Annotated in this window: 52 protein-coding genes, 2 tRNA genes and 1 pseudogene (1 of these 55 only partly in view); 29 read left to right on the forward strand and 26 right to left on the reverse strand. The window is 62.2% G+C overall.

Annotated elements, in window-relative coordinates:
* Nucleotides 1–688: 688 nt before the first annotated feature.
* Together NKJ57_RS25990 and NKJ57_RS25995 are read right to left on the reverse strand one after the other, a co-directional pair.
* Nucleotides 689–1,552, reverse strand: coding sequence for an ImmA/IrrE family metallo-endopeptidase (locus tag NKJ57_RS25990; RefSeq protein WP_031214820.1), 864 nt, complete (start codon nt 1,550–1,552; stop codon nt 689–691).
* Nucleotides 1,545–1,925: a helix-turn-helix domain-containing protein gene (locus NKJ57_RS25995; protein WP_023669270.1), complete on the reverse strand. Its 381-nt coding sequence runs from the start codon at nt 1,923–1,925 to the stop codon at nt 1,545–1,547. Before NKJ57_RS25995 ends, NKJ57_RS25990 begins: the two co-directional genes overlap by 8 nt.
* A gap of 127 nt (nt 1,926–2,052) precedes the next feature.
* On the opposite strand from NKJ57_RS25995, the gene NKJ57_RS26000 reads away from it, so the two are divergent.
* From NKJ57_RS26000 to NKJ57_RS26040, 9 genes and pseudogenes are all read left to right on the forward strand, one after another.
* Nucleotides 2,053–2,562 (forward strand): multiubiquitin domain-containing protein, encoded by a 510-nt coding sequence (locus tag NKJ57_RS26000; protein ID WP_023746229.1) that lies wholly within the window; start codon nt 2,053–2,055, stop codon nt 2,560–2,562.
* Nucleotides 2,537–3,724: a ThiF family adenylyltransferase gene (locus tag NKJ57_RS26005; protein WP_023746230.1), complete on the forward strand. Its 1,188-nt coding sequence runs from the start codon at nt 2,537–2,539 to the stop codon at nt 3,722–3,724. Before NKJ57_RS26000 ends, NKJ57_RS26005 begins: the two co-directional genes overlap by 26 nt.
* Complete coding sequence (locus NKJ57_RS26010; protein WP_023669273.1) at nt 3,721–4,152, forward strand: ubiquitination-like system serine protease family protein; 432 nt, start codon at nt 3,721–3,723, stop codon at nt 4,150–4,152. The genes NKJ57_RS26005 and NKJ57_RS26010 overlap by 4 nt, the downstream gene beginning before the upstream one ends.
* A 287-nt stretch (nt 4,153–4,439) precedes the next feature.
* Nucleotides 4,440–5,126 carry a phosphoribosyltransferase gene (locus NKJ57_RS26015; RefSeq protein WP_198022479.1) on the forward strand — a complete coding sequence of 229 codons (687 nt, stop codon included), beginning with the start codon at nt 4,440–4,442 and terminating at the stop codon, nt 5,124–5,126.
* An 85-nt stretch (nt 5,127–5,211) separates the two neighbouring features.
* Nucleotides 5,212–6,096 (forward strand): DNA-processing protein DprA, encoded by an 885-nt coding sequence (locus NKJ57_RS26020; RefSeq protein WP_198022480.1) that lies wholly within the window; start codon nt 5,212–5,214, stop codon nt 6,094–6,096.
* Nucleotide 6,097: 1 nt separating this feature from the next.
* On the forward strand, nt 6,098–6,607 hold the full coding sequence (locus NKJ57_RS26025; protein ID WP_023669276.1) for an HAD family hydrolase: 510 nt from the start codon (nt 6,098–6,100) through the stop codon (nt 6,605–6,607).
* A 30-nt stretch (nt 6,608–6,637) separates the two neighbouring features.
* A pseudogene (locus NKJ57_RS30925) lies at nt 6,638–6,941 on the forward strand (transposase); the annotation flags it as partial.
* Between the two features lie 351 nt (nt 6,942–7,292).
* The gene (locus tag NKJ57_RS26035) at nt 7,293–7,589 is read left to right on the forward strand and encodes a helix-turn-helix domain-containing protein (RefSeq protein WP_023669277.1); all 297 of its coding nucleotides are present in this window, start codon (nt 7,293–7,295) and stop codon (nt 7,587–7,589) included.
* Between the two features lie 12 nt (nt 7,590–7,601).
* On the forward strand, nt 7,602–8,921 hold the full coding sequence (locus NKJ57_RS26040) for a type II toxin-antitoxin system HipA family toxin (RefSeq protein WP_023669278.1): 1,320 nt from the start codon (nt 7,602–7,604) through the stop codon (nt 8,919–8,921).
* 271 nt (nt 8,922–9,192) lie between these two features.
* On the opposite strand, the gene NKJ57_RS26045 is transcribed toward NKJ57_RS26040, so the two are convergent.
* The 11 genes from NKJ57_RS26045 to NKJ57_RS26095 all read right to left on the reverse strand — a co-directional run bounded on the left by NKJ57_RS26045 (nt 9,193) and on the right by NKJ57_RS26095 (nt 16,838).
* Nucleotides 9,193–10,503, reverse strand: coding sequence for a tyrosine-type recombinase/integrase (locus tag NKJ57_RS26045; RefSeq protein WP_023746231.1), 1,311 nt, complete (start codon nt 10,501–10,503; stop codon nt 9,193–9,195).
* A 212-nt stretch (nt 10,504–10,715) separates the two neighbouring features.
* A tRNA-Phe gene (locus tag NKJ57_RS26050) sits at nt 10,716–10,791 on the reverse strand.
* Nucleotides 10,792–11,005: 214 nt separating this feature from the next.
* Nucleotides 11,006–11,197, reverse strand: a complete 192-nt coding sequence (gene yacG, locus NKJ57_RS26055; RefSeq protein ID WP_023669280.1) for a DNA gyrase inhibitor YacG — start codon at nt 11,195–11,197, stop codon at nt 11,006–11,008.
* Entirely contained in the window at nt 11,194–11,820 is a 627-nt protein-coding gene (locus tag NKJ57_RS26060; RefSeq protein ID WP_023681911.1) for a Maf-like protein, read from the reverse strand. Before NKJ57_RS26060 ends, yacG begins: the two co-directional genes overlap by 4 nt.
* Nucleotides 11,821–11,839: 19 nt before the next feature.
* Nucleotides 11,840–12,058 (reverse strand): translation initiation factor IF-1, encoded by a 219-nt coding sequence (gene infA, locus NKJ57_RS26065; RefSeq protein WP_006200926.1) that lies wholly within the window; start codon nt 12,056–12,058, stop codon nt 11,840–11,842.
* A 185-nt stretch (nt 12,059–12,243) separates the two neighbouring features.
* Nucleotides 12,244–12,708 carry an arsenate-mycothiol transferase ArsC gene (locus NKJ57_RS26070; RefSeq protein WP_081725519.1) on the reverse strand — a complete coding sequence of 155 codons (465 nt, stop codon included), beginning with the start codon at nt 12,706–12,708 and terminating at the stop codon, nt 12,244–12,246.
* Nucleotides 12,696–13,181, reverse strand: coding sequence for a UPF0262 family protein (locus NKJ57_RS26075; RefSeq protein WP_023669283.1), 486 nt, complete (start codon nt 13,179–13,181; stop codon nt 12,696–12,698). Before NKJ57_RS26075 ends, NKJ57_RS26070 begins: the two co-directional genes overlap by 13 nt.
* Before the next feature lie 6 nt (nt 13,182–13,187).
* Nucleotides 13,188–14,480, reverse strand: a complete 1,293-nt coding sequence (gene hisD / locus NKJ57_RS26080; protein ID WP_352513177.1) for a histidinol dehydrogenase — start codon at nt 14,478–14,480, stop codon at nt 13,188–13,190.
* 134 nt (nt 14,481–14,614) lie between these two features.
* On the reverse strand, nt 14,615–15,049 hold the full coding sequence (locus NKJ57_RS26085) for a DUF2948 family protein (protein WP_023681909.1): 435 nt from the start codon (nt 15,047–15,049) through the stop codon (nt 14,615–14,617).
* Between the two features lie 167 nt (nt 15,050–15,216).
* The gene (gene murA / locus NKJ57_RS26090) at nt 15,217–16,509 is read right to left on the reverse strand and encodes a UDP-N-acetylglucosamine 1-carboxyvinyltransferase (protein WP_352513176.1); all 1,293 of its coding nucleotides are present in this window, start codon (nt 16,507–16,509) and stop codon (nt 15,217–15,219) included.
* A gap of 134 nt (nt 16,510–16,643) precedes the next feature.
* The gene (locus NKJ57_RS26095; RefSeq protein ID WP_023729050.1) at nt 16,644–16,838 is read right to left on the reverse strand and encodes a hypothetical protein; all 195 of its coding nucleotides are present in this window, start codon (nt 16,836–16,838) and stop codon (nt 16,644–16,646) included.
* 150 nt (nt 16,839–16,988) lie between these two features.
* Here NKJ57_RS26095 and NKJ57_RS26100 point away from each other — a divergent pair.
* The 8 genes from NKJ57_RS26100 to NKJ57_RS26135 all read left to right on the forward strand — a co-directional run bounded on the left by NKJ57_RS26100 (nt 16,989) and on the right by NKJ57_RS26135 (nt 26,215).
* Nucleotides 16,989–17,063: transfer RNA gene (locus tag NKJ57_RS26100), tRNA-Thr, on the forward strand.
* Between the two features lie 392 nt (nt 17,064–17,455).
* Nucleotides 17,456–21,289 (forward strand): caspase family protein, encoded by a 3,834-nt coding sequence (locus NKJ57_RS26105; protein WP_352513174.1) that lies wholly within the window; start codon nt 17,456–17,458, stop codon nt 21,287–21,289.
* Between the two features lie 182 nt (nt 21,290–21,471).
* Complete coding sequence (locus NKJ57_RS26110) at nt 21,472–22,866, forward strand: multicopper oxidase family protein (RefSeq protein WP_352513172.1); 1,395 nt, start codon at nt 21,472–21,474, stop codon at nt 22,864–22,866.
* Between the two features lie 152 nt (nt 22,867–23,018).
* The gene (locus NKJ57_RS26115; RefSeq protein WP_023834060.1) at nt 23,019–24,332 is read left to right on the forward strand and encodes an NAD(P)H-dependent oxidoreductase; all 1,314 of its coding nucleotides are present in this window, start codon (nt 23,019–23,021) and stop codon (nt 24,330–24,332) included.
* Between the two features lie 78 nt (nt 24,333–24,410).
* The gene (locus tag NKJ57_RS26120; protein WP_023669292.1) at nt 24,411–24,653 is read left to right on the forward strand and encodes a type II toxin-antitoxin system VapB family antitoxin; all 243 of its coding nucleotides are present in this window, start codon (nt 24,411–24,413) and stop codon (nt 24,651–24,653) included.
* The gene (locus tag NKJ57_RS26125) at nt 24,653–24,850 is read left to right on the forward strand and encodes a PIN domain-containing protein (RefSeq protein ID WP_352513171.1); all 198 of its coding nucleotides are present in this window, start codon (nt 24,653–24,655) and stop codon (nt 24,848–24,850) included. The genes NKJ57_RS26120 and NKJ57_RS26125 overlap by 1 nt, the downstream gene beginning before the upstream one ends.
* 13 nt (nt 24,851–24,863) lie before the next feature.
* On the forward strand, nt 24,864–25,046 hold the full coding sequence (locus NKJ57_RS26130) for a PIN domain-containing protein (protein WP_352513170.1): 183 nt from the start codon (nt 24,864–24,866) through the stop codon (nt 25,044–25,046).
* A gap of 269 nt (nt 25,047–25,315) precedes the next feature.
* Nucleotides 25,316–26,215 (forward strand): MBL fold metallo-hydrolase, encoded by a 900-nt coding sequence (locus tag NKJ57_RS26135; protein WP_023740456.1) that lies wholly within the window; start codon nt 25,316–25,318, stop codon nt 26,213–26,215.
* A gap of 22 nt (nt 26,216–26,237) precedes the next feature.
* Here the strand turns inward: NKJ57_RS26135 and proC are convergent, their stop codons facing one another.
* The 3 genes from proC to NKJ57_RS26150 all read right to left on the reverse strand — a co-directional run bounded on the left by proC (nt 26,238) and on the right by NKJ57_RS26150 (nt 29,423).
* Nucleotides 26,238–27,053 (reverse strand): pyrroline-5-carboxylate reductase, encoded by an 816-nt coding sequence (gene proC, locus NKJ57_RS26140; RefSeq protein WP_023832763.1) that lies wholly within the window; start codon nt 27,051–27,053, stop codon nt 26,238–26,240.
* A gap of 83 nt (nt 27,054–27,136) precedes the next feature.
* Complete coding sequence (locus NKJ57_RS26145) at nt 27,137–28,456, reverse strand: O-antigen ligase family protein (protein WP_352513169.1); 1,320 nt, start codon at nt 28,454–28,456, stop codon at nt 27,137–27,139.
* The gene (locus tag NKJ57_RS26150) at nt 28,425–29,423 is read right to left on the reverse strand and encodes a glycosyltransferase family 2 protein (protein WP_023692395.1); all 999 of its coding nucleotides are present in this window, start codon (nt 29,421–29,423) and stop codon (nt 28,425–28,427) included. Before NKJ57_RS26150 ends, NKJ57_RS26145 begins: the two co-directional genes overlap by 32 nt.
* A 172-nt stretch (nt 29,424–29,595) precedes the next feature.
* On the opposite strand from NKJ57_RS26150, the gene NKJ57_RS26155 reads away from it, so the two are divergent.
* From NKJ57_RS26155 to NKJ57_RS26165, 3 genes are read left to right on the forward strand one after another with little or no spacing between them, the layout of a single operon-like run.
* Nucleotides 29,596–30,768: a glycosyltransferase gene (locus tag NKJ57_RS26155; RefSeq protein ID WP_352513168.1), complete on the forward strand. Its 1,173-nt coding sequence runs from the start codon at nt 29,596–29,598 to the stop codon at nt 30,766–30,768.
* The gene (locus NKJ57_RS26160; RefSeq protein ID WP_023669298.1) at nt 30,765–31,559 is read left to right on the forward strand and encodes a WecB/TagA/CpsF family glycosyltransferase; all 795 of its coding nucleotides are present in this window, start codon (nt 30,765–30,767) and stop codon (nt 31,557–31,559) included. Before NKJ57_RS26155 ends, NKJ57_RS26160 begins: the two co-directional genes overlap by 4 nt.
* Entirely contained in the window at nt 31,556–32,479 is a 924-nt protein-coding gene (locus tag NKJ57_RS26165) for a DUF6492 family protein (protein ID WP_023704513.1), read from the forward strand. The genes NKJ57_RS26160 and NKJ57_RS26165 overlap by 4 nt, the downstream gene beginning before the upstream one ends.
* Here NKJ57_RS26165 and NKJ57_RS26170 read toward each other — a convergent pair.
* Nucleotides 32,476–33,771, reverse strand: coding sequence for a lipopolysaccharide biosynthesis protein (locus NKJ57_RS26170; RefSeq protein WP_023681896.1), 1,296 nt, complete (start codon nt 33,769–33,771; stop codon nt 32,476–32,478). The genes NKJ57_RS26165 and NKJ57_RS26170 overlap by 4 nt on opposite strands.
* 198 nt (nt 33,772–33,969) lie before the next feature.
* Between NKJ57_RS26170 and NKJ57_RS26175 the strand changes: the two genes are divergently transcribed.
* The 4 genes from NKJ57_RS26175 to NKJ57_RS26190 all read left to right on the forward strand — a co-directional run bounded on the left by NKJ57_RS26175 (nt 33,970) and on the right by NKJ57_RS26190 (nt 40,352).
* Entirely contained in the window at nt 33,970–36,267 is a 2,298-nt protein-coding gene (locus NKJ57_RS26175) for a GumC family protein (RefSeq protein ID WP_352513167.1), read from the forward strand.
* A 355-nt stretch (nt 36,268–36,622) separates the two neighbouring features.
* On the forward strand, nt 36,623–37,522 hold the full coding sequence (gene folD / locus NKJ57_RS26180) for a bifunctional methylenetetrahydrofolate dehydrogenase/methenyltetrahydrofolate cyclohydrolase FolD (protein WP_352513166.1): 900 nt from the start codon (nt 36,623–36,625) through the stop codon (nt 37,520–37,522).
* 17 nt (nt 37,523–37,539) lie between these two features.
* Nucleotides 37,540–38,538, forward strand: coding sequence for a GlxA family transcriptional regulator (locus tag NKJ57_RS26185; protein WP_032888631.1), 999 nt, complete (start codon nt 37,540–37,542; stop codon nt 38,536–38,538).
* 149 nt (nt 38,539–38,687) lie between these two features.
* A complete protein-coding gene (locus NKJ57_RS26190) occupies nt 38,688–40,352 on the forward strand; it encodes a vWA domain-containing protein (RefSeq protein WP_352513165.1) in 1,665 nt (554 codons plus the stop codon).
* Nucleotides 40,353–40,429: 77 nt separating this feature from the next.
* On the opposite strand, the gene edd is transcribed toward NKJ57_RS26190, so the two are convergent.
* The 3 genes from edd to zwf form a co-directional block, all read right to left on the reverse strand.
* Entirely contained in the window at nt 40,430–42,253 is a 1,824-nt protein-coding gene (gene edd / locus NKJ57_RS26195) for a phosphogluconate dehydratase (RefSeq protein WP_352513164.1), read from the reverse strand.
* A gap of 64 nt (nt 42,254–42,317) precedes the next feature.
* Nucleotides 42,318–43,034 (reverse strand): 6-phosphogluconolactonase, encoded by a 717-nt coding sequence (gene pgl / locus NKJ57_RS26200; protein ID WP_352499478.1) that lies wholly within the window; start codon nt 43,032–43,034, stop codon nt 42,318–42,320.
* Nucleotides 43,016–44,485, reverse strand: coding sequence for a glucose-6-phosphate dehydrogenase (zwf, locus tag NKJ57_RS26205; protein WP_023669307.1), 1,470 nt, complete (start codon nt 44,483–44,485; stop codon nt 43,016–43,018). The genes pgl and zwf overlap by 19 nt, the downstream gene beginning before the upstream one ends.
* A gap of 321 nt (nt 44,486–44,806) precedes the next feature.
* Here zwf and NKJ57_RS26210 point away from each other — a divergent pair, with 321 nt between their 5' ends.
* From NKJ57_RS26210 to NKJ57_RS26220, 3 genes are all read left to right on the forward strand, one after another.
* Nucleotides 44,807–45,553: an SDR family oxidoreductase gene (locus NKJ57_RS26210; RefSeq protein WP_027049416.1), complete on the forward strand. Its 747-nt coding sequence runs from the start codon at nt 44,807–44,809 to the stop codon at nt 45,551–45,553.
* 180 nt (nt 45,554–45,733) lie between these two features.
* Nucleotides 45,734–47,029, forward strand: a complete 1,296-nt coding sequence (locus NKJ57_RS26215) for a Mur ligase family protein (protein WP_352513162.1) — start codon at nt 45,734–45,736, stop codon at nt 47,027–47,029.
* An 85-nt stretch (nt 47,030–47,114) separates the two neighbouring features.
* Entirely contained in the window at nt 47,115–48,410 is a 1,296-nt protein-coding gene (locus tag NKJ57_RS26220; RefSeq protein ID WP_352513160.1) for a Mur ligase family protein, read from the forward strand.
* A gap of 21 nt (nt 48,411–48,431) precedes the next feature.
* On the opposite strand, the gene NKJ57_RS26225 is transcribed toward NKJ57_RS26220, so the two are convergent.
* The 3 genes from NKJ57_RS26225 to NKJ57_RS26235 all read right to left on the reverse strand — a co-directional run bounded on the left by NKJ57_RS26225 (nt 48,432) and on the right by NKJ57_RS26235 (nt 52,396).
* The gene (locus NKJ57_RS26225) at nt 48,432–49,277 is read right to left on the reverse strand and encodes an SH3 domain-containing protein (protein ID WP_352513158.1); all 846 of its coding nucleotides are present in this window, start codon (nt 49,275–49,277) and stop codon (nt 48,432–48,434) included.
* Between the two features lie 275 nt (nt 49,278–49,552).
* The gene (locus NKJ57_RS26230) at nt 49,553–50,839 is read right to left on the reverse strand and encodes an NAD(P)/FAD-dependent oxidoreductase (RefSeq protein ID WP_352513156.1); all 1,287 of its coding nucleotides are present in this window, start codon (nt 50,837–50,839) and stop codon (nt 49,553–49,555) included.
* Nucleotides 50,840–50,959: 120 nt separating this feature from the next.
* On the reverse strand, nt 50,960–52,396 hold the full coding sequence (locus NKJ57_RS26235; RefSeq protein ID WP_023681878.1) for a glutamine synthetase family protein: 1,437 nt from the start codon (nt 52,394–52,396) through the stop codon (nt 50,960–50,962).
* Between the two features lie 147 nt (nt 52,397–52,543).
* Between NKJ57_RS26235 and NKJ57_RS26240 the strand changes: the two genes are divergently transcribed.
* Complete coding sequence (locus NKJ57_RS26240; protein ID WP_352513155.1) at nt 52,544–53,251, forward strand: HAD family hydrolase; 708 nt, start codon at nt 52,544–52,546, stop codon at nt 53,249–53,251.
* A 30-nt stretch (nt 53,252–53,281) separates the two neighbouring features.
* Here NKJ57_RS26240 and NKJ57_RS26245 read toward each other — a convergent pair whose 3' ends face one another.
* From NKJ57_RS26245 to aceA, 3 genes are all read right to left on the reverse strand, one after another.
* A complete protein-coding gene (locus NKJ57_RS26245) occupies nt 53,282–53,743 on the reverse strand; it encodes a response regulator (RefSeq protein WP_352513180.1) in 462 nt (153 codons plus the stop codon).
* Nucleotides 53,744–54,020: 277 nt separating this feature from the next.
* Entirely contained in the window at nt 54,021–54,263 is a 243-nt protein-coding gene (locus NKJ57_RS26250; protein ID WP_352513154.1) for an SMc00767 family acetate metabolism repressor, read from the reverse strand.
* Nucleotides 54,264–54,315: 52 nt separating this feature from the next.
* Entirely contained in the window at nt 54,316–55,605 is a 1,290-nt protein-coding gene (gene aceA, locus NKJ57_RS26255; protein ID WP_352513153.1) for an isocitrate lyase, read from the reverse strand.
* 250 nt (nt 55,606–55,855) lie between these two features.
* On the opposite strand from aceA, the gene NKJ57_RS26260 reads away from it, so the two are divergent.
* On the forward strand, nt 55,856–56,508 hold the 5' end (the start) of the coding sequence (locus NKJ57_RS26260) for a helix-turn-helix domain-containing protein (protein ID WP_023727761.1). The gene runs 775 nt beyond the window's last position; only the first 653 of its 1,428 coding nucleotides appear in the window; it begins with the start codon at nt 55,856–55,858; its stop codon lies beyond the right edge, outside the window.

Genomic DNA, 56,508 nt, shown 5'->3' on the forward strand with positions numbered 1-56,508 from the left:
TCCCCTCATCAGCCTGCCAGCCGTGGCACGCTGATCATCCCGGCCCCTTGCCGGAGAGCGCGGCGACCAAGCCGTCAGCTACACCACTCCCTGGGACACGATCTTGCAAATGAAGCGGCCGCCTGAATCTAGTCTCTGCTAGTCTCGGTTGAGCGTGAGATTCAATACCAATTCTTGGCGGAGAATTTGCGATAGAGTTGCGTCAGGAGGTCACGCTGGCAGTTCCAACTCTGGTTTTAACCCAAAACGTCAATGAACTTTGGAAATTGGTTTTTTCCAGTGAGCTTGACCTTTATGTCGAGCTTGCTCGCCACGGCATTACTCCCGGGCCAGCCGAGCGAATAACGATCGATGACTTCCTGGCTTGGCGCCCTCGCGGTCCCTCCATAAGCAAGCGCTCAAAGCGCTGGTGGCTTGGCTCTGGCACTAGTTCGCAAATGCCGCCAGCACCTCCAATGGTGGGGTCTTGCGAAGGATACGTCGATCTCTTCCGTTCGATGGGAAGCGCTTCCACCGCATCACGGGCTGCGGCCAGCTCCCGCACGGGTTGCGCCGAGAAATCGCCGGTATGGTCAGTCTTTTCCCGGCCCACAGCGGTCAGTGTAAGGTTCTGCAAACAGGGGTCAGATTTTTCTCGGCTCTACGGAAGGATGTTTCGCGCCGCGCGCCGGCCGGCCCAGCTCATTTCCTATTTCCTACGTTTCGACCTGCCAGGCCAAGGCAGCTCGCCGTCAAGCTCGCGGAGGCCGTAGGTCTCCTCCTCCCATCGCTTCCGTTCAGCCGCCGGGGGCGGGAGATCTTCATCATCGAACCAGAGCAGCGTCAGGGTCTGATCCCAGGCGGCGAGGTGGCGGACGTCTTCGTAGAGAGAACCTTCACGCTCCCAGCCCTCGAACCACTGATCCGGCTCGGCTTCCTCGGGGCCTGCCGCCGCTGCCCCCGCCCGCACCCGGGCGCTGTAGGAGTCGCTTGGCAAATCCATTCCGAGGCGCACCCAAGCCTTGGCGCCTCGCAGGGATGTGGAACGCGAGCAGTAACGAACCTTGCCGCCCTCGGAGAGCACGAAGGCGCATAGTTCGCGCGAGAAGGTGGCGAAACGTGAGCCCGTCGACATCAAGGAAGCGTCGAATTCGTCGGCCAGGTCGCTGACTGCGGCGAAATTCATGTCAGCCGCATCGACTCTCGGCTTGAACAGCTTGAATGGAAGCAATAGCTCGGCCGCGAACACGTCGCAGGCGATCTCGCCGGGCGGCCTACGCGTGAAACTCCAGCTCGGCGACCTATGATCCGCCGCTATGCCGAGGGCCTCGTGAGCCACTTCGTGACAGATGCTAAAGCGCTGCCGACGGCTGTTGTGGGCGCAGTTCACGCAAATGCGGTACTTGCCGTTCGACAACCGCACCGACCATGCGTCCTCATGTTCCTGAAGCACTTCCTGCTTCACGGTACCTCCGACTTGCGCCGCGTAGGCGTTTACTGAGACCGGAAGCGCCAATGGACCGCTCTTGGCGATGAAGTCGCGTGCCTTCATCGCGACGGAGAGTTCATCCATCTTCGTCCTCGCTCATGAACCGGCGGATGCGGGCAAGGGAGGTCGCGTAGTCGGGGCGGGCGCCACGGTTCACGACGGTGGTAAGCATATGGAACTCTTCGAATGAAACTCGATCATCGGCCCTCGCGAACTCGGCAAGATCGGGGTCGACATTGGGGTGACTTGATAGAAACCGCAGGATCTTGACTTCCCGCTCGGACGGCGCCAGACCGCTGAGCAGCTTGTTCACCACCTCGTCGGACGGCGCTTCCTTCGCACCCGTCTCGAGGCGGTAGATGTAGGCGTGATCGACTTCGCTCCGCTGAGCCAACTCTCGCAGGCTAAGATCGCCGCGAAGCCCCTTCAGCCAAATTCCTAACGCAGACTCCGGCATCCGCCCTCCTTGACATTCGCCACACTATCTCCCATTCTGTTGTCCAGACAGACAACGCGCTCTGGGTTGGTCTCGTGCCGAACAGGGCGTTTTTGAGAGCCTAAGTGTTGTCTGTCCGGACAGCAAGATGCCATCCGGCAGAGCGAAACGCAAGCACCGCGAAGCGGAGAAAGTAGTAAAAATGTCAGTCAATGTCGCTGCGCACCTGGTGCGTATCCATGTCGACCGGGAGATTTTCGAGTCGCCCGACCCCACAACGGGCAAAGCGCTCTACGCGCTGGCCGAGATCCCGAACCACCGTGAGTTGTTCCGGGAGGTGCCGGGTGATCACGAGGACAAACTCGTACCGCGCGACGACACTGTGATCGACCTGAAGAAGGATGATCACTTCTACAGCCAGAAGGCTGTGACAGTTGGCATCAATGGCGAGCCCTTCGAAACCACTGAAACTCGTCTCTCGTTCGAGGAACTGGTGAAGATCGCGTTCCCCGTCCTGCCGACGGGAACGTGCATCGAATTCACAGTGACCTACCGTGATGGCCCCCCGTCGAACCCCAAAGGCACGCTCACGGCTGGCCACTCCGTGAAGATCAAAAACAGGATGAAGTTCGATGTCACGGCGACCGATCGATCGTAGCCCGCCGCTGAAGCGGCTTCGAGACGAGGGCTACAGCGTCGACGTGGTCACGGGATATCTCGTGATCCGTGACGTACCCTATGTTGACAGCAACCGGCAGGTAAAGCGCGGCGTGTTGTTCGCCCCATTGGAGGTGACCAACGACGTTGCGAAGCCGCCCAAGGATCACCAGACCAAGTGGTCCGGCGATCACCCTTGCAACGAGGACGGCAGCAAGATCCAGGGGCTTGGCGACAGCGACTTGGGTGACGGCCTGAAGATCGACGGGATGCCGGTGCGCTGGAACTTTTCCTGTAAGCCCAAGCCCGCCGACCGCTACGATGATTTCCATCAAAAGATGGCGCACTACGTGGCGAAAATCTCGGGCCCGGCACAGGTGATCGAGCCGGGTGTGACGGCGCAATCCTTCAAGCCTTACGCGCCCGACGAGGACGACAGCGTCTTTCTTTACGAGGACACGGCCAGTAGTCGCGCCGACATCGTGGCAATCGCGCTAAAGCTCAAGCCGCTGAAGGTTGGCATCGTCGGCCTGGGCGGCACGGGCTCCTACGTCCTGGATTATCTCGCCAAGACCCACGTCCGCGAAATCCACCTCTTCGACAACGACGGGTTCAACCAGCACAACGCCTTTCGGGCGCCGGGCGCGCCTTCAGGCGAAGAACTGGAGGAGGAGCTCTCCAAGGTCGAGTTTCACGCGCGTACCTACAGCAAAATGCGCCGCGGCATCGTCCCGCACAAGGTCAAGCTTACCCCTGAGAACCTTCACCTGCTGGAAGGCCTTGACTTCGTGTTCCTGTGCATGGAGGGGACCGGGAAGCGGCCGATCGTCCAAAAACTGGAGGCAATAAACATCCCGTTCGTAGATGTGGGCATGGGCCTGACGGTGCACAACGAGAGCCTGCGGGGCCAGATACGTACAACGACCAGCACGCCTACCAAGCGCGAGCACGTCCACAACGGGAAACGCATCGCGTTCATGACGACAGAAGAGGTCAACGAGTACGACAAAAACATTCAGGTGGTGGAACTCAACGCTCTGAATGCTGCCTTTGCAGTCATCAAGTTCAAGAAGCTTTTCGGTTTCTACGATGACGACACCCACGAACATTTCAGCATCTTCGTGCTCGCGGGCGCCGAGACGATCAACGAGGACAGCGAATGAAGAGACCCTACAAGATCCGACACGAGTTCGTGGAGTTCGTCCCGAGGGTCCGCGAGGCCGGTGTCCTCTATGTTTCGATCCCGTATGCAACCGCAGTCCATGATTGCTTCTGCGGTTGTGGCACCAAGGTGGTGACACCGATTAGCCCGGTAGGCTGGCAACTCACCTTTGACGGCGAGAGCGTCAGTCTCTCGCCGTCAGTCGGGAACTGGTCATTCGCCTGCCGGTCCCACTATTTCATCCGTATGGACACAGTGGTCTGGGCAGGCGACATGTCGGAGGACGAGATTGCGTGGGGCAGGATGCGCGACAAGGCGGCGCGCGAAGGTCACTTCGGTGGCCATGTCGAGCCGCTCGCTTCGCCGAAGGCCGAGGTCGCGAAAACCAAATCTAGAGGTTTCTGGTCGTGGCTGACCGGCGGTCGTTAACACGTGCCGCGCTTCGGGCCCGCGCAGATGCGAGTCTCATAGGCCTACGTCTGGGCCGGGACCTTGAGGCCGCTCTCATAGGTCGCGCTTTCCGTAGAGCATCCAACTCGGCTGACCTTTCAGAGTGGCACCTAGGCCCGAATCGCGTCAGGCGGAGGCCGTTTCCCAAGAGTGCACTGCGGTCTCCGGTGAAATTTCGAATTTTGGCAGAATAAAAAGGCCAGCAAGCGAGTTGATAGTCGGCCTCGTGCTGCTTACATCGTGCACTGCGAAGTAAGGGGGGTGGCGTGGTTTATTTCAACAAAATTGCCGGATGGATGGGTTTTCCTCACCTGAGCGTGTCTCTCGGGCTGACGTATTCGTTTACAATTGCCTATAAACTGAAAGACAGGACTGACGAGAAGTGGACCGCCTGGTTTATTCGATTCAAAGACAAGAATAATAAAGCCGAGTGGGGTGCGGCGACGGTTCTATACGATGCTGCTCCGACTCTCATCAAGCACTTAGGTATTGATCCCAAACGCGCCTCATTTATCCCCGCGCTTTCGTCCAAGGAAACGAAAGCCGACCCAAGCCGCTCAATACCGTGGATTACCAAGGAATGCGCAAAAACTGTGGGGGCGCAATATTCCGACAGCATCCTATCCAAGAATGTCCATCAGAAGATTCATACGATTTATTCCGCTGAGGGTCGCTCCGCTGAGCTGGATAAGGCTAAGTATCAGTCGGCAAAAATAGATGCGGACCATGTCTTCGTTTTCGATGACTTCATCACGCGAGGTGATACGCTGTCTCGCATCGCGCTAGCGGTGCTTGCCGCTAATCCGAAATGCAAGGTGTATGGGATTGCGCTCGCGAAAGCGGAGAGTGTTGCTTACTGCCCGAATCCCGAGAACGATCATGTTCCTGCTAGGTGGGATACGCTATGGGGGCAGGGCGAACGGGAGCACGACGCGAAGTTCAAGAAGGATTAGAGCAATGGCTTCATCGCCCGTGTCATCGACATCAGTAGCGCTAGTCGCTTTGATGAAGCTCAAAGGTCTCGGCCGGCGGGGGGCCTTGCGCATCGTTAATGGGCCTGTGCCTGACCGTGATGCGAAAGACGTTGTGGTGGACAGGGCGGCGCGGGCGAAGGTATCGGAAAGCGCACTGTTAGAGGCATGGGATCGAGCTCAGGACGAGTTGGAGAAAACGCTAAATAGCGATACGAAGTTTTTCTCATTCCATGACGAAGGGTACCCTCAGCGCCTTCGTAATATCCCAGATCCTCCTGCCGTCTTGTATGTAAGGGGAGCCGTGGCAGGACTCCACGCGACGAAGTGCCTTGCCGTCGTGGGGACGCGTGAGCCAACTCCTTATGGTGAAGCTGTTGCTAGGAAGTCGGCAGCGGCGGCAGCAAGCGAGGGCTTCACTATCGTGAGTGGCTTAGCACATGGCTGCGATACTCTTGGTCACGAAGGCTGCTTGGATGCCCACGGTGTGGGGGTCGCAGTGATGGCCCACGGCTTGGACAAAGTTTATCCCGCCGCCAATCGGGGACTGGCAACTCGCTTAATTGAAAACGGCGGCTGTTTGGTCAGCGAATATCCTCTTGGTGTCACTCCTATGCGGACAGCTTTTGCCGAGCGAGATCGCATCCAAAGTGGTCTCTCCGACGCAGTGCTAGTGGTGGAGACGGATGTGAAGGGTGGGACCATGCACACGGTGCGGTTCTGCCGAGAGCAGAAGCGTGCGCTGGCGTGCATTGATCATCCCGATAAGTGGAAGCACGAGGACAAGACGAAGGGCAATCAGATGATGATTGCTCAGCACTGGGCCCGCGCCATATCCGATGGGGTCGCCTTGACGCAGTTCTTGCTGCACGTCCAGCAGGTCGAACGCTCTCCAGCAAAAAGACCGGAGCGCGCATTGGACATCGATCCTCAAACTCGGTTGGGTTTCTGAGATGATTATTTTCGACTTCGATCAAACTCTCGTGGACACCTCCACAGTTGAGCACCTTCGCGCCGCTCGGGACTGGAAGGCGGTTATGGCCCAAGCCCCGAAACTGGCCGTCTACGGCGGAATTACCGAGTTGCTCATCGAGCTACATGCGGCTGGTCACACATTGGCTATCGTTACAAAAAGCCCCGACATGGTGCCGAAGGCCTTCATAAAGGCACATGCCTGGCCGATAGATATTGTGGTCGGCTATCATCACGTGAAAAACCGAAAGCCGCACCCGGAGGGTCTTTTGCTTGCGATGTCAAAAGCGGGAGGAAAACCTCACAATACTTATCATGTCGGCGATCAGCCTCAGGATACCGAGGCTTCGCGTGGAGCCAACGTCGCCGCGTTGGGCTCGGCATGGGGCTGCCTCGACGTGGCAGGTTTGGAAGCCTCGAAACCAGACGCTATTTTCTCGTCTGTCGGCGAACTGCGCGACTACCTCAAAAAGAAGCTCGACCTGAAATAACCCGCTCAGTCGAAGGTGTCCCCGGAGTCGGTGACAGGGCTCTCCTGCATGACCGTGATCGACGATCCGTCGCTTCCACCGTTCGCGTGATGTCGCGCGGTCTACTTCGGGCAGACGTCGCGGCGCTGCCAATCCGGCTCCTCCATCGACGTTCAGGGGGGCATCTCGAAGGCCGGCGACGAGGACGTGCGGCGGGCGCTCTGCGAGACGGCGTTGGGCCAGAGACGCGCTTCAACGGCTCCGACAAGGTCAAAAGCTGGGGCCAGGGATCGCCGAACGCTCATTTCACTGCAAGGCCTGCGTCAAGTTGACCGTGATCATGCACGCAGTCTATGGACCGGCCGCGCGGTGCAAGGGAATTCGAAACGGGTGGTCGAGTACGGTCCGCGCCAATCTATCCTTCCTCTCACTGGAGCCTATGCTCCGGGCGATCATGGTAATCCGCTCACACCCGATCTTCCTATTTGGCAGTCGCAAAACTCGAAACGGTCACGCTAGAGACTTTGTACGACGGGCGCGAAAGCGGCTGGTCCTCTGACGAGTTTGCCTATCTCAATATAGGTTAATATATGAGGATCACCCATATAGGAACCTATATGGGGTAAGGTTTGATATAGTGGCATATATTGACACCCGTCATATAGGAGCCTATATCAGGCTAGCTCATACAGAGATCGTATACGCCATGAAGATCAGAACAGCTCGGGACATTGGTATCCTGATCAAGGAGGCCCGCACCCGTCGCGGCCTGTCCCAGGCTGCCTTGGCCAAGATAATCAACACCACGCAGACGTGGGTGTCGTGGATCGAGAACGGCAAGCCCAGCGCCGAGATCGGTAACGTGCTGCTGGCGCTGACTACGCTTGGTGTGGAGCTGGACTTTCAAATCCCGCCGGCGCCGACGTCAGCTGCTGATCATCATCATAATGCCGATGAACGGCATGTCGACGATGACGACGACGAGATTCCCTACAAGCTCTAGGTGACGATGATCATGGTGAACCCGATCGACACCCTCGACGTCCATATCGCTGGCAGACCGGTTGGGTGGCTCCACCACCTGCAGGGCGGCAAGCTTTCGTTCTCCTATCAAGAGGCATGGATGGAGGGCCGGGTGGCGATCCCGCTTTCCCTGTCCATGCCGACGATCACCAGGACCTACGAGGGCAAGGTCGTCGAGGCATTCCTCTGGGGTCTGCTGCCGGATAATGAGCAGACCCTCGCCAGATGGGCGCAGAGGTTCCAGGTCTCCGCCCGAAACCCGTTTGCCCTGCTCAAGAATGTCGGCCGCGACTGCGCCGGCGCCGTCCAGTTCCTTCCGCGTGGCCACCAGGTTTCCCGCGGCGAGAACGTGGAGTTGCTCACGGAGGCGCAGATTGGCGACCGCCTGCGCGACCTCCGCAAGGATGGTGCGGCGACCCGGCGAATCGGCGATCCTGGTCAGTTCAGTCTCGCTGGTGCGCAGGCAAAGACGGCGTTCCATTTCGACAAGGGCAGCAATCGCTGGGGGATCCCTCTAGGCGACACGCCCACGACACACATCTTCAAGCCGCCTTTGCCGCACTTGCACGGGCATACCGAGAACGAGCATTTCTGCCTGCAGCTTGCATGCAAGCTCGGCATGGACGCTGCACACAGCCAGGTTCTCGACTTCGCAGGCGAAAAGGCGATCGTTCTCGAGCGCTACGACCGCCGCAACATCGACGGCAAGACCATCCGCATCCATCAGGAGGACATGTGCCAGGCCCTATCGGTGATGCCGACGCTAAAGTACGAGAACCAGGGTGGGCCAGGTATCACGGCGATCTCCAAAAAGGTGCTGGCGGCCTCCATGGAACCCGTCCAAGACCGTCAGACCTTCATGGCCGCGAACGTCTTCAACTGGATCATCGCCGGCACGGACGCGCATGCAAAGAACTATTCGATGCTGCTGGGTGCCCAGGGCGAGGCCCGCCTAGCTCCGCTCTACGACATCTCCTCCATTCTGCCGCACCTCGGCGAGGGAGAGATCCAGGCTGAGATGCGCGACCTTAAACTGGCGATGAAGATCGACAGAGCCTACCCGATCGAGGAGATCATGCCGCGCCACTGGCGTCGCTGTGCGTCCTCAGCAAAGGTTGGCGGCGAGTACACAATGCGGACGATCCGCCATCAGCTCGCGGTGATACCGGACATGTCATCGGAATGCGCGCAAGAGCTTCGCCAGGAGGGGATCATCCATGAGATCGTTGGTCGCCTCGTCGACGCGATCACGACGCGCATCCAGGGCTTGTCCCGGATCTATGGAGAGGAAGCCGCCGCGGAGCCCGTGTAGGTTGTGGAGGTGAAAGTCGGGCGGGGATAGCGGATCCACGGACTAATGTCGGCGAAACGGACGGACCGCACACTGCCCATGGCATTCTCGCTCTGATAGGCCCGGGCCGGGTAGGTGCCCGGTTTCGGAACCGGCCATCGGCATCTTGAATGACGGGAATGGGGTCGGTTGCAGAACGGCAGCTTCCCGCCGAATGTGGTCAACTTTCTCTCCAGGAAATCTGACAATGCGGGCCTACGATTTGGCGTCGAGTTGTGGCTTTTTTTAACGGTCAGTATGATTTCCGGCGGTTGGAGATCTGTTTCGGCGTTTGATCAACGGCCGCTGTTGGGTTCAAAGTGGATGGTCGCGTTGGTGTGTGGACAGCAGGCTTGCGGCGTCCCTCGATTGAGATCACCCGCAGGTTTTTGCTCTTGAGTTCATCCAGGTAATCGGCCCACCACTGCATCATCTTGACGCGCTCCTCCCAGTGCTCTGCCCGGGCGTAGGCGCGCCGAACGTCGTTGTTCTCAATGTGGGCCAGCTGCCGCTCTATGGCGTCCGGATGCCACTTGCCGCATTCGTTCAGCAGAGTTGATGCCGTTGCTCGAAAACCATGCGCGGTAGCTTCATCCTTGCTGTAACCCATACGACGCAGTGAGGCGTTAAGCGTATTGTCGGAAATCGGACGCGAAGCCGACCGAACACTAGGAAACAGCAGCGATCCATCACCAGAGATTTCTCTCAGTGAAGTCAGGACGCTGATCGCTTGCTTTGATAGGGGTACGCGGTGCGGCCGTCGCATTTTCATGCGTGCTTCAGGGATCGTCCACACCGAGCTTTCAAAATCGAACTCTTCCCATTCAGCGGCGCGAAGCTCGCCGGGGCGGGGAAACAGCAGCGCTATCAGCTTTAGACCGGCTCGGGTTGTAGGCTGTCCATCAAATGCATCGATCCCCCTCAGCAAACCGCCCAAGGCCTTCGGATCGGTAATCGCGGCGCGAGACGTTACCTTCGGACTGATGAGTGCGCCTCTGAGGGCGAAGGTCGGATCTGTCTCGGCGCGTGCGGTCGCGATTGCGTATCGAAACACGCTGCCGACGGTGGAGCGCAGTCGCCTGGCCGACTCGTATCGACCGCGAACCTCGACTCGACGGAGGGCGGTAAGGATGATAGCCGGATCGATCTTCCGAATGCACTTATCGCCGATTATCGGATAGGCAAAGTCGAGCAGCCATTTCACCTTGCTGATCGTCCGGACGGCACGTCCCTCCTTCTTCAGCTTGTCAACATATTCGTCCGCGATTGAGCGAAAGGAGTCCTTTGCCGAATCGGCCTTCCGCAAGCTGCGTTCCTTTCCAGGGTCGACGCCAGCTAGCAGGAGCCTTTTAGCATCATCGCGCGCCTCCCGTGCCTCAGCGAGAGAGATAAGCGGATAGCTCCCCAGCGCGAGCAGTTTCTGCTTGCCGTCAAAGCGGTAGGCGAGCCGCCAGAGGCGAGAGCCCGTGGGCTGTACCCATAGCTGCAGCCCGCCCCCGTCAGACAATTTCACGAGTTTGGAAGCAGGGCGGGCGTTTCGACATTTCACGTCGGATAGGGCCATTCGTCAGGTCTCCCTTGGCTGTTTCGATACCATCAGGATGTCGAATACCAACGGAAATACCATCCCCCCGCCTCGTTGGACCAAATGCGCCCGAAGCGCTCTCTGTCCCGCTTAATTGCGCAATGCGACGGAAAAAGATCAACAATCCCAGTGGCTTGCAGAAGCGGCAGCGTAGAAGGTTCGGCTTAACGGAGTGTCGGGAGAAGAGGGGATGGTGCCCAGAGGCGGATTCGAACCACCGACACGCGGATTTTCAGTCCGCTGCTCTACCAACTGAGCTATCTGGGCCTCGCCGGCAAACGAGACATCGCCTGACCGGATTTCAGGAAAGCGCCGTGGGGCACCCCTTGAAAGCGCGTGGGTTATAGCACGGGAATCCGGCCTGTCCAGCGCCTAAGCGCTGATTTTCCGGGGCAATTGTCGCAGACAATACCGACGCCGGCAAAGCAGCAATCGCGTAAGGTCGGCGAAGTGGAATTGCGCGGCCGGCACCGCCCAAACCCTACTTCGGCTCGTCGCTCTCGTCCTCGTCATCCCGCGCGGTGATCACATAGGCGCCCTTCAGCCAGCGGTTGAGGTCGATGTCCTTGCAGCGCTTCGAGCAGAACGGATAAGTCTCGCGCGCCGACGGCTTGCCGCATTCGGGGCAGGGGCGCTTCGGGCGCAGTGGTGTGACCTTATCGTCCAGGCTCATGGCCGCGCGGTATGCCAGCTGGTGTGGACCTTGAAGCCTTCGCCCGAAAGCAGCGCCACCGTCTCGTAGAGCGGCAGGCCGACGATGTTGGTGTAGGAGCCGACCAGCTTGACGACGAACGACCCGGCGAGACCCTGGACGGCATAGCCGCCGGCCTTGCCGCGCCATTCGCCGGAGGCGACATAGGCGTCGATCTCCTCGCGCGGAAGCCGCTTGAAGCGTACCCTGGATTCAACCAGCCTTTGGCGCAGCTTGCCGCCCGGCGTAATCAGGCAGATGCCGGAATAGACCCGGTGCGAACGGCCCGAAAGCAGTCCAAGGCAATTGGCGGCGTCGTCCAGCGTCTCGGCCTTGGGCAGGATGCGGCGTCCGACCGCGACCACCGTATCGGCGGCCAGCACGAAACTTGGCGCATAGTCTTCCTCGCTTTTCAGCGAGGCCAGCGCCTTCTCGGCCTTTTCCTTCGACAGCCGCTTGGCCAGCGAGCGCGGATGTTCGGCGCGCAGCGGCGTTTCGTCGACATCGGCTGGCAGCACGCGGTCCGGCTCGATGCCGGCCTGTTGCAACAGTTCGATCCGGCGCGGCGAACCAGAGGCAAGCACGAGCTTCTGCAGGATGCTCATCGCGGTTCGCGCGGGACTGTTACTTGAAACGGTAGGTGATGCGGCCCTTGGTCAGGTCATAGGGCGTCATCTCGACCAGGACCTTGTCGCCGGTCAGCACACGGATGCGGTTCTTGCGCATGCGGCCAGCCGTATGGGCGATGATCTCGTGTTCGTTTTCGAGCTTCACCCGGAACATCGCGTTGGGCAACAATTCCGTCACGACACCCGGAAACTCGAGGACTTCTTCCTTCGGCATTCGATACCTTTGCTTGGATTGCAGTTCCGGCGCCCTGGAGCGCCCAGGCCGGAATTTCGGCGGAACCTATATGATAATCGTGCGCTTGTGAACACGCTTAGATCGCGTCATATGCGACGCGCTCCAAGCTTTCGTTTTATGCATGTCGTTGTCTCAAAACCGGGACCGCTTTTGAGCGACATGCATCAATCCGCCGCGTTTTTTACCTCCGGAAGCAGAAAACGTCGGCTGATGCGCGCTTTCAGCCGTTCTCTCACGTCGCGATAGCTGGCCATGATCTGCTCGCGCCTGCCGCCGACATCGGTCGGATCCGGCATCGGCCAGTATTCGACGTCGACGGCAAGCGAGCGGGTGAGTTCGAGCGCGGCGTGGTGGGCTTCCGGCGCCAGGGTGACGATCAGGTCGAAATAATCGTCCTCGAGATCGTCCATCGAGCGCGGCTGGCGCTCGCCCAGCGTCAGGCCTTCTTCGGCCAGCACCGCGTCGACGAACGGATCGCGCTCGCCCCTGTGCACGCCGGCAGAGGCGACGAAAGTGGCCGGCGGCAGCATGCGCCGCGCCAGCTGCTCGGCCATCGGTGAGCGCACGGCGTTCATGCCGCACAAAAACAGGATCGAGCGGGGCGCCCCAGTCAGGTCTAACCCCGCCAGTGCAGCACGCAGACCAGCGTGAACAGCCGCCGCGCCGTGTCGAAGTCGATGTCGATCTTGCCGGCCAGCCGGTCCATCAACGTCTGCGAGCCTTCATTGTGCAGGCCGCGCCGGCCCATGTCGATCGCCTCGATATGGCTCGGCGTCGAGGAGCGGATGGCGTCGTAATAGCTTTCGCAGATCAGGTAGTAGTCCTTGACGATGCGCCTGAGCGGCGTCAGCGACAGGATATGGGTGACGACATCAGCACCATCCTCTCGGGCGACCGCAAACACCAGCCGGGATTCGGCCAGCGACAGCTTCAGCCGATAAGGCCCGGCGCCGTCATCATTGACCGGCTGAAAGCTGTTCTCCTCGATCAGGTCGAAGATCGCCACCGCGCGCTCATGTTCGACATCGGGCGTCGAACGGCCGATCGACTCGTCGAGCTCGACATCGATCAGCCTTGCGCGGGTTTGATCGCCGTCCGCCATCGCCGCCTACATGTTCAGCCGGATGGCGACGGAGCGGCCATGCGCGTCGAGGCCTTCCGCCTTGGCCAGCGCAATCGCCGCCGGCGCAAGTGCTCTCAGCTGCTCCGGCCCGAGCTTCAGGATCGAGGTGCGCTTGACGAAATCGAGCACCGACAGGCCCGAAGAGAAGCGCGCCGAACGCGCCGTCGGCAGCACGTGGTTGGAGCCGCCGACATAGTCGCCGATGACTTCGGGCGTATGGCGTCCCAGAAACACAGCACCCGCATTGCGCATCCTGGCCAGGAAGCCTTCGGCATCGTCGATAGCAAGCTCGACATGTTCCGCGGCGATGCGGTCGACCAGCGGCAGCGAGGCCTCGATGGTCTCCACCAGGATCACCGCACCGAAATCGCGCCAGCTGGCAGCCGCCGTCTCGGCGCGCGGCATGCTCTGCAGCTGCCGCTCGACCGCCTGTTCGACGGCCTTGCCGAAGGCCGGATCGTCGGTGATCAGGATCGACTGCGCCGACACGTCATGCTCGGCCTGCGCCAGAAGATCAGCGGCGATCCAGTCGGGATCGTTGCTGCCGTCGGCCACCACCAGCACTTCAGACGGTCCGGCGATCATGTCGATGCCGACCGTGCCGAAAACCTGGCGCTTGGCGGCGGCGACATAGGCATTGCCGGGCCCGACGATCTTGGCGACCGGCCGGATCGTTTCGGTGCCATAGGCAAGGGCGGCAATCGCCTGCGCGCCGCCGACGCGGTAAATCTCTGAAACGCCTGATATATCGGCGGCCACCAGCACCAGCGGATTGATGATGCCGCCCGGCGCCGGCACGACGATGACGATGCGCTCGACGCCCGCCACCCTGGCCGGCACGGCGTTCATCAGCACCGAGCTTGGATAGCTTGCCGTGCCGCCCGGCACATAGAGCCCGACCGCCTCGATCGCCGTCCAGCGCGAACCCAACTCGACCCCGGCGGCATCGGTATAGCGATCGTCCTTGGGCATTTGTCGCTCGTGATGGGATCGGATGCGGTCACGGGCAAATTTCAGCGCCTCGACCGTCTGCGGATCGGCGTCTTTGTAGGCCTGCGCGATGTCGTCCTTCGACACGGCGATGCCGAGGCTATTGAGGTCGGCCTTGTCGAATTTCAGCGTGTAGTCGACCAGGGCAGCGTCGCCCTCGGCACGAACCCGCGCAATGATGGCGCGCACGGCAGTGTCGACGTCCTCCGATACCTCCCGCTTGGTGGTCAGGAAGGCGGCGAAACGCTGCGCGAAACCGGCATCGGACTGGATAAGCGTAATGGCCATCGGCTGCGTCTAGATCATGGTGAGATTTGGTTGAAATCTCATCATGATCTAGCCCTTTGTTGGAGCGTGATCTCTGGACAAACGATTCCCGTTTTGTCCAACAAAAACCGGCACCCACTTTTTGGGATCATGCTCTAGACCCTATGCACCGGACGCGAGGTGGCTTCCCAGGCGCCGCCTATGTCGGCAAGCCGTGCCTCGATGCATTCGACGTCGAGCATGATCGCGCCGCCGCCGGAAAAGACCAACTCGACGATGCCGGCCGGCTTGCTGATTTCGATAAAGCTGATTGCCAGAAGCGACAGCACCTCGGCCGGCCGATCGCGGGCAATGCCGCTGGTCTTGGCGCCGAGCACGCGGTCGAAATGCAACACCGCCTGGCGCCGCTCATTGTGCTTGCTGAACAGTCCGGATTTCGCCTCCCAGACGAAGCGGTTCATGGTCAATATGAAACGCTTGGCCGAAGGCAGGTATTCGAGGTCGGAGACCTTCATTACGGCGTCCTGGACGTGAGCCGAGACGATGCTCAGATCCTGATCGTCGAGCGCAATGAGTTTGAGGGCTGCCATGCCGAATGCACACCTGAAAGTTGGTTTCAGCCTTCTGTTAGGCGGTCTTTCCGGTCCGTGCAACCGCGACACAAATTCAACCCGAGGCTAGCGCCTCGGGTTTGAAGTGTTGGCGGTGAATGAAGGCAGCACCAGACGCCTGTCTGTCTGAAGCAACTGCCGTGCGGTTAAGCTGAAATCCGCTCGATCACCGCGCCGCAATTGGAGAGCTTTTCTTCCAGCCGCTCAAAACCGCGGTCGAGGTGGTAGACGCGGTTGACCGTCGTTTCGCCTTCGGCCGCCAGACCGGCGATGACCAGCGACACCGAGGCGCGCAGATCGGTCGCCATCACGGGTGCGCCCTTCAGCTTGGCGACGCCGTCGACGATCGCCGTTTGGCCGGACAGCGTGATGTGGGCGCCGAGCCGGGCCAGTTCCTGCACATGCATGAAGCGGTTTTCGAAGATGGTCTCGGTGATGCGCGACTTGCCCTTGGCCATGGTCATCAGGCCCATGAACTGCGCCTGCAGATCGGTCGGGAAGGCCGGAAAGGGCGCCGTCATGACGTCGACCGGCGAAATGCCGGCGCCGTTGCGCCGGACGCGAATGCCGGAATTGGTCGGCGTGATCTCGGTACCGGTCTGGGCAATCACATCCAACGCGGTCTGCAGCAGCTCGGGGCGGGCGCCTTCGAGCACGACATCACCGCCGGTCATGGCCACCGCCATGGCATAGGTGCCGGTCTCGATGCGGTCGGGGATGACGCGCACGCGCGCGCCCGACAGCGACTCGACGCCATCGATGGTGATAACAGGCGTGCCGGCGCCGGAAATTTTGGCGCCCATGGCGTTGAGGCATTCGGCGAGGTTGACGATTTCGGGCTCGCAGGCGGCGTTTTCCAGCACCGTCTCGCCCTTGGCGAGCGCTGCCGCCATCATCAGCACATGGGTGGCGCCGACGGAGACCTTCGGGAACACATAGCGATTGCCGACGAGGCGGCCATTCCTGGTCTTTGCCAGCACATAGCCGGTGTCGACATCGATGTCGGCGCCCAGCACCTGCAGACCTTCAAGGAACAGATCGACCGGCCGCGTGCCGATGGCGCAACCGCCGGGGAGCGACACTTTCGCCTCGCCCATGCGGGCCAGCAGCGGGCCGATCACCCAGAACGACGCCCGCATCTTCGACACCAGCTCGTAAGGCGCGGTCGTATCGACGATGTTGCGGGCCGAGAAATTGATGGTGCGCGAATAGCCCTCATTCTGCTTCTCGCGGCGGCCGTTGACCGAATAGTCGACGCCGTGATTGCCGAGAATGCGGATCAGCTGCTCTACATCGGCCAGATGCGGCACGTTTTCCAGCGTCAGCGTGTCGTCGGTGAGCAGCGAGGCGATCATCAGCGGCAAAGCGGCGTTTTTCGCGCCCGAAATCGGAATGCTTCCGGCGAGCTTATTGCCGCCGACAATTCTGATGCGATCCATGAGAGAATGTCCCCTCGGCCCGAAAGGCCGGTTTTCGTCAGTTTGCGTATCGGCCCGTCTAGACCATTGGCCGGCTTGGTTCAAGATTCCTGAGCCCGTTGGCCAAGTTGGCCGGCCAGTGTGGCCGATATCGGTCAGTCCTTGTGCATTTTTTCAGCAGCCGCCAGGCCTTCCGGGCGCTGGTCAGCGTCACCGGTGCGCCGCGAACGCGCTTGCGTCTTGCGCTTCATGAGATTGGCGCGCAACTGCTCGGCCAGACGGTCCTTGCGGTTAGTCCCGTCCTTTTTTGCCGGATCAGCCTTTTTCGGTGGAATTGTCTTGTCGTCCATCGTTCCGTCCCGCCCGCGACTGGCAGGGCCTGCCGTTCAAGGGATAGCTAGCATTGTGGCGCCGCCATGTCAGCGAAACTTGTCTGGCAAAGCCTTTCACAGACGCCTTGCGCTTGCCGGTTCTATATGGCAGAAGCCCCGCCATCAGCGGCTGCGGTAGCTCAGTGGTAGAGCACTCCCTTGGTAAGGGAGAGGTCGAGAGTTCAATCCTCTCTCGCAGCACCAGTTCATTCCTTCGATTTTAAAAAGATGCGTCGCGAAGTCGGGGTCTCGTTGCGGACCAAAAAAGCCGGCTGACGCAAAAGTGCCAATCCCGCGCATCCAACCGTGGCCCCCTCGCCCGGAAACATTGAGAGAAAGAGGCTCTACGGGCCGGACGACTGCTCAACAAGTCCGGACCTGTCAACTCATGAACAGGCCGGACTGGCCGTATCCGGCATGCTGAACACTACCGCTCGCACGCTGAAAGCCAGCCGCCTCGTACGCATGACAAGAACACAGCTCGCCCAAGGACTTGCCATCGGCCGGCCATCATGATGCCATCTCGCTTGCGGAAGATAGCGTCGGGTTTGGGGTAGAGAATGCTCTTTGGGCGAACAGCAGGTGCGACAGGGCGCATGTGCGCGGCACTTGCCGCGGCACTGGTGTGCCTATGCGCGTTTGGCCCCGCTTTGGCTGAAGAGCCGAAGGCGCTGAAAGGCGTCGCGCTCATCATCGGTCAGTCCGACTACCAGCATGTCGGCAAACTGCCCAATCCGGAAAACGACGCCCGCGCCATCGAGGAGATGTTCGACAGGCTCGGCTTCGAGACAAATGTCGCCACCAATCGCGACGCACGCAAATTGCGGCGCGATCTCGAAGGCTTCGTCGACGATGCCGAGGGCGCCGATGTCGCCATCATCTACTATTCCGGCCACGGCATCGAAGCCGGCGGCGAGAATTATCTGGTCCCTGTCGATGCCGATATCTCGGCGCTCGACAATGCCGGCGAAAAGCTGGTGCCGCTGTCGTCCATCGTCGCCGAACTGAAGGCCAAGGTGCCGGTCACCATCGTTCTGCTGGACGCCTGCCGCAACGATCCGTTCCCGCCGGGCACGCTCTTGAAGCTGGCGCCGGGCGACGAAGGCAAGCCGATCGGCGCCGGCGGTCTCGGCGAAACGCGCGGCGTGGTTTCCCTGAAAGGTGGCGCCGAGGCCAAGGGCTCGGTCGACGACAGCCTCGGCCAGGTCATCGCCTTTGCCGCCGAGCCCGGCAAGGTTGCGCTGGACGGTCCGGCCGATGGCAACAGCCCCTATGCGGCGGCGATCCTGCGCCACATCGACACGATGGGCGGCGAGGAATTCGGCACCGTTCTGCGCATGATCGGCGAGGAGGTCTATCTCAAGACCAACGGCCAGCAGCGGCCCTGGGTCAATGAGAGCCTGCGGCGGCTGCTCTATTTCGGTACCCCCGCCGAGGCGCCGAAAGGCGACGAGGGGGAAATCCTAAGGGAGCGGCGCCAGCTCCTGCTGACCATCTCGACGCTACCCGATCCGGAGCGCCGCCAGATCGAAACCATAGCGCGTGACGGCAAGGTGCCGATGGATGGGCTCTACGCCATGCTGAAGGCGCTCGGGGTCGACATACCCAAGGATCCGGCCGAACTCGACAAATTGCTGCGCGGCCAGACCGAACGGCTGAAACACGTGTTGGCTGAACGCGAGACTTTGAAAAACCCGGACCCCGAAATTGCCAGGCTATCGAAACTCGCCGAACAGGCGGTTCAGGAAGGCGCGCTCGAAGCGGCGCAGAAATTCAACGAGCAGGCCAAGGCCCGCATCGGCGAACTTTCGTCTACGGTCGACCAGGCCGAGGCCGAGCTGAAGGCAAAGCGGCTGGAATTCGCAAAGGTCTTCGCCAGCAGTGCCAGGACTTATGAAATCTCCTTCAACTTCAAGGAGGCGGCGCAGGATTACGCCAAGGCCTTCGAGCAGGCTGCCAAATGGAGCGACGAAGACGCGTTCTACTACAAGGCGGCAGAGGCCAACGCTCTGTCGGAACAAGGGGACTTCTCCGGCGACAATGCGTATCTCGCCCAGGCCCTGACAGCCTATGAACAGGCATTGACCTATGTCACCCGCGAAAAGTTGCCGCTGCTTTGGGCGGCCACCCAGAACAATATGGGCGCCACGCTTGCTACGTTGGGCGAACGGGAAGCCGGCCGCGAAAACCTCGACAAGGCAGCTGCCGCCTATGAGCAGGCGCTGACCGTCTATACGCATGACGCCTACCCTGACGACTGGGCATCGACCTATGGCAATCTGGGCACGGTCTACTGGCGGCTCGGCCAGCGCGAGAACGGGACGGCACTGCTTGAGCGGGCAGTCGCGGCCTTCCGCTCGGCGCTCGAGGTACAGTCGTCGAAAAAACTGCCGCTGGAATGGGCGGCGACGCAGAACAATGTCGGCATCGTGCTGTCCGAGATCGGCGAACGCCAGACCACATCGGACAGTTTTCGCGCCGCAATCGAAGCGCATCGTGCGGCGCTGACCGAATACAGCAGGGAGCGCGTACCGCTCGACTGGGCGCTGAGCCAGGTCAATCTGGGGGCCGCGCTCTACCGCCTCGGTGAGCGCGAAAAGGATATCGCGACCATGCAGCAGGCGGTTGCTGCCTATCAGGCGGCGACCGGCGAAATGACCAGGGAACGCGCGCCGGCGCAATGGGCGACAATCCAGAATAATCTGAGCACGGCGCTGGAATCGATCGGAACCATTAACGGCGATGTCGCCACGCTTGAGCAGGCGCGCGACGCCGCCCTTGCATCGCTTACGGTTTGGACGCGCGAGCACGCCGCGGCGAGCTGGGCCAACGGCCAGCTGACGCTCGGCAACGCCTTGCAGCGCCTCGGCGCCAAGCAGAAGAACAAGGAACTGCTGCTGCTGGCAGCCACCGCGTACCAGGCCGCTCTGTCCGAATATGCGCGTGAGAAACTGCCGCTCGACTGGGCTTCGCTGCAGCAGAATCTGGGATCGGTCAACGACACGCTCGGCGATCTCGATACGGGAACCGATTACTACATTCAGGCGGTGACCGCGTATCGTAAGGCATGGGAGGTCTATACCGCAACCGCCGCGCCGGGCGAGTTCGCTTCGATTGGCTACAGCCTTGCAGGCACGCTATCGAACTGGGGCGAACGCGCGGGGGACATCTCGACCCTGCGGCAGGCGATCGATGTCTACGGTCAGGTGCTCAGGGTTCGCACCCGCGACAAGGACCCAGCCAATTGGGCCAAGACGGAATTCCGCCTCGGCTGCGCGTTGATGATGTCAGGCAAGCTGGCCTCTGACGATCAACTGCTGCAGCAATCGGTCAACGCGCTGCGGGCGGCGCTCGACGGGCAGACGAAAGGCGGTGATGTCACGGAGATCGGCCAGACGCGGCGCGTGCTCGGCCAGACCCTGTCGATCCTGGGCGACAATACATCCAACCTGGACTTGCTGGCGCAAGCAGCCGACATGCTGGAAGCCGCGCTCCCCGCCTACTCCAAGGACGCCGACCCGGAGGAGTGGGCCAATATCAATTACGACCTCGGCTTTGCCCTCTACAGCCAGGGCCGGATTGGTGGCGACGCCACGTTCTACGCCAAGGCCGTGGAGAGCTTCGAGACGGCAGCGCGGATCTACGACGGTTTTCCCAACCGCATGCAATGGGCGCGCACCAAGGGCGATATCGGCAATGCCTTGCTGATGGCCGCGGACGGCAAGGACGTCGAGTTGCTCACCCGCGCGATTGCCGCCTATGACGCAGCGCTCAGCGTGGTAACGCGCGAGAATGCGCTGGCTGTCTGGGAGAACAATCAGAACAATCTCGCCGGCGGGCTGTCGAGTCTTGGTTACTGGGCGAACGATGTCGGCAAGCTGAAACGAGCCGCTCAGATCTACCGCGACCTCGCCACGGTGCGAACGATCGCCCGCGATCCCGATCTCTGGATCACCAACCAGACCAGTCTCGCGCAGACGCTGAGCATGATCGCGGCCCGCGAGCCTTCGGCTGAATTGTACGAGGAGACGATTGTCGTCAACCGGGCGCTTGCCGAGCAGCTCGGTCGCGACCGCGATCCCGAACGTTGGGCCAATGCGCGCAACGAGATGGGCTATGCCTTGACCATGGCCGGCCGCGCCGAAAACAATGTCGCGCATTTCGAGGAGGCGGTGTTGGTCCTGCGCGAGGCGATCGTGGCGCAAAAGAAGATCAATTCGGTGCCGGCTGTCGCCTTCACGCAGGACAGCCTGTGCGACGTGCTGGTTGATCTGGGCGCCGCCCACAAGGACAAGGCGATGGCACAGGAAGCGATCGCCGCATGCCAGGACGCGCTCGTCATCTTCCGTGACAAGAAGATGGACGATCTCGCCGCCGGTTCCGAAAAGAACCTCGCCGAGGCACAGGCGTTGCTGGCCGAGTTGCATTAATCCGAGCCCGCGCTCCCGGATGCGGGCGAATGGTGGGCACGCCAGCGTTCACGCTGTTGTGCAAGCAGATGTCACCGGCTCGCCATGGCATGACAGAGATGCGATGTGGCAGTATCGGCTTGTGCGCCGGTCGCCACCCGTCATTCAGGGCGACAGGTAATCATATTCCGTTGGAGCGCCAGATGACCCTATTCACCCGCCGCGGGCTTCTGAAAACGGCTGCGGTTGCCGGCGGTGGCGGCGTCGGGCTGGCAGCAATGACCAGGCTCAGCGGTTGGGCAGCTGTCACACCTGAGCCGGTGGTGCTCAAGACGGCAAAGATCCAGGCCAGGTTCATGGATGCGGGCGAGACCCGGGATGTCCTGACGTATGGTGAATCAGGCATGCCGCCTGTACTGCGGATGAAAAAAGGCGAGCCCTTTGCCGCGCGTCTCGTCAACGCCATCGACGACCCGACGACCATCCATTGGCACGGCATTCGCGTTCCAAACAAGATGGACGGTGTTCCCTTCCTGGTTCAGCCCTACGTCTACACCGGCGATCATTTCGACTACGCCTTCACCCCGCCCGACGCCGGCACGTTCTGGTATCACCCGCATTGCAACACGCTGGAGCAGATGGGCCACGGCCTGACGGGCGTGATCGTGGTCGAAAACCCGGGCGATCCGAAATTCGATGCGGAGGCAATCGTCAATCTGCGCGACTGGCGCCTCGGCGACGACGCGCAGTTCATCCAGCAATTCCGGCCGCGCGATGCCGCAAAAACCGGAACCTATGGCACGGTGCGCACCGCCAACTGGCTCGACCAGCCGCAATTCGACGCGCCGGCCGGCGGGTTGGTGCGGCTGCGGGTCGCCATCACCGATGTCACCCGCATCTGCGCGTTTCGCGTCGAGGGTGCGGAGGCCGCGGTCATCGCGCTCGACGGCAATCCGGTGCCGCAGCGTTTTGCGCCCGATGCCTTGCTGCTCGGACCGGGGCAGCGCATGGAGCTCGCCATCCGCATGCCTGACCAGGAGGGCGCGATCGTCAGCCTGGGCGACATCAGGGGCACCAAACCCAAGGTCCTCGCCACCTTGCGCGCCACCGGCAGCTCGCTCAAGCGCGACCTGCGCGACCTCGCACCGCTGGAAGCCAACCCGGTGCCGGAGGTGGATCTCGCCAGCGCGAAACACATCGCGCTCTCGCTCAGCGCCACGGCGGAAAACGTGCCGAGCGACAGCATATGCGGCACGCTAGGCTACTCCTTCTGGGCCATCAACAAGGTACCGTGGCCGGGCGACACGCCGGACCCGACCGCGCCTTTGGCCGAGCTGAAGCTCGGCAAAAGCTATGTCATCGACATGGAGAATTTGACGCCGCAATCGCATCCGATGCATATGCACGGCATGAGCTTCAAGGTGCTGTCGTCGTCGACACGCCAGGTTCAGCCGGTCATCTCCGACACCTATCTCATGCAGCCCAACGAGAAGGTTCAGCTCGGTTTCGTCGCGGACAATCCCGGCGACTGGCTGCTGCACTGCCACATCATCGAACATCAGAAAACCGGCATGACGAGCTATATCAGGGTGGTTTGACGCCGAGGCGGGTCAATCAGCCTCTACTGGGGTTGGCCTCACCTGCCGGGCCTGTTGCCGGAGAAATTGCCGCCGTCCGCTGGTTTCGTTGGCAAAGCGGGGCCGTTCCCTGCTATTCCCGCCTGCAATCAAGAAGCCGTGGACACGCTTGCATGACCAATGTCGCCCTGACCGGACTGGCCCGCGATCTCGCCAGGCGCGCCGCCGAGGGCCGCCCGGTGCGCATCGGCGTCATCGGCTCCGGCGAAATGGGCACCGACCTGGTCACGCAAGGCATGCTGATGCCCGGTATCGAGATCTGCGCCATCTCGACGCGGCGTCCGCACACGGCGCGCGACGCCATCCGCATCGCCTATGGCGACGAGGCGATGGCGGTCGAGGCCGACATGGGTTCGAAAGTCACCGCGGCGATCGAGGCCGGGAAAATCGCCATCACCTCGAACGAGATGCTGGTCACCAATCCGCTGATCGACGTCGTGATCGACGCCACCGGCAAGCCTGGTGTCGCCGCCGATTTCGACTTGAAGGCGATGGAGCACGGCAAGCACCTGGTGATGATGAATGTCGAGGCCGACGTCACGATCGGCTGCTACCTCAAGCAGCAGGCAGACCGGCTCGGCGTCGTCTATTCGGTCGGCGCCGGCGACGAGCCGTCGAGCTGCATGGAGCTGATCGAGTTTGCCTCCGCGCTCGGCTACACCATCGTCTCGGCTGGCAAGGGCAAGAACAACCCGCTCAACCACGATGCCGTTCCGGATGACTATCGCGAGGAAGCCCTTCGCCGCAACATGAACCCGCGCATGCTGGTCGAGTTCGTCGACGGCTCGAAAACCATGGTCGAGATGTGCGCCATCGCCAACGCCACCGGGCTGGTGCCCGATGTGCCGGGCATGCACGGGCCCAAGGCCGACCGCGACCAGCTGGCCAAGGTGCTGATACCGCGCGCCGATGGCGGCATCCTGTCGAAGAAGGGTGTTGTCGACTACACGATCGGCAAGGGTGTGGCGCCGGGCGTCTTCGTCATCGTCGAGGCGACGCATCCGCGCATCGTCGAGCGCATGGACGATCTGCATATCGGCCACGGCCCCTATTACAGCTTCTTCCGGCCCTACCATCTGACCTCGCTGGAAGTGCCGCTGACGGCAGCGCGTATCATGCTCTACGGCCGCCCCGACATGGTGCCGCTGCCGAAGCCGGTGGCCGAGGTCTGCGCGGTCGCCAAGCGCGATCTCGCCACGGGCGAGACCTTCGATGCCATCGGCGAGACTTGCTACCGCTCCTGGACCATGACCGTCGAAGAGGCGCGCGCCAATCTGGCAGTGCCGGTCGGCCTGCTCGAAGGCGGCAAGGTGCTGAAGCCGGTCAGGAAGGGCGAGCTCATCACCACCGACAACGCCACACCCGACCGCACGACCAGGCTGTTCGCTTTGCGCAAGCTGCAGGATGAGATGCTGTACGGGAGCTGAGATTGGATGACAGGCCAGTCGGGCTGGCCTTGTCATGACAACTCCCTATGTTGTAGTGGCACCGAACGGAGGCTCAGGATGAATCTCCAGATCAGAGACCCGCGCGCCCGTGACCTCGCCCGGCAGCTTGCCGAAAAGCGAAAGATTTCAATGACCGAGGCGGTGATCGAGGCGCTCGAATCCGAGCTTCAGCGCGAACGTGAACGAGTTCCGCTGGCTGAGCGGCTGGCCGCCATATCGAACGATCTGAAGGCCAAGGCGGGAAGCGGCGGCAGGGATTTGACTAAGGATGAGATCGACGAGATGTGGGGACATTCCTGATGTTCATCGACACCTCGGTGGTGATCGCTGTCCTCGCCGGAGAGGAAGACGCCGCCGATTGGAGCCGCCGGATCGGGCAGGCCTCGATACGGATAACATCTCCGCTGGTCGTGCTCGAAGCGGCGATGCGGCTTTCATCGAAGTTGGTGGTGGAGCCGCTCTTCGCCGAAAAGGCGATAGAGGACTTCCTAGCGTGAGGCCGAGATCGAGGTGGTTCCGATCGAAATCGGTGATGCCAAGCTCGCGATCCAGGCTTTTTCGAACTATGGCAAACGTCGCGGCCACCCGGCTCAGCTCAATCTCGCTGACTGCCTGTCATATGCCTCGGCAAAAAGCTGTGGGATGCCCTTACTCTACAAAGGGAAAGACTTTTCCCACACCGATCTGGCCTGATCCTACTCCCCCAGTTCCACGATTCGGCCAGCAGCTTCGTCAGCCGCTCCCGCCCAGCAGGCCAAATGCTGCCGCGCTCGCGCCATGGGCTGTTGACCTGGTCGCGCAACACGCCTGATCATTGCGCTCGTGCTGACGACGCAGACCATCGGCTGCCATTGTGTGATCCATTCATACAGTCTGTCTTTTTGATCCGGGTTTTTCAAACCATGCCGAGATGCCAATCTCGATCAGTTGAACCCCCATTGAGGATTGAAATCTTGCAAACCATTTGGACAAGACGCGAGACGATGAAAACCCTTCTGGCAACGGGCATGGTTGCCATGCTTCAGCCTCTGGCTTTTGCAGCCAAGGCCGCCGCCAAGCTGGAATGGACCCATTTTCAGGCTGACGAGAATGGTTTCCGCCGCACGCCGGTGCTGCTGACCGGGGAAAAAGAAGCCATCCTCCTCGACGGCGGATTTACCCTGTCCGATGGCCGTGCGGTCGCGGATGCGATCAAGGCGACGGGCAAGACCCTGACGACGATCTATGTCAGTTGCAGCGACCCTGACTATTATTTTGGCCTCCGTCCCGTCGCGGATGCTTTCCCCGGCGCCAAGATCATCGCGGCCGGCGCAACGGTTGCGGCCATCAAAGCCAATGTGCAAGCCAAGCTGGATGTCTGGAGCCCACAGCTCAAGGACAATGGACCGAAGGTCCTGGCGGATGTCGTCATTCCCGAGGCTTCCGATATCACCTCACTTGAAATCGAAGGAAACAAGATCGAGATCGTCACCGTCGCCGATCTGAAAGACCGGCGGTATCTCTGGGTGCCCAGCCTTGAAGCGGTGTTCGGCGGCGTGCTGATCTCGTCCGGCGTACATGTCTGGGTTGCCGACGAGCCAACCGTAGACGACCGCAAGAAATGGATTGCCGCGCTCAACGAAATCGCGTCCCGCAAACCAAACATCGTGGTGCCGTCCCATCAGGTAGCCGGTGCACCGGACGGTCTGGCGGCCGTGGAATTCACCCGCGCCTACCTCGAAGCTTTCAATAAGGAAGCCGAAAAAGCGAAATCCAGCGTCGAGCTGATTGCAGCGATGAAGCGGCGCTATCCCGATCTTCTTGACGTCTCGTCCCTGGAACTGGGCGCAAAGGTCGCCAAGGGTGAGATGAAGTGGGGCTGATACGGCCCCGCGAGCGCCTCGGCTACTTCCCCAATTCCACCGACCGCAGCCGCGCGGCTTCCACCGCCTCGGTCAGCAGCTTCGTCAGCCGGTCTTCGCCCATCAGCACGGCAAGGGCGGCTGCCGTGGTTCCGTTGGGGCTGGTCACCTGCTGGCGCAGGACGCCGGGCTTCTCGCCGCTTTCGGCAGCGAGTGCAGCAGCGCCATAGACGGTCTGCATGGCCAGCAGCCTGGCGGTCTCGACCGGCAGCCCGGCCTTCTCGGCTGCAACCGTAAGCGCCTCGATGAAATGGAAGATGTAGGCCGGACCGGACCCCGAAACCGCCGTCACCGCGTCCATCAGGCCTTCGTCGTCGATCGTCGTCACCACACCGCTCGCCGACAGCAGCTCGGCAACGAAACGCCTGATGTCGTCGGTCACCAGCGGGTTGGAATAGACCACCATCATGCCCTTGCCGATCGCGGCCGGCGTGTTGGGCATGCAGCGGATAACAGGCGCGAGATGGCCGAGTATGTGCTCGAAGGTGGCGACCGGCGTGCCCGCGGCGATGCTGACGAAGGTGGTCCTGCCGTCGCCGAAGCGCTTGTAGGCGGCGGCGACGTCGCGGATCACCTGCGGCTTGACGGCGATGACGACGAGGTCGGGCTCTGCGTCGGCGGGGATCCCGTTCGCGTCCGCGGCGACACTGCAACCGAGGTGCTCGGCGCGCTTGCGCAATTCGGCATTGGGCTCGACCACGAACACGGCTTGCGGGGCAAGCTTGCCGGATTTCAGCCAGCCCGCAAGCATGGCGTAACCCATATTGCCGCAACCGGCGAGAACAAGCCTGATCGTCATTGAGAGCCCTCCGAGACAAGGGTTCTCCTTAGACGCTAGCGGGCAGACGGGAAAGCCCCTCAAGGGGTGCTCAGGCCAGCCGGTCAAGGTCGCCGGCGCACCGCGATCGGCCGCAGCGACACTTGCCGCAAGCCAAGCACGCCGAGCACGAAGAACAGCCACACCGGGTCGCCGCGATGGAAGAAGAAGCTTTCCAGGAACGCGTTCAGCGCCGTGAACAGCACCACCATCATGAAGAAGTCACCGAGATAGATGTTCTCCTTGCGCGGCGGGATGCGCATGTAGTCGCGCAGCGGCGCGATCACGAAAGTGTAGACGGCAACGCACAGCGCCGGGATGCCCATCAGCACCGCAATGTCGAGATAGCCGTCATGGCCATGCACGATGGTCCGGATGTCCCAGGCCCGGTCGAAGGGCTGGTCCTGACTGAGCAGCAGCGGCGTGCCCCAGAAACTTTCATAGCCGTAGCCGGTCCAGGGCTTCTTCGCCAGCATCTCGCCGGAGAACTCCCACAGCGTCGTGCGTCCGGTATAGGTGAGGTCGGGGAAATAGGTGGCCGCCAGCTCTTTCACCGGGGGGATGAAGACGATGCCTAAGGTACCGATGGCCGTCGCAATGATCGCCAGTGCAAACAGGATCGGCGTGCCGAACCGCATGCCGATCAGGCCCGGCAGCACGACGATCAGGATCGAGAACGGCACCAGGCCGGCCGTCGTCTTGGAGCCGGTGTGCAGCATGAAGATCATCGCCGCGCCGAAGATCGCCACGCCCCAGAACTTCTGGCCGCGCCGGAAGAGATAGAGGCCGGCGAAGCTGAAGCAGGCCATGATTGGTCCGGCAATGTTCTTGTGGGCGAACACACCACGCCACAGGCCGGCATGTTCGGGCTCCTGCGAATCGGCCGTATGCAGGGCCTCATGCGGAAAGACGATGAGGCCGATATAGGACAGGCCGATAACGACGATCGCGCAGAATATGATGACTTTCGAAAAACTGTCGGCGTCGCGCGGCAGCACCAGGACCGTCGCTATCGTCAGAACGCCAAGCAGCGTGAAGAAGGCCGCGCGCATGGCCGAGGACGGGTCGGTCGCGTTGATGACCGAAAGCATGAAAAAGCCGAGCATCAGGATCCAGGACGGGCTGAGCAGCGAGCGCACCATCTTGGGGTCGGCGAACGTCAGCAGTGAGAAGGTCGAAATGGCGCCGAGCGAACTGAAGCCGAGCTGGTTGACGATGTCGCCGCCGTCGCCGGTCAGTTCCGCGCCTGCCGGCTGAAACGGCCGGAACGACACGATGACGACGGCAAACAACAGCGCGGCAATCGCCGTCGCCACACTGTTGCGGGTGACGATGCCGCCCAGCAGCAGCTCGTCAGTTCTTCTCAGGCTGCCTGTATTGCTCATTGGCGTATCCGAATTCGGCAAGCACGCGGCCGAGCGAGACATAGACGGGGTAAAGCGCCGTCGACAGCGATCCTGTCCGCGCCAATTTGATTGCGCCGCGCACGGGCGAGGCTATCAGCAGCGCCAGGCTTTTTGCAAACACCTTGGCGCCGGCGAATGGCGTGCCGGCGCGCTTCTTCTTTTCGACCAGCGTCGAGATTACACCGTTGCGTAAGGATCGGGCGCGGATCCAGTCAGCCTCGACGCGCCGGGCTGGAACGCCTTCGCGCACCTTTGCCTCGGCGCACCAGCCAAGCACGAAACCTTTCTGCGCCGAGCGGCTGAGGAAGTCGGAATCGCCGCCGCCCATGAAGTTGAACCGCAGGTCGAGGAAGGGTGGCCCCATGATGGTGAGCACATTGCGCCCGACCAGAAGGTTGCCAGAGGAATAGAGTGCGGCCACGCGCCCGGTCTGGCGATAGGGCGGCGCAAACACCGGGTGCTCGGCCCATTTGGCGTGAGCAGGATCGGTAAACACCGGCACCTGCGGGCCACCGACAATGTCGGCGCCAAGCGTCTCCGCCGTCCTGCACATGCGCTCCAGCCAGTCCGCGTCGGCGATCTCGTCATCGTCGATGACCAGCAGGTGGCGGAAATCCGGAAAATGCAGGATCGCCGTCTGCCAGCCAGCATTGTAGGCACTGCAATTGCCCCGCTCATGCGCGATGATGACCATGCCCTTCATATCGTCGCGTTCGAACAGCGGCACGGCCGCCTGGGCGCCCTCACGCGCCTCGGCCTCGTTTTCGATGACGATGACGGCGAAGCGCCGGCTGGTTTGCTGTGCCTTGAGCGACGCCAGCGTTTCGAGCAGCAGTTGCGGCCGCTTGAAGGTCGGCAGCGTGACGACGGCTTCCATCGTCTCTGCGGCGAGCCCCGGAGAGCGTCCCGCAATCGATACCGAACCGTCCGATGGCAAAGGGATCATCCGCTCCAGCCGCATGTTTTGAATCTGGCTTTCGATAACACCGCGACGATAACGTTTCGTTAATCACCTTTCGCAGCGGCGCCTGCCGGTCCGCGCCTTTCAGCCGTTGCGTTGCGTGATTTAATCAAGGGTTCACCCAGCTTTGCTAGTGGCTGACGCCTGGATAGGTGAGATGCATCTGCTGTTCGCCACATCGATCGTGCCCGACGGCGCTCTCGCTTCGGGCTATGAGATCGCCAATGCTGCGATCATCGCCGCCTTGCGGCGCGCCGGCGTGCGCGTCACCGTCATCGGCTTCATCTGGCCGGGCAAGGCGCCCAGCGACCCCGAAAACACCATCGTGCTCGGCGCCGTCGACGTGCGCACGGAAAGCGCCTCGGCGCGGCAGAAGCTCGCCTGGCTTGGCAAGGCGGTGCTGTCAGGGCTCACCTTCGCTTCCGTGAAGCTGCGCGCGGTTTCCGACAGCGAAGTCCGTGCCGCGATCGAGCGCGCCGGTCCCTTCGACGGCTATGTCCTGAATTCGGTGCAGTTCGCCGGCGCCTTTGAAAAACTGTTCGCCGACCGTCCCTCGATTTTCGTCGCCCACAATGTCGAACATGGTTCGGCCAAAGAGAATGCGGCAGCAGCAAACAGTCGCTTCCAGCGCCTGCTGTTTGCCCGCGAGGCCAGGCTGCTCAAGACCATGGAGGAGCGGCTCTGCCGCCGGGCTCGCTTCGTCTTCACGCTGGCCGAGGAAGACCGCGCCGCACTCGGCGTTGCCAGCGACGACCGCTCGGCGGTGCTGCCGCTGGTGACCACAGCCACGGCGCCAAAGCCGGTCAAGCCGCGCCGCATCGATTGCGACGCGGCGCTGATCGGCACTTGGACCTGGCAGCCGAACCGCATCGGCCTCGACTGGTTCCTGGAAAAAGTCGTGCCGCATCTTCGCCGGAGCTTTCGCATCAGGGTCGCCGGCAACATGCCGTCGGATATCACCTCTGCCCATCCCGGTGTCGAATTTGTCGGCCGCGTGTCCGACGCCCAGAATTTCGTGCGCGGCGCCGCCGTCATTCCACTGATCAGCACCGCGGGCAGCGGCGTTCAGCTCAAGACCATCGAAACCTTCGAGCTCGGCCTGCCGTCGGTCGCCACCAGCTGTTCGCTGCGCGGCATCGATCATCGCCCGGCAAATTGCTTCGTCACCGACGATCCGGCCGCCTTCGCCGGCGCGCTGGAGGCAGCGGCGGCCGATGTCAAGGATGTCGATGGCAGCGCCTTTCACCGCCGGCAGATCAAGGCACTGGATGCCGCCATCAGGCTCGGCCTGGAAAAGCTCGGGTCGGTGGGGGAGGAGGTGTTTGCATGAACATGCACACCGCCCGCGCCGCCTTCGGGCTCGATACGCTGAAGACGATCCTTGGCATTTCGGTCCTTGCCATCGGCTGGGATGACGCGATCGCGCTGCTCGCTCGTCTGATTGCCGAGCGGCGCTTCACCAAGGTCAGTTTTCTCAACGCTCACAACGCCAACATCGCCTCTACCGATCCGGTCTTTGCCGAGGCGCTCGACGATTTCCTCATCCTGCCTGACGGCGTTGGCGTCGATCTGGCGGCAAAGCTGCTCTACGGCGCGCCGTTCCCGGACAATCTCAACGGCACTGATCTCATTCCGGCCTTTCTGCAGGCATCGGCGAGGCCGCTGACCGTCGGGTTGCTTGGCGCCACCCGCGCCAACGCCGAGGCGGCGTCGGTCAGGCTAGCCGCTCTGGCGGTGCAGCACGAATTCGTCGTCATCCATGACGGCTATTTCTCCCCCGCCGAAGAGCAGGCGATCGTCGATCGCATCGAGGCATTGCGGCCCGACGTGCTGCTTGTGGCCATGGGCGTGCCGCGCCAGGAATTGTGGATCGCCCGTCATATCGATGCCCGCCACTGCACGCTGCCGATCGCCGTCGGCGCGCTGCTCGATTTTCTCTCCGGCACGGTGCCGCGGGCGCCTCTGTGGATGCGCCAGCTGAGGCTCGAATGGTTGTTCCGTCTGTGCATCGAGCCCGGCCGGCTGTGGCGCCGCTACGTCGTCGGCAATCCGGTGTTCCTGCTGCGTGTCGTCAGGCAGAAATTCTCGCGTCGGCCCGAGCCCGCCGGAGAGTTGCGGTGAACAGCCGCGTCGTGCCGAGCCCTGCAGCCGAGACCGGTGCCCTGCCGCAAACGCCGACGGCGGCGGTGGTGACCGCCAGCTATGCGCCGGATTTCGAACGCTGCCGCCTGTTGTGCGAGACCCTCGACCGCCATGTCTCCGGCGTGGCGCATCATTACATTCTGGTCGAGCACCGCGACGTGGCGCTGTTTCGCCAGTTGGAAAACGACCGCCGCAGCGTTGTCGACGAGCGCGACCTGCTGCCGCGCTGGCTGCGTGTGTTCGACGATCCGATGAGCCTCTTTCGCCGTCGCATCTGGCTCAGTTTCAAGACCCAGCCGCTGCGCGGCTGGCATGTGCAGCAGCTGCGCCGCATCGCCATCGCTGCGCATGCTGGAGAAGACGTGCTGGTCTTCTGCGATTCCGACGTCGCCTTCCTCAAGCCATTCGATCTGAGCGCCTTCTGGCGCGACGGCAAGGTGCGGCTGTTCCGGCGCGACGGCGTGCTGTCGAGCGACGGTCACGACGAGCATCGCATCTGGTCGCGCAATGCGGCCTCGGCGATTGGTATCGATGCATCCGAGGTTTCGAACCACGACTATATTTCGACGCTGATCGCCTGGCGCCGTCAGACCGTGACGGCGATGTGCGCCGAGATCGAGAAGGTGCACGCGCGCGGCTGGGTCGAGGTCATCGCTTCAGTGCGCCGGTTCTCCGAATGCATGATCTATGGCCGCTATGTCGACGATGTGCTGGGGGGCGCCGGCCATTTCCACGGCTCGGAGGAATTCTGCCGCGTGCATTGGACCGGGGAGGCGCTGTCGGATGACGAATTCCGCAGCTTCGTCGCCGCTATGGCACCGGGGCAGGTGGCGATCGGCATGCAATCCTTCATCGGCACCGATATCGGCCGCATCCGCCGCCTGATCGGATTGGCTTAGATTGCCTTGGCGGGCTTGCGCAGCGCCGAATAGGTCAGCAGCGCCGAGGCGAGATAGAGCAGCAGGAAGACGACATTGAGCGATACGACAAGCCTGGGCGTGTCGGCAATCGTGGTCAGCACATAGGTCAACAGCACCGCCTTCAGCCCCGCCAGCAGGCCGAGGTTGAGCGCCCTGAGCGCGGTCTGGCCGCGCGCGAACAGCAGCTCGGCCTGGTATTCGACCAGGTTGCGCAGTCCCGGCACGCCGATTGCCAATGCCACCAAGGGCGCCGCCTCGGCGACATTCCGGCCAAGTGCATTGGGGAAGAAATGCAGCACGATGCCGAGTGCGGCCAGCGCCAATGTCGATACCAGGAACACGCCGGCTTCGATACCGCTCTTGACCCGCAGTCGCGACAACAGCTCCGGCGACCGCATCATCTTCTGCACCAGCATCATCGAGAAGGTGCGGATCGGTATTGCCGTCAGGTCGACCAGCCGCATGATGATGGCATAGATGCCGGCCAGATGCGGCCCGCCGATCGCCAGGACGAGCAGCTTGTCGAATTCCGACTGCAGGTAGAACAGCACTTCGGCGCCGGCAACATAGATCGAATCGGCAAGCCGCCTGAGATACAGCTCGGTGCGCAGCCTCAGCCGCTGGCGTGGATAATAGAAGCCGAAGGCCAGCAGCAGCGAGGCGGCGTTGGCGCCGATGTAGAACAATGACCAGATCCAGACGCTGTGCTGCCCCGACAGCATGAACAGCACGGCGCCCAGCGCACGGAACGCCGTGGTCACGATCGACAGCACCGCGGCGCGGCCGAATTTGCCGAGCCCGTTGTTGACGATCAGCACCACCTCGACCGGCCGCCACAAAAGCGCTTCGGCAAAGACGATTGCGGCAAAGACGGCCAGAGGCACGGTGCTGGCGAAGAAGATCAGGTAGACGCCCCAGGAGGCCGCCGCCAGCAGTGGTAAGGACACGGCGCCAAGCAAAAGGAAGCCGGCGGTGAAGGTGCCGATCAGATTGGGGCGGATGGTGGCTGTGCGGTAAAGCGCCGAGATGAAGCCGAAAGCGAGGATGCGCGACAGCATGACGCCGGCCGCCGAGGCGGTGGCGAACATGCCGAACTCGGCAATCGACAGCGTGTTGGCAAGTGCGATGAAATAGGCAAGCGAGAACACCAGCCGCCCGCCGGCGCCGCTGATGGCTGAAAGATAGTCGCGAACCAGCCCCCGTCTTTCGGCAAGGAAGGTGCCGATGCGGGCGAGTGTCCGCCTTTGCGGTATGTCGCTGGCCTGCGTCATATCGAGGAAAGCCGTAAGCCGGAAAGCTTAACGTGCGGTTCTGACCCCATTTTACAGATCCCGGCAATGCGTGGCGAAGCGAGAAACTTTCACTTGCAGACTTCGGAAATTAACCTTTTGTTTCCCATGCCTGTTTAGCGTGACTTAACGATTGGCCGACCGCCGCTCCCGCGCCGTCGAAGGTAAAGTTTCGAGACAATGGTCGACAGGGAAAACCGTGAAGACTGGAGGCGCGAGCGCTCCCTCCTGGCGCTCGGCAAAGCTGTGCGCGGCGATGAGGCGGCGGATGCGTCGGCGGTCTCGATCGGTGACCGGGTGGATCCGTCATGGCGCGAGGATGCCGCCACGCGTCACCGCATAGCCCGATCGCAACGCGAGGCGCGGTCGAATCCGGCGCCAACGTCACCGCCCGAGCCGCCGCAGTTCCAGGCCGACGGCGAACCCGTTTCGGCCGCCAGCGCGCGTGAGGAGCCTGTTTCCGGCCGGCGTCAGGAGCCTCGCTCCCGCGCGGCCTATGAGCCCCGCTCTTTCCACGAGCAGCGACCGGACCGCGACGACGATGACGGGCAGGAATGGAAACCGCTGATCGATCCGCTCCAGGTCGTCCGCGGCATTAGTCGTTCCAAGTTGCTGATCGTCTCGACGACGATATTGGGGACGGTGCTCGGCGTCGCCGTCGCCGTTTCGACACCGAAGAAATACGAAGCCACCACACAGATGGTCATCGAGCCAGGCGACCTGAAGCTTTCCGACAACGATCTCACCCAACCGGTCGGGCAGCCCGATGCGGCGCTGGCTGTTGTCGAAACCCGCATCAAGATGGTGACATCCGGCAAGGTCCTCGACAAGGTCGTGGCCGATCTCAATCTCGTCGACGATCCGGAATTCAACGGACAGGGCTCTGGCGGCCTTGGCGTCCTGTCGCTCATTCGCTCGATACTGTCGCGCCAGGATGGCCCTGGCGGCGGCGGTGAAGTGCGCCGCCAGGCGCTGGCGGTCGGCAATCTGGCCAAGAGCCTGTCGGTTGAGCGCAGCGGCAAGAGCTTTGTCGTTTCCATCAGCGCCACCACTCAAAGCGCCGACAAATCGGCGGAGATAGCCAATAGGACCAGGGACGTTTTCCAGCAGGAGGCGGCCCAATACCAGTTCGGGATGGCCGGGCGCGCGACGGACCAGCTGACGGCCAAGCTCGATGACCTGCGCAAGAATGTCGAGACAGCGGAGCGCAAGGTCGAGGATTTCAGGGCCACGCATGATCTCGTCGACGCGCAGGGCCATCTGATCAGCGACGACCAGATGCTGAAGCTCAACGAGCAGCTCTCAGTCACCCGGGCCCGTACGCTGGAACTCAATGCCCGGGCCGCGTCGGCGCGTTCGCTGGACGTCAATTCGGTCATCAACGGCACCTTGCCGGAAGAAATCAATTCCAACACGATGAGCGAACTGCGCGCGCAATATGCAGCTTTGAAGCAGGAGGCCGACCGCGCCGCCGTGCGTCTGGGACCGCGTCATCCCGAATACCAGGCGCTCAACGCCCAGCTCGGCGGCTCGCGCGAGCGCATCGCAGGCGAACTGCGCCGCATCGCCTCGTCGCTGCAGGTCGACTTGAAGCGCTCGGTCCAGCTTGAGCAGGATCTCGCTTCCCGCCTGGCTCAGGCAAAGGTCCAGAGCGGCGACGTCAACAGCGATCTGGTCAGCCTGCGCGAACTGGAGCGTGATGCCACGGCCAAACGCTCCGTCTACGAACAGTACCTTCTGCGCGCCAAGGAGACCGGCGAACAGCAAAACATCAACACCACCAACATCAATCTGATGACCCCCGCGCAACCGCCGCTCGAACCCAACGGACCGTCGCGGGCTGTAATAGCGATGGCCGGCCTGCTGCTCGGGCTTGCTTCGGGCATCGGTGTCGGCGCCATGCGCGGCGCCTTTGCCAGCCTGCACGGCGGTGCCAATTCGCGTTCGCGCGGCACAATGGACGAGCGCCGCCCTCCGGTCGAGGACAAGGTCTATCGTGCGCCGCTGCCTGTGGCGCCGCCACCGGCAGCACCTCCGGTGTTGCCGACCGCGGCCGCTCCCGCCCGGAGCCCAGGTCTGTTCGACGGACTGTTCTCGGCGATGCGCAAAGCCGCGCCGGGTAGCGGGACGTCAGGCGAACCCGTCGAGACCTACCGCGCCCAACCAGCCGCCGAATATACAAGGCCGGTGCAGGAGCCTGTGGGCTATCGCCAGCCGGACTTCCGGAACGAGGTTCCGCACGCCAATTCCCCTGCGCAGCAGCCTGGCTACGCGCAGCCTCGTCAGCCGGCTGACTATGCCTATTCGCAGGCTCAGCCGATGCCCGCGGCGTCCGGGCCGTGGTCTTCTCTGCAGCCCGCTGGGGCGGCGCCGGAAGACCAGCAGGCGCAAATCGACGATATCCGCGCCAGCCTGCGCGAATTTCGCGAAGCGGTGCGCGAACTCACCGAAAGCCGTTCGCACCGCCGCTATTTCTGAGCAATTCCAGGAAAAGTGTGAAACGGTTTTCCCGGGAAAAGCGCGTAGCGCGCTTTCCCTTGGGAATTGCGTCAAAACAAGAAATAGAGCGGTTCAGCCTTTCCGTGAAAGGATGAGTCGCTCAGAGCCCGTCAGCACAGAATAAAAGCTGCCGGTTTCGAGTTTACGGCATGTGACGGCGCTTTGACGGGATTGCTTAGGCCAAATTTCGTGACAATGCCGCGCAGCATGGCGCCCAAAAAGCGCTGCCGTCGGGCTTTACCCGAATGGGCGGAACGTTTGGAACAACGACATGCACGAAGCAACGTTCAAGGCGCGCGCCGCGCCTTGGCTGGAATGATGTCGAGGATGGTTCATGGCCGAAGTGATTGACGGAAAGATCGTCGCCGCAGACGTGGTTCAGAAGGTCAAGGCCTTGACCGAGGACCTGGTCGCCAAGGGAAAGGCCCAGCCCGGCTTAGCGGTGGTCATCGTCGGCGAGGATCCGGCAAGCCAGGTCTATGTCGCGTCGAAGTCGCGCACCGCCAAGGAATGCGGCTTTCATTCGCTGCAGCACACGCTGCCGGCCGACACGTCCGAAGCGGCACTGCTGAAGATCATCGGCGAACTCAACGCCGATCCGGCCATCAACGGCATTCTGGTGCAGCTGCCGCTTCCCGCCCATATCGATGCCGGCAAGATCATCCAGGCCATCGCACCGCAAAAGGATGTCGACGGCTTTCATTTCATCAATGTCGGCAAGCTCGGCACCGGCGAACTCGAAACAGCCTTCGTGCCCTGCACGCCGGCCGGCTCCATGCTTTTGATCGAACGCGTGCGCGGCAAGGATCTTTCCGGCCTCAACGCGGTCGTCGTCGGCCGCTCCAACATCGTCGGCAAGCCGATGGCAAATCTGTTGCTTGCCGCCAACTGCACCGTCACCATCGCCCACAGCCGCACCAAGGATCTGCCGGCACTGGCCCGCACAGCCGACATTCTGGTTGCCGCCATCGGCCGGCCCGAAATGATCAAGGGCGACTGGGTCAAGCCCGGCGCCACCGTGATCGATGTCGGGATTAACCGCATTGCCGCACCCGAGAAGGGCGAAGGCAAAACCCGCCTCGTCGGCGATGTAGCCTATGCCGAAGCGGCCAAGGCCGCCGGCGCCATCACCCCCGTGCCCGGCGGTGTCGGACCGATGACCATTGCCATGCTGATGGCCAATACGTTAGCCTCAGCCTACCTTGCGGCCGGCTTGAAGCGGCCTTCCTTCTGACCCAGAAAGCAGCTTCTTTGCCGAACCTTACTATACCCTCTGAACGGCCGGTCGTGGATGATCCCGTTCAAGGGGGCCGGCAATTCGCGTTCCTGCTGGTCGACAAGTTTTCGATGTTTTCGTTGGCAGCGGCGATCGATACCTTCCGCTCGGCCAACCGCCTGCTCGGCCGCGATTTCTATGGCTGGACGACGGTCTCGGCCGACGGCGATCCCGTCATGGCCTCCAACGGCCTGCCGCTCAAGATCGACTATGCCGTCGCCGATTTGCCACCGGTCGATATCCTGTTCGTGTCGGTGGGCCTGTCGGTCGAGTTCCCCGGCAAGAGCAAGGTGCTGGCGGCGCTGCGCAGCTGGGGCCGGCGCGGCAATGCGCTCGGCGCGCTGTCGGTCGGCTCTTACCTCCTGGCCGAAGCCGGTCAGCTCGAAGGCTATCGCTGCACCATCCATTGGGAAAACCGCGCCGGCTTCGTCGAGCGCTTTCCCGACATCAATTGCACCGGCAACGTCTTCGAGATCGACCGCAAGCGCTACACATGCGCCGGCGGCACCACCTCGATCGACCTGATGCTGGAGATCGTGCGTGGCGACTTCGGCTCGAACCTCGCCAACGGCGTTGCCAACCAGTTCCAGCATGAGCGCATCCGCTCCGCCGGCGACCGCCAGCGCGTCGGGCCGGAGCGCGACCTGACCGGCAAGTCGGAGAAGCTAAGGCGCATCGTCGAACTGATGGCCGACCATCTCGACGAGCCGCTATCAGCCGTGCAGCTTGCCAAATCGGCGGGCCTGTCGGTGCGCCAGGTCGAGCGCTTGTTCCTGCGCCATTTGAGCGTCACGCCCGGTCGTTACTACATGCGGCTCAGGCTTGAGCGGGCGCGCGAACTGCTGCGCCAGACCAACATGCCGATCCTCGACGTGGCCATTGCCACCGGCTTTACCTCGCACTCCTATTTCGCGCAGAGCTATCGGCTGCAGTTCGGCCGTCCGCCTTCCGAAGAGCGGCGCACCACGTACTGACGCGGTGCTGAGCCGGCCTCGGAACAGGCCTCGGCCGGCGCCGATCCTGTTACACGGCAACCGTTCGTAACCCGCTCCGGGGCTTGTGCCCGGACGCGCCGTCAAATAGCTTCCGGCGCGGATCAGAGGGCGGTCTCAAGGAGATTTCCATGGCGGGACTTTTGCGGAGCGTCGCTGCGGCGCTGCTCCTTTTGTCGATGACTTCGCTCGGCTTTGCCGCCAACAAGGTCATCATCATTCTTGACGCTTCGGGCTCGATGTGGGCCCAGATCGACGGCAAGCCGAAGCTCGAGATCGCGCGCGAATCGCTGAGGACCGTGCTGCAGTCGGTCCCGGGCGACGACGAGATCGGCTTCATGGCCTATGGCCACCGCGAAAAGGGCAGCTGCGACGACATCGAACTGATCGTGCCGCCGCAAGCCGGCTCGGCTAGCGCCATTTCGGCCGCTGCCGACAGCCTGAAATTCCTCGGCAAGACGCCGCTGACCGCAGCCGTCAAGCAGGCGGCCGAAGCTCTGAAATACACCGAGGACAAGGCGACCGTGGTCCTCATCACCGATGGGCTTGAAACCTGCGAAGGTGACCCGTGCGCGCTGGGCAAGGAACTGGAGGCCTCAGGCGTCGATTTCACAGTCGACGTCGTCGGCTTCGGCCTGACCGCTGACGAGGGCAAGCAGATCGCCTGCCTTGCCGACAACACCGGCGGCAAATATATCCAGGCCTCGGACGAGAAGGCGCTGCAGGAAGCACTGGTCGAAACCGTCGCCGCGCCGGCTCCGGCACCTGAACCCGCACCGGCGCCAGCCCCAGCTCCAGCCCCTGAACCGGCAAAGCCCGAATTCAATTTCATCCCGAGCGTGGTCATGGCCGAAGGCGGCGATCCGATCACCGACGGCAATGCCTGGGAGGTCTACAAGGCCAAGGCCGATGGCACGCACGGCGAGGCCGTCACCACCCAGTACAACAACTACGAGGCCAATCTCGAGCCGGGCGACTATGTCGTCGTCGCGCGCGCCGACGAAGCTCGGGCGGAACAGAAGGTCAAGATCGAGGCGGGCCAGGTCTACAAGCCGCTCTTCACCTTGAACGCCGGCACCATGCTCATCCATCCGAAGCCAAGCCAGGGCGCCGAGATCAGTGACGAAGCCCATGTCGACTTCGCCTTCCCGGGCGGCAGCACCACCCACTATGGCGACACCAGGATCATCGTGCCGGCTGGTGAGCAGAAGGTGACGGTTGCGATCGGCAGCGGCTCGGTGACCGAGAACATCCAGCTCGCCGCCGGGCAGACTGTGGAAAAAGACATAGTCGTCGGCGTCGGCCATGCCGCCGTCAACGCCTACTACACTGCAGGTGGCGACAAGGCCGACTCCTCGGGCATCAGCGTCCAGATCGTCAAGGCCAAGAAAAAGATCGACGGCTCGCGTGACGATGTCGCCCACTCCTATGGGCCCGACAGCAAATTCTGGCTGCCGCCGGACGACTATGTCGCGGTCACCTCGCTTGAGCTCGCAACCGTCGAGCAGCCTTTCAGCGTCAAGGTTGGCGACAATCAGGACGTCAAGGTGACGCTGGATGCGGGCGTGCTGGTGATGTCGGCGCCGGGCGCCTATTCGATCGAGGTGCTGTCGTCGAAGAAGGATATCCAGGGCAACCGCAAGGCGCTCGGCCTGAACTATGGCGACACCTGGCAGCAGACTATCCCAGCCGGCGACTATGTCGTCCTCCGCCACATGCCCGATCAAGGCCATGACAAGGAAATGCCGGTGACGGTCAAGGCCGGCGAACGGAGCGAGATTACGGTTCAGCCGTAATCGCCATCCATCCCTTACCAAAGGGCGGCCTCAAACCGAGCTCGAGCCGCCCTTTTTACAAAATAGGCAATGATGCCTCAGGCCGTGCCGAAAGCACTGGCGCCGTGGTCGGCGCGGCCGACCAACTGGCGGAAACCAGCGAACAGCTCGCGGCCGAAACCGAACTCGTTGCCGATGAGATCGATGTCGGCCGTGCGGCGCAGCGCGAGCTCGGGCCCCGGCACCAGCACTTCCAGCGTGCCGGCATCGGCGTCGAGCCGGATGATGTCGCCGTCATGGATCCTGGCGATCGGCCCTTCCTCGACCGCTTCCGGCGTTACATGGATCGCCGCCGGCACCTTGCCGGAAGCGCCAGACATGCGCCCGTCCGTGACCAGCGCGACGCGCTGGCCACGATCCTGCAGGATGCCGAGCACGGTGGTCAGCTTGTGCAGTTCCGGCATGCCGTTTGCCTTCGGGCCCTGGAAGCGGATGACGGCGATGAAGTCGCCGGTCAGCGTGCCGGCCTTGAAGGCTTCGTTCAGTCCCTGCTGGCTGTCGAACACCTTGGCCGGCGCCTCGATGACGCGGCGTTCCGGCTTCACGGCGGACGTCTTGATGACGGCGTGGCCGAGATTGCCGGCGAGCACTTTCAGGCCGCCGGTCGGCTGGAAGGCCTTCTTGAACGGCGCCAGCACCTTCTCGTCGCCGCTCTGCAGCGGCGAGGCTTCACGCACGACGCCGCCATCTTCGCCGAGCCGGGCCTCGACCGCATAGGGCCTCAGGCCTTCGCCCCATACCGTCTGCACATCCTCATGCAGGATGCCTTCGTCGAGCAATTCGCGGATCAGGAAGCCGAGCCCGCCGGCGGCATGGAAATGGTTCACGTCGGCAAGCCCGTTCGGATAGACGCGCGCGAGAAGCGGCACCGCTTCCGACAGGTCGGAAATGTCCTGCCAGGTAAGCGTGATGCCGGCCGCCGCGGCCATGGCGATGAGATGGATGGTGTGGTTGGTAGAGCCGCCGGTGGCGTGCAGGCCGACGACGCCATTGACGAAAGAGCGCTCGTCGATCATGCGGCCGACCGGCGTGTAGGCGTTGCCGAGCGCGGTGATCTCCAGGGCTCGCCTGGTCGCCTCGCGCGTCAGCGCGTCGCGCAGCGGCGTGCCTGGATTGACGAAGGACGCGCCGGGCGTATGCAGGCCCATGATCTCCATCAGCATCTGGTTGGAATTGGCGGTGCCATAGAAGGTGCAGGTGCCCGGCCCGTGATAGGATTTAGACTCCGCTTCGAGCAGTTCTGCGCGTCCGGCCTTGCCCTCGGCATAGAGCTGGCGAACCTTGGCCTTCTCGTCATTGGGCAGGCCCGTCGTCATCGGCCCGGCCGGCACGAACACCGCCGGCAGATGGCCGAAGGTGAGAGCCGCGATCACAAGCCCCGGTACGATCTTGTCGCAGACGCCGAGATAGACGGCGGCGTCGAACATGTTGTGCGACAGGCCGATCGCCGCGGACATGGCGATCACGTCGCGCGAAAACAGCGAGAGCTCCATGCCGGGCTGTCCCTGGGTCACGCCATCGCACATGGCCGGCACGCCGCCGGCCACCTGCGCGATGCCGCCGACTTCGCGCGCGGCATCCTTGATCAGCGCCGGAAACGTCTCGAACGGCTGATGCGCCGACAGCATGTCATTGTAGGAGGTGATGATGCCGAGGTTCGGCACCTTGTCGGCGCCGAGCGCCAGCTTTTCAGACGGGCTGCAGACGGCAAAGCCATGCGCGAGGTTGCCGCAAGACAGGACGCCGCGGTTGGCGGTGCGGCTGGAGGCCTCGGCGATGCGGCCGAGATAGCGCTCGCGGCCGGCTTTCGAGCGTTGGCGGATGCGTTCCGTGATGGCTTCGATGTCGCGTCTGGCTGTCATGGTCGGTCCTTTCGAGCCCCGGAAGAACGTCCTCCACCGTCTGCCGGGACTACTTTGCGTGAAATCAGGGTGCCCAGAACACCTCTACCGGGATGGGTGCCGCTTCGAGCACTTTGCGGATGGGCTTTTTCGCACCCGGTCCCATCGCACCGTCGAAGGCGGTGCGCTTGTCCTCGCCTTCTATATGCAGCGCGATGAAGCCGGCGTCGACGATCCGCGCCAGCGGCAGCGTCAACCGGGGTTCGCCGGCGCTTGCCGCGTGAACCGGCAGCACGATCCTTGATGAGGCCGGGTCGAGCAAATCGCCGAGATTCTCGGCGTCGGGAAAGAACGAGGCGGTGTGGCCGTCGCCGCCCATGCCGAGCACGACGACATCGAGGGGCCAGGGCAGAGCCTTCAGCGCCGCATCGTCGGCCGCCGCGGCGGTCTCGATGCTTGCCGCCTCATGGTAGAGCGGCACGAAGTGCGCGGCAGCCGCCTTGTTCTGCAGCAGGTTGGCCGCCACCAGCCCCGCATTCGAGCGCGGCGAGGAGGCCGGCACGAACCGTTCGTCGACCAGCGTCACCGTCACCTTGTTCCAGGCGATCGGAATGGCCGAAAGTGCTGCAAAGAACTTTGCCGGCGTGGTGCCGCCGGAAACGGCAAGCAGGGCCGTGCCGCGCTCGTCGATGGCCTTGGTCAGGCGCGCCGCGACATTGCCGGCAAGGGCTGCCGCTAGATCCTGGCGCCCGGCAAAGCCGTTCCAGTTATAGACGGGCTCGCTCAATTGCTTTCGTGCCATGTCCGCCCGTCGCGTTCGATCAGCGCAATCGAGGCCGAGGGACCCCATGTGCCGGCCGTATAGCCTTGCGCCTCCTGCCTGGCGCTTTCCCAGGCGTTCTGGATCGGGTCGATCCACTTCCATGCCGCCTCGACCTCGTCGCGGCGCATGAACAGCGTCTGGTTGCCGCGGATAACATCCATGATCAGCCGTTCATAGGCGTCCGGCGCGCGGCCGTCGAAAGATGTTGCAAAGCTCATGTCGAGCGGAATCTGGCGCAGCCGCATGCCGCCCGGGCCTGGATCCTTGATCATGATGAACTGCTTGACGCCTTCGTCGGGCTGCAGCCGGATCACCAGTTGGTTGGCTGAGATCGGCCCGGCGCTGTCGCCGAAGATCGAATGCGGGATCGGCTTGAACTCGATGACGATTTCCGAAACGCGGGTCGCCAGCCTTTTGCCGGTCCGGAGATAGAACGGCACGCCGGCCCAGCGCCAATTGCCGATCTCGGCCTTGATGGCGACGAAGGTCTCGGTGGAGCTGTCTTTGCCGAGTTCCTCGACATAGCCTTTCACCGCGCCGCCTGCAGAGGCGCCGGCGCGGTACTGCCCGCGCACGGTGTGCTTGGGTGCCTCATTGCCGTTGATGCGCTTCAGCGCCCGCAGCACCTTCAGCTTCTCGTCGCGCACGGCATCGGCATCCATCGACGATGGCGCCTCCATGGCAACCAGGCAGAGCAGCTGCAGCATGTGGTTCTGCACCATGTCGCGCAGCGCGCCGGCCTTGTCGTAGTAGGTGACGCGGTCTTCAAGACCGACGGTCTCGGCCACCGTGATCTGCACATGGTCGATATGGGCAGAATTCCAAAGCGGCTCATAGAGCGCGTTGGCAAAGCGCAGCGCCATCAGATTCTGCACCGTCTCCTTTCCGAGATAGTGGTCGATGCGGAAGATCTGGCTTTCGTGGAAGTCGTCTCCAACCACGTCGTTGAGCTTGCGCGCCGAATCGAGGTCGCGGCCGATCGGCTTCTCCAGCACGATACGTGAATTCGGCGTGATGAGATTGTGGGCTTTCAGCTGGTGCGAGATGTCGCCGAACAGCGCCGGCGCCACCGCCAGATAGAAAGCGCGGATGCGGTCGCTTTCGCCGATCGCCTTTTTCAGCTTGTCGAAGCCGGCACCAGTCGTCGCGTCGGCCGATACGTAGGACAGCCGGGCAAGAAATGTCTTGAGTTCCTCGGCGTCGATGTCGGCCGGCTTAACATGCTGGGAAATCGCCTGCTTGGCGAAAGCCTGGAATTCCTCGTCGCTCATCTTGGAGCGCGAGGTGCCGATGATGCGGGTCGGCTCGGAAAACTGGTGGTCGCGCTGGCGGTGGTAGAGCGAGGGCAGCAGCTTGCGTTCCGACAGGTCGCCGGTGCCACCGAAAATGATGAAGTCGAAAGGCTCGACGGGAATGATCTGGCTGGTCATGGTCTGTCCGCTTTGACGCCGCTCGCTGTGACGCGGCAGGATTTAATCTAATCGATTTAAACTATCCAGTGCCATGGTGTCACATCGAGGCCAAATCACTGCATATTGATTCGCTCCAACTGTGCCTTGACACTGGCTGCTCCCCGGAGGCTTTTCGTCAAGCGATGGTCCCGGGGCTTTCGCGCCTGCAACATAAAGCGGGAATGTGACGAAAGCTAATGCGTGTCGCCCAGAAGTGCGAAGCGGTTCTGGGAGACAGACACGCATCAAACAAAAAGGAAAATGCGCTTGCGAGGTGGGTCTTCAATGAGCGGAAAAAGCATGCGTCTGGAAAACAAGGTCGCCGTCATCACGGGTGCTGCGTCAGGTTTCGGCGAAGGCATGGCCAGGCGCTTTGCCGAAGAGGGCGCCAAGGTCGTCGTCGCCGACCTCAACGCCAAGGGCGCGGAGCGCGTTGCAGCAGAGATCGGCCAGGCCGCGATCTGGACCCAGACCGACGTTTCGCAGCGTTCCGAATTCGACGAGATGGTCTATGCCGCAAAAAGCGCCTTCGGCCGCATCGATATCATGGTCAACAATGCCGGCTACACCCATCGCAATGGCGACATGCTCGACGTCGACGAGGCGACCTTCGACCTGATCACTTCAGTCAACATGAAGGCGATCTATCACGCCGCACTTGCCGTGGTGCCGATCATGGAGCGGCAGGGCGGCGGCGTCATCCTGACCACGGCTTCGACCGCCGGTCTGCGACCGCGGCCGGGGCTCACCTGGTACAATGCCTCGAAGGGCTGGGCGATCACCGCGACCAAGTCGATGGCGGTCGAACTCGCGCCCAAGAACATCCGCGTGAACTGCCTTTGCCCGGTCGCCGGCGAGACCGGCATGCTGGAGAAATTCATGGGCACTGACACGCCGGAGATCCGCGAGAAATTCCGTGCCTCGATACCGCTCGGCCGTCTGTCGACGCCGCTCGATATCGCCAACGCTGCGCTTTGGCTTGCGTCGGACGAAGCCGCCTTCATCACCGGTGTGGCGCTGGAGGTCGACGGCGGCCGCTGCATTTGAGCAATTCGGGAAGTACCTCGCTGTTCGCAATGCACGGCAGACAGAGCAACGTCGGCAAGAGTTCGCATCGATGCGCCGGCCGGCCGAGGAACGAACAGTTGACGTCGTCACGCCGGACCCCAGTTTGACTTCTCGATCACCCGAAAGGCATAACGGGATCGTGGATAGTGTTGGCGGGTGATGAAGATCAGGCAGCAGAAAAGTCGCTATGATCTGGGATGGCGGCTGCGGCTTTACCTGGCCACCCGTGCGCGGGCGCGAAGCAAGGCAATTTTCATCGGCATTACCGGAAGCTCCGGCAAGACCACGGCGGGAAGCCTGCTTGGACACATCCTGGCCGGTCATGGTTCGGTCCATACACAGGTTCTGGCCAACACGATGAAACTGTTGGTCTCGACGCTATCCAGGCGAATGGGAAAGGGCGGCAAAACCGACTACGTCGTCTTCGAGGCTGCTGCATTCGGCCCGGATACAATGAAGCCCATGGCCGAATTGCTTCGCCCCGACGTGGCTGTTGTCACAATGGTCCGGCTGGAGCATCGGGCCAGTTTCAAGACTGTGGAAAACGTCGCTCGAGAAAAGAGCGCCCTGGTCGCGGCGCTGGAGCCGGGCGGCTTCGCGATGCTCAATGCCGATGACCCTCTTGTGATGGGCATGGCCTCGGCGAGCTATTGCCGTTCCGTCACATTCGGCACATCGGAGCAGGCGGATTATCGCGTCAGCGATATCGAGGCAGCCTATCCCAAGCCGTTGCGGTTCTCGCTCCACTGGCGCGGCGGTGTGCTCGATATCGAGACGTCGTTCCCCGGCCAGCATTTCTGGCTGCCGACGTCAGCGGCGGTTGCAACCGCTCTTGAACTGGGCGTGCCTGCGCAGATGGTCAAGGACAGAACCGCGACGTTCCAGCCTCTGGAAAATCGCGGCCAGGTGCTCGTCCCCGCGGGCGGCCCCCACTTCATCGTGGATGCCGCAAAGGCGCCCTGGCATTCGCTGAGCCTTGCCTTCGACATGGTAGCCGGATCGACATTCGGGCGAAAACGTATCGTTCTTGGCCAGCTATCGGATTTTTCCGGCTCGAATAACAGATATGCCCAAGCCTACAGCAGCGCGCGCGAGATTGCAGACCAGGTGATTTATGTCGGCGATCATGCCCATCGCTCCAAGGCGAACCAGGCAGATCGCGACAGCGGCCGCGTCATCGAATTGCGCACGGCCAGGGAAGTGTCGGACTACATCGCCCAAACCGCGCAGCCTGACGAGTTGATCCTGCTCAAGAGCTCGTCCAATCTGCACCTCGAGCGTGTCGCTCTTGCCTGGACCCACGACGTCCAGTGCTGGGTTTCGGTATGCGGCAAGACCGAGGGATGCGAGCAATGCGGCCTCTATGAAGTGCCGTTTGAGCAGCACCGTGAGTTTGTGGCGCAGAGAAAATCGAAGCGTCGCAAGCACAGACTGCTGCGGCTCCTCGGCCGCTAGAATCTTTGGCTGAAGCACGCCAGCGCCCGTTTGACTCTGGAACTTGGCACGACGCATATTAGGCTGGGCTAAAAGCTGGCGGGGTGTGAAACTGGAATTGCTGAAAATTCGCAAGGACTTGGGCTGGGCGCTGCGACGGCTGCAGGCGCGCTGGGTGCGGGCGCGTAACGAGGCGACGTTCATCGGCATTACCGGCAGCTCCGGCAAATCCACATCCACCAGCCTGCTTGCACACATACTGGCCGCCCAAGGCAAGGTGCATCTACAGGCCCAGGCCAATACAATGCCTGCGCTCATCCGAACGCTTTACAAGCGCCTGAGGAAGGCCGGCAAAGTCGATTACGTCGTTTTCGAAGCCGGCGCTTCCGACTTCGGCACGATCAGCGCCATGGCGCAGATGCTGAAGCCGAGTGTGGCGGTGGTTACGATGATCCGTCTGGAGCATTTCGGCAAGTTCAAGACTCTGGAAGCTGTGGCGGGAGAGAAGCGGGCGCTGGTCGGGGCACTCCAACCCGATGGACTTGCGGTTCTCAATTGCGATGACCCACTGGTGATCGGCATGGCGTCTGGCGCGAAATGCCGGATTGCGACCTTCGGCCAGTCCGGCGAGGCAGACTACCGCGTGAGTGACGTGCATGCCGCGTATCCGGAATTGCTGCGGTTCACCCTTCATTGGCGCGGTGGCAGCCTGAATATTCAAGCGCCTTTTCCCGGCGAGCAATTCTGGCTGCCGACTGCAGCGGCTGTTGCCGCCGCCTTGGAACTTGGGGTCCCGCCAGAGCAAGTCGTAGCGAGAACGGCATCGTTTGCACCACTGCCCAACCGCTCTACGGTGCAAGAGGTATCCGCGGGTCCGAAATTCCTGGTCGATACGGCCAAAGCGCCCTGGCATTCGCTCAACATTGCCCTGGAGATGATTGCAAAGGCCAAGGGTGCTCGCAAGCGCATTGTGCTGGGGCAGATATCGGACTACGCCGGCTCGTCGAGAAAATACGGCGCCGCCTACAACATCGCGCGCGAAATCGCCGATGAGGTCATTTATACCGGCGACAATGCGCATCGCTCGCGCGCCAGCCAGGCCGACCGCGACAGCGGCCGTTTCATTGAGCTTCGCACTGCCAAGGAAGTTTCGGATCATATCAAACGGACGGCAGTCCCAGGAGAACTGATTCTGCTGAAAAGTTCGTCCAACCTTCATCTGGAAAGGATCGCGCTCGCCTGGACACACGACGTCAAATGCTGGGTCCCGATATGCCGCAAGTCGGAAAGCTGCCAAATGTGCGGCCTCTACGAGGTGCCGTTCGAGGAACACCGGGATTTCCTGGCTAAGCGCAAACTTGCTCGCAGGAGACACCGTTTCAGGTGGTTGCTCGGCGGCTGACCAGATCTGGCGGCTTGTGTCTCAAGCCCCGGTCTTGATGTAGCTCTTGTAGATCCAGCCGCGCTTGCCGTTGTAGACGATCTGGCACCATTTCTTGCAACTCATCACCTGCACCGACGACTTGGCGGGCACGGTCCCCATGGCGGCGGCGTTTTTCTGCGGACCGCTGCGCATTGTCACCGCCCTGAGGATGCGTCCGGTGCCGGCGGCAGCAGCCACCTTCTGTGGCTTGGCCTTGGCCTGGGTATCGTCCGTTGCGGCGGAAGATTGCTCGTCTGGAAGTTGCGGTTTTGGCGTCGGTATGGCGGCGGTCTCGGCGTCGTCGTCATTGGCGGGAGCAGCGACCTTTGACAGCTGCGTCGTGGCGTCGCTCTGCGTCGCCGGTTCTTCGAATGCCGCGGCATCGGACGGTTTGGCGGCAGCCTGCTCGGCAGGAGCCTGATCGGATGGCGTCGCGGCAGGGTCGCTGTTGGATTGCGCCGCAGTCCAGCGCGGATCGTTGGCCGACAGCGGCGGCATGGCAGCCCCACCCACAGCGACCGTCGTTGAAACCGCGTCGCCCTTGGGCGCGGCTTGTGGCGCCGCTACCGCGGTAGCCGTCGCCGCGACCGGGGCAATCTTGGTCGTCTTGACCGGAAAAGTCGGAACGTTCTGCTGTGTGCTGGCGATCGCTTGCCGGTCGTTGGCCGGCAATGCCAGCCAAAGCGCTATGCCCGCCACGCCAAGCAGCGCTGCGGTGCCGACCGCGGCGATCACCAGATGCGAATTCGTGCGCACCCCCTGCCAGAAGGAGGGCCGCATGTCATAACCGAATTGCATGGCGAAGCGCCGACGTTCCGGCGCGCCGAAACTGAAGGGCTCGTTCACTCTTGCCACCTCCAAAAGATGAGCCGGTGTTCTTTCGATCGGCGCCGGCAGCCCGGCATTCGATCGGCATCGGTCCCAACAACAAAGCGGGCAGGCCCGCAGAAATCCCCGTTCAATCGCCCAGAACCGGCATCCTTTGCCCTTGATTGTGGCATCAGTGCGCCCTCAGGGGAATTGTGCGCTCTTGCTAATGATTCTGCAACGTCTCGCTGCGGCAACCAACAGCTCAATAGAATCAGCTCAGTACCAGCCACGGCTGATATGAGATACTTTCCCTATATTCGGTCCCTCAGGGCAAACCAGTTCAGTGCCAAGAACAATAATGGCGTTCTAAATCGCCGGCCGCCGGGAAAAGCCGGGATGTTCAGGTCCTCGATCAGCTTCAGTCTGTCGCGGTTGCCGGCGACGGTCTGGGCATAGAGCTTGCCGAAGAAGTTCGACAGCATCACGCCGTGGCCGGAATAGCCTCCGGCCGAGATCACATTGGGCATCACCTCGCGCACGAACGGTTTCCTGGGCATGGTGATGCCGACATAGCCGCCCCAGCCATGGGTGATCTCGACATCGCTCAGTTCCGGATAAAGCTCGGCTATCTGCCGGCGGATATGGACATGGATGTCCTTCGGATCGTTGACGCCATAGACCTCGCGCCCGCCGAACAGCAGCCTTCCATCGCTGGATTTGCGGAAATAACGCACGACGAAACGCGAATCGTCGACCGCCTCGCCGCCCGGCAGCACTTTCGAATCGACGCCCAGCGGCACCGTCGCGCCGATGAAGGAACCGATGGGCATGATGTGCGCGGCACTCACCGGCTCGAGCGTGCCGCCATAGGCATTTACACCGATCAGGCATTTCTGGGCGGTGATGGTTCCTCTCGAAGTCGTCACCCTGACCTTGCCGCCGCTGGAGGTAACACCGGTCGATAGTGTCTGCTCGAACAGGTGCGCGCCGGCCGCTGCCGCGACCTTTGCCGTGCCGATCACCAGTTTCATCGGGTGGATGTGTCCGGTGCCGGTGTCGCGGGTGCCGCCGAAGTAGCGTGTGGAGCCCAGCCGTTCGGCCGTTTCCCTGGCATCCATGAAGGCGATGTGCGGATAATTGAAGCGGCCCGCCATGATCTCGGCATGCGCCTTGTAGTCGTCGAGATAACGCGGCTTGTGCGCCACGGACAACTGGCCGGGCATATAGTCGATGTCGATCTGGTTGACGGCGGCGAATTCGAGCAGGTGCGCTTTCGCCTCCTCGGCAAGGTCGAACAGCGCCTTGGCGCGGGAGAAGCCGTATTCGGCCTCCATCTCTTCGGCCCAGGCGCGCTGGCCCGTGCCGAGTTGGCCGCCATTGCGCCCTGAAGCGCCGTCGCCGAAGCGATGCGCCTCGATCAGAACGACGTCGGCTCCCGCCTTGGCCAAATGAGCGGCCGCCGACAGCCCGGTGAAGCCACCGCCGACGACGACGACGTCGCAGCTGCGGTCGCCGTCCAGGGCAGGGTACTCAGGGCGTGGTCCGGCTGTGTCTTCGTACCAGGAGCGACCGGGGGAGATAGGTGATTGGTAAGGCATGGGGACACCAGCCAATGGTGAATGGTGAATGGCTGCGAGACGCACGACGTCTGCGCTCATCCATCCAATATGAAACTACTCACCATTCACTATTCACCATTCACACGACGAAGTCGCCGCTCACACGTTGAGCAACAGATACTCCCGCTCCCACGGGCTGATCACTTCCATGAAGGTCTCGAACTCCGCCCGCTTGATCGCTGCATAGGTTGCGGCAAAGGACTTGCCCAAAAGGGCGCACAGCTCCTCGTCGCCCTCGAACAGGTCGACGGCTTCGAGCAGGCCGCGCGGCAGGTCGATCTCATCGGCGTTTGCGGTGGTCAGCACCGGAGGCTCGGCCTTGATCTTGTTGGTGATGCCGATCAGCCCGCAGGCAAGTGAGGCCGCCAGCGCCAGATAGGGGTTGGCGTCGGAAGACGGGATGCGGTTTTCGACACGCCGCGCCGCCGGATCCGAGCGCGGCACGCGGAACGCCGTGGTGCGGTTGTCATAGCCCCATTTGTTGTTGACCGGCGCCGAGGCCGACTGCGTCAGCCGGCGGTAGGAATTGACGTAGGGAGCAAACATCACCAGTGCGTTCGGCACATGCTTCTGCATGCCGCCGATGAAATGGAAGAAGTCGTCGGTTTCCGAGCCGTCCTTCGCCGAAAAGATATTCAGCCCGGTCTTCTTGTCGATGATCGACTGGTGGATGTGCATGGCAGAACCTGGCTGGCCCTGGATCGGCTTGGCCATGAAGGTGGCATAGATCTCATGCTTCAGCGCTGCCTCGCGAATGGTGCGTTTGAACATGAACACCTGATCGGCGAGCTCGACCGGATCGCCGTGACGCAGATTGATCTCGAGCTGGCCGGCGCCTTCCTCGTGGATCAGCGTGTCGATCTCCAGGCCCTGGCTTTCGGAGAAATGGTAGATGTCGTCGATCAGTTCGTCGAACTCGTTGACGCCGGCGATCGAATAGCCGGCTCCGCCGCCGATTGGCCGCCCGGAACGCCCGACTGGTGGCGTCAATGGGTAATCCGGGTCGGGGTTCTTGCGCACCAGGTAGAATTCGATCTCGGGCGCCACCACCGGCTTCAGCCCGCGCTTGTCATAGGCTGCTACCACGCGCTTCAGGACGTTGCGCGGCGTGAACTCGACCGAACGGCCATCCTGATGGACGAGGTCGCAGATGACGGCGGCCGTCGGGTCTTCTTCCCACGGCACCACGGTCAACGTCGACAGATCCGGCATCAGCTTCAGGTCGCCATCATCCTCCGGATAGTGGAAACCGTTGCCGTCCTCGGGATAGCCGCCCGAAATCGTCGTCATGAACACTGCCGATGGCAGCGCCAGCGAGGTGTTGGAAGTGAATTTCTTTGACGGCATCATCTTGCCGCGCGCGACGCCAGCCTGATCAGGCGTGATGCATTCTATGTCTTCGATGCCGCGCCATTCCAGCCAGGCGCTGACTTCCTTCCAGTTCTTCACGCCGCGTTGATTTTTCACGAAGGCAGGCGTTCGGACGCGTCCTCCGCGGGTCGACGGACGGACTTCCTTTTTCGCAGGCGGCATCATTCACCAGTTTGGGTTGCAATTATCACAGTATAGCTGTTGCCGGTGATGGAAGGGAAGGGGAGCTGCCTGTCTTCGCCTTCCTGGTTGAAAATCGCGCCACGCAGATTAGGGTCAACCTCCCGCAGATCGAGCAGCAGAAGACACCGTATGCCAGGCAAATTGACCACGATCGGCTTCGACGCCGACGATACCCTATGGCAGAACGAACAGTTCTTCCGCCTGACCGAGAAGCATTTTGCAACCCTGCTCGCCGACCATGGCGATACCGAGCACATTTCGGCACGGCTGCTGGAGGCCGAGAAGCGCAACCTTGCCGTCTACGGCTTCGGCATCAAGGGCTTTACCTTGTCGATGATCGAGACGGCAATAGAAGTGACCGAGGGCCGTGTGCCGGGGTCGACCATTGCCGAAATCCTTGCCGCCGGCCGCGACATGCTGGGACATCCGGTCGAGGCTTTGCCGCATGCGCGTGAGACCGTGGAAAGGCTTGCCGGCGCCTACCATCTGGTGCTGATCACCAAGGGCGATCTGTTCGACCAGGAGCGCAAGCTGGCGGCGTCCGGCCTTGGCGACCTGTTCGATGCCGTCGAGATCGTCAGCGACAAGAGCGCCGCCACCTATGCCAGGATCTTTGGCCGCCACGGCAGCCCGCAGGACAGCATGATGGTCGGCAATTCGCTCAAGTCGGACGTGGTGCCGGCCATCGAGGCCGGGAGTTGGGGTGTGTATGTGCCGCACGAGCTGACCTGGGTGCTCGAACACGTCGAGCCGCCGGTCGAGGCACCGCGATTTCGTCAGCTTGTCGATCTTGGCGAACTGCCGGCTTTGATCGAGAGCATCGGCAAGGAAGGCTGACCGCCCCGCACGCGTTCGGGCGGATTGCGATCAGCCGCGCCCGAGACTGATCAGCCGGTCGACCACCGGCTGCAGCCTTTCGGTGGTGATCGGCTTGGTTACCACCACATCTACCACGCTCGACAGGCCCAGGCTGTCGGGCGTGCCGGTGTTGGTTGAAAGCAGGATCACCTTGGGGAGCGACCGCCCAGATGTCCGCCGCAAGGCGTCGATGGCCGCCATCAGCGCGCGGCAGTCCTCGTTGTCGGGGCCGCCATCGAGAACGACGGCGCCCGGAATGAGGGTTCGCAATGTCTTGGCCGCCATTTCGGGCGACTCGGAGATCGGCTTCAGTCCGGACTTCTCGACGATCTTCGACACCACCACCCGGTTGATCGGCGATTTTCCAACGACCAGCACGTGGGAGAAATCCGTTGATATCTCGGAGTTCGCGTCCCTGCTTGACGAATTCAGATGTTTGGCGGTGTCGGTCTCGCGGTTCACAGGGCACATGGGCGGGGCGGGCACTCGGCGCTGCTTCAATGCAGGGTTGAAATCCGAGAGCCAATTGGCGTGAGATCGCCCGCCATGTCAAGCTGAAATGACGGACCTGCGAAATATAGCCGGAAATATTAAACCCCGGAGACAAAGTCTGTTTTCGAACTGTAGTTAAGTTTACGCTCAAAAGCGAAAGTCACCCGCGCTGAAAACCCGCGGGTGACGTTGAAATCGGCCAGTGAGCGGCGGGGCCCATAAGTTCCACAAGCACAAAGCTTCCGTAAGGGAAAGATCAGCCGTGACTCTTCTGCGTGACGATCACCGGGATCAGCAGGTCGCCCCAATTGCCGTCGCCGCCATGATGCCGGGCCGAGCGCACCAGTTCCACCGAGACGCCGGCCTCGACTGCCTTCATCACCGATTGATTGAGCCTGTGCAGGTCGTTGGCCAGCATGCGGATGGTCGCCTGTTGGTCGACACTCATCGTGGTGGACTGCTCGTCTGCACGTTCCTTGACGCGGCTTATCGATGCCATTTTCTTCTCCCTTGCCCTTCGGGCGTTTCCTCTGTTGGTTATGTCGATCGGTTCATTCCGCTGCCGGCTTGAACTGGGCGTGCTCGGTGGATTCATGCATGGCGGTGGTCGAGGACTGGCCGCCGCTGATCGCCATCGACACGGCGTCGAAATAGCCGGTGCCGACCTCGCGCTGGTGCTTGGTCGCGGTGTAGCCGTGGACTTCCGCCGCGAACTCGGCTTCCTGCAGTTCGGAGTAAGCCGCCATTTGCCGCGCCTTGTAGCCGCGGGCCAGTTCGAACATGCCGAAGTTGAGCTGGTGGAACCCGGCCAATGTGATGAACTGGAACTTGTAGCCCATGGCGCCGAGCTCGCGCTGGAACTTGGCGATCGTCGCGTCGTCGAGGTTCTTCTTCCAGTTGAACGACGGCGAGCAATTATAGGCGAGCAGCTTGCCCGGATGATGCCTGCGCACGCCTTCGGCGAATTTCTTGGCCTGCGCCAGATCGGGGTTGGATGTTTCGCACCAGATCAGGTCGGCATGCGGCGCATAGGCAATGGCGCGCGCGATGCACGGTTCGATGCCGTTCCTGACCTGGTAGAAGCCTTCAACCGTGCGGCCGGCATCGTAGTCGACGAAAGGCTGGTCGCGCTCGTCAATGTCGGAGGTCAGAAGCTTTGCCGCTTCCGCATCGGTGCGTGCCACGACTAGCGTCGGCGTGCCCATCACGTCGGCCGCCAGACGCGCCGCGTTGAGGTTGCGGATATGCGCGGGGGTCGGGATCAGCACTTTGCCGCCGAGATGGCCGCACTTCTTCTCAGAGGCCAGCTGGTCCTCATAGTGGACGCCGGCAGCGCCCGCCTCGATGAACGCCTTCATGATCTCGAAGGCGTTGAGCGGTCCGCCGAAGCCGGCCTCGGCATCGGCGACGATCGGCGCGAACCAGGTGTCGACCGACAGGCCGTTGCCTTCCGAGGTCTCGATCTGATCGGCGCGCTGCAGCGTGCGGTTGATGCGCTTGACCAGTTCGGGCGCCGCATTGGCGGGATAGAGCGACTGGTCCGGATACATGGCCGACGCGGTGTTGGCGTCGGCGGCGACCTGCCAGCCCGAGAGATAGATTGCCTTCAGCCCGGCACGCACCTGCTGCATCGCCTGGTTGCCCGACATGGCGCCGAGTGCATTGACGAAGTCTTCCTCGTGGATGAGCTTCCACAGCCGGTTGGCGCCCATTTCGGCAAGACTCTGGCGTATCTGGACCGACCCGCGCAGCCGCTTCACATCGTCCGGCGAATAGGCTCGTTCGATGCCGTCGAAGCGGCCTTCGGGCGCGGATGGGACAAGATTGTAAAAATCAGTCATTGGTCACTCCAGATCAATCGATGCCAGTGTCTTGAAACGCCGCGCCCCTGGGATGGTGTGCGTCGTCTGTGTGTGACATCATTTACATTGCGCCGTGACGAGAGCGAGGAAAACCGCCATTTCCGGTAGAAAATAAGAGAAAACCTGTGTTGTGTTTGACTGCTTGCCGCTGTAAATCTGTCATGATTGTAAAAAGATAGTGCGCCGTTCATCGCTCGCAAGTCGTGTAAATTCCTGTCAAGGAAAGCCGGTGGCCGACCAGAAGATATTCGCCGGGCCGCGCATCCGCCGCATCCGCATCGCCAAAGGCCTGACCCAGACGGCGATGGCCGAGGGGCTCGGCATCTCGCCGTCCTATCTCAACCTGATCGAGCGCAACCAGCGGCCGCTGACGGTGCAACTGATCCTGAAGCTGGCCTCTGTCTACAAGGTCGACCCGCATGAATTGCAGGGTGAGGCGAGAGGGTCGATCTCGGCCTTGAAGGAAGTGTTCGGCGACCCGCTGCTTGCCGGTGAGCTGCCGGGCGACCAGGAACTGATCGAACTGGCCGAGGCAGCCCCCAACGCATCGGCTGCGATGATAAAACTGTTTCGCGCTTACCGCGAGCAGGCCGAGCGGCTGTCCGATCTCAACGAGCTTCTGGCGCGCGAGGGCCGCGCCACGGCGCTGTCCGGTGCGCGGCTGCCGATCGACGAAGTGCACGAGATTTTCGAGCGCCGGCCGAACCATTTTGCAGCACTGGAGGAAGAGGCCGAGGCCTTCACCTCGATGCTCGACCCCGGCGACGATCTGTTCGGCGCGCTGAAGGCGTGGCTGAAGCGCGAGTATGGCATCGTCGTCAAGGTTCTGCCGGTCGCCACCATGCCGAACTGGCGCCGCCGTTATGACCGTCATTCGCAGCG

This window comes from Mesorhizobium sp. M0077 (assembly GCF_040322955.1).
In the GTDB taxonomy this organism is placed as follows: Bacteria; Pseudomonadota; Alphaproteobacteria; order Rhizobiales; family Rhizobiaceae; genus Mesorhizobium.

What these genes read in the sequence shown, in the direction of transcription:
- zwf (WP_023669307.1), bottom strand. Translation starts at nt 44,485, where the DNA reads ATGACCAGCCAGATCATTCCCGTCGAGCCTTTCGACTTCATCATTTTC.
- aceA (WP_352513153.1), bottom strand. Translation starts at nt 55,605, where the DNA reads ATGACTGATTTTTACAATCTTGTCCCATCCGCGCCCGAAGGCCGCTTC.
- NKJ57_RS26240 (WP_352513155.1), top strand. Translation starts at nt 52,544, where the DNA reads ATGCCAGGCAAATTGACCACGATCGGCTTCGACGCCGACGATACCCTA.
- NKJ57_RS26210 (WP_027049416.1), top strand. Translation starts at nt 44,807, where the DNA reads ATGCGTCTGGAAAACAAGGTCGCCGTCATCACGGGTGCTGCGTCAGGT.
- yacG (WP_023669280.1), bottom strand. Translation starts at nt 11,197, where the DNA reads ATGAGCCTGGACGATAAGGTCACACCACTGCGCCCGAAGCGCCCCTGC.
- NKJ57_RS26170 (WP_023681896.1), bottom strand. Translation starts at nt 33,771, where the DNA reads ATGACGCAGGCCAGCGACATACCGCAAAGGCGGACACTCGCCCGCATC.
- NKJ57_RS26150 (WP_023692395.1), bottom strand. Translation starts at nt 29,423, where the DNA reads ATGATCCCTTTGCCATCGGACGGTTCGGTATCGATTGCGGGACGCTCT.
- NKJ57_RS26145 (WP_352513169.1), bottom strand. Translation starts at nt 28,456, where the DNA reads ATGAGCAATACAGGCAGCCTGAGAAGAACTGACGAGCTGCTGCTGGGC.
- NKJ57_RS26095 (WP_023729050.1), bottom strand. Translation starts at nt 16,838, where the DNA reads ATGGACGACAAGACAATTCCACCGAAAAAGGCTGATCCGGCAAAAAAG.
- infA (WP_006200926.1), bottom strand. Translation starts at nt 12,058, where the DNA reads ATGCCGAAGGAAGAAGTCCTCGAGTTTCCGGGTGTCGTGACGGAATTG.
- proC (WP_023832763.1), bottom strand. Translation starts at nt 27,053, where the DNA reads ATGACGATCAGGCTTGTTCTCGCCGGTTGCGGCAATATGGGTTACGCC.
- NKJ57_RS26115 (WP_023834060.1), top strand. Translation starts at nt 23,019, where the DNA reads ATGACCAATGTCGCCCTGACCGGACTGGCCCGCGATCTCGCCAGGCGC.
- NKJ57_RS26120 (WP_023669292.1), top strand. Translation starts at nt 24,411, where the DNA reads ATGAATCTCCAGATCAGAGACCCGCGCGCCCGTGACCTCGCCCGGCAG.
- NKJ57_RS26245 (WP_352513180.1), bottom strand. Translation starts at nt 53,743, where the DNA reads ATGTGCCCTGTGAACCGCGAGACCGACACCGCCAAACATCTGAATTCG.
- hisD (WP_352513177.1), bottom strand. Translation starts at nt 14,480, where the DNA reads ATGGCCATTACGCTTATCCAGTCCGATGCCGGTTTCGCGCAGCGTTTC.
- murA (WP_352513176.1), bottom strand. Translation starts at nt 16,509, where the DNA reads ATGGATCGCATCAGAATTGTCGGCGGCAATAAGCTCGCCGGAAGCATT.
- NKJ57_RS26105 (WP_352513174.1), top strand. Translation starts at nt 17,456, where the DNA reads ATGTGCGCGGCACTTGCCGCGGCACTGGTGTGCCTATGCGCGTTTGGC.
- pgl (WP_352499478.1), bottom strand. Translation starts at nt 43,034, where the DNA reads ATGGCACGAAAGCAATTGAGCGAGCCCGTCTATAACTGGAACGGCTTT.
- NKJ57_RS26190 (WP_352513165.1), top strand. Translation starts at nt 38,688, where the DNA reads ATGGCGGGACTTTTGCGGAGCGTCGCTGCGGCGCTGCTCCTTTTGTCG.
- NKJ57_RS26035 (WP_023669277.1), top strand. Translation starts at nt 7,293, where the DNA reads ATGAAGATCAGAACAGCTCGGGACATTGGTATCCTGATCAAGGAGGCC.
- NKJ57_RS26215 (WP_352513162.1), top strand. Translation starts at nt 45,734, where the DNA reads ATGAAGATCAGGCAGCAGAAAAGTCGCTATGATCTGGGATGGCGGCTG.
- NKJ57_RS26155 (WP_352513168.1), top strand. Translation starts at nt 29,596, where the DNA reads ATGCATCTGCTGTTCGCCACATCGATCGTGCCCGACGGCGCTCTCGCT.
- NKJ57_RS26085 (WP_023681909.1), bottom strand. Translation starts at nt 15,049, where the DNA reads ATGGCAGCCCTCAAACTCATTGCGCTCGACGATCAGGATCTGAGCATC.
- edd (WP_352513164.1), bottom strand. Translation starts at nt 42,253, where the DNA reads ATGACAGCCAGACGCGACATCGAAGCCATCACGGAACGCATCCGCCAA.
- NKJ57_RS26250 (WP_352513154.1), bottom strand. Translation starts at nt 54,263, where the DNA reads ATGGCATCGATAAGCCGCGTCAAGGAACGTGCAGACGAGCAGTCCACC.
- NKJ57_RS26175 (WP_352513167.1), top strand. Translation starts at nt 33,970, where the DNA reads ATGGTCGACAGGGAAAACCGTGAAGACTGGAGGCGCGAGCGCTCCCTC.
- NKJ57_RS26160 (WP_023669298.1), top strand. Translation starts at nt 30,765, where the DNA reads ATGAACATGCACACCGCCCGCGCCGCCTTCGGGCTCGATACGCTGAAG.
- NKJ57_RS26045 (WP_023746231.1), bottom strand. Translation starts at nt 10,503, where the DNA reads ATGGCCCTATCCGACGTGAAATGTCGAAACGCCCGCCCTGCTTCCAAA.
- NKJ57_RS26060 (WP_023681911.1), bottom strand. Translation starts at nt 11,820, where the DNA reads ATGAGCATCCTGCAGAAGCTCGTGCTTGCCTCTGGTTCGCCGCGCCGG.
- NKJ57_RS26005 (WP_023746230.1), top strand. Translation starts at nt 2,537, where the DNA reads ATGTCACGGCGACCGATCGATCGTAGCCCGCCGCTGAAGCGGCTTCGA.
- NKJ57_RS26025 (WP_023669276.1), top strand. Translation starts at nt 6,098, where the DNA reads ATGATTATTTTCGACTTCGATCAAACTCTCGTGGACACCTCCACAGTT.
- NKJ57_RS25990 (WP_031214820.1), bottom strand. Translation starts at nt 1,552, where the DNA reads ATGGATGAACTCTCCGTCGCGATGAAGGCACGCGACTTCATCGCCAAG.
- NKJ57_RS26040 (WP_023669278.1), top strand. Translation starts at nt 7,602, where the DNA reads ATGGTGAACCCGATCGACACCCTCGACGTCCATATCGCTGGCAGACCG.
- NKJ57_RS26125 (WP_352513171.1), top strand. Translation starts at nt 24,653, where the DNA reads ATGTTCATCGACACCTCGGTGGTGATCGCTGTCCTCGCCGGAGAGGAA.
- NKJ57_RS26230 (WP_352513156.1), bottom strand. Translation starts at nt 50,839, where the DNA reads ATGCCTTACCAATCACCTATCTCCCCCGGTCGCTCCTGGTACGAAGAC.
- NKJ57_RS26110 (WP_352513172.1), top strand. Translation starts at nt 21,472, where the DNA reads ATGACCCTATTCACCCGCCGCGGGCTTCTGAAAACGGCTGCGGTTGCC.
- NKJ57_RS26075 (WP_023669283.1), bottom strand. Translation starts at nt 13,181, where the DNA reads ATGGCGGACGGCGATCAAACCCGCGCAAGGCTGATCGATGTCGAGCTC.
- NKJ57_RS25995 (WP_023669270.1), bottom strand. Translation starts at nt 1,925, where the DNA reads ATGCCGGAGTCTGCGTTAGGAATTTGGCTGAAGGGGCTTCGCGGCGAT.
- NKJ57_RS26010 (WP_023669273.1), top strand. Translation starts at nt 3,721, where the DNA reads ATGAAGAGACCCTACAAGATCCGACACGAGTTCGTGGAGTTCGTCCCG.
- NKJ57_RS26235 (WP_023681878.1), bottom strand. Translation starts at nt 52,396, where the DNA reads ATGATGCCGCCTGCGAAAAAGGAAGTCCGTCCGTCGACCCGCGGAGGA.
- folD (WP_352513166.1), top strand. Translation starts at nt 36,623, where the DNA reads ATGGCCGAAGTGATTGACGGAAAGATCGTCGCCGCAGACGTGGTTCAG.
- NKJ57_RS26000 (WP_023746229.1), top strand. Translation starts at nt 2,053, where the DNA reads ATGCCATCCGGCAGAGCGAAACGCAAGCACCGCGAAGCGGAGAAAGTA.